Source organism: Corynebacterium tuberculostearicum (assembly GCF_022347385.1).
GTDB classification, from domain to species: Bacteria; Actinomycetota; Actinomycetes; order Mycobacteriales; family Mycobacteriaceae; genus Corynebacterium; species Corynebacterium tuberculostearicum_M.
Genome location: NZ_JAKRDT010000005.1, coordinates 57,672 through 115,342 on the forward strand (window position 1 = coordinate 57,672; position 57,671 = coordinate 115,342).

Consider the following 57,671-nt stretch of genomic DNA (forward strand, 5'->3'; position numbering starts at 1 on the left):
GTCGCTCACCGTCTTTTCAATCAGCGCCGCTCGGTGCGGAGATACCTCCACTGCATCAACATGCGCGGAGTCGATGCGGGCAAGCGCCCCCATCAAGGCCGCCTTTCCGCCGGGACCGGCGCAGAGATCCAGCCACCGGCCGGTGTCCTCGCCCTCGAGGGGCGCCTCGCATACCGCGCGAGCAATCAGCTGCGAGCCCTCATCCTGCACGGCCGCCAATCCTTGGCGCACGGGTTCCAATTGGCCGGGGTCACCGGATTCCATGTACACCGCATAAGGGGAATAGCGCCCCTCCTCATTACCGGTCATCAGGGCCAATTCCTCGGCCGAGATTTCCCCTGGGCGAGCCACCAGATGCACCGAAGGTCGATCCGAATCCGCCGCCAGGGCAGTCTCCAACTCCCCAAGGCCCAACACGCGGCTAAACGATTCCGCAATCCAGGTGGGGTGGGCATGCTTAAAGGCGATGCCGGCGATTTCCCCCTGTGGAGCGAGCTTGTCCAGCCAAGCCTTGGCCGGCGTCCGCGTAATGGTGCGCATGATGCCATTGGCAAAGCCCTTGGCCTTGACTTCACCGGCGGCTTCTACCAAACGAACGGTGGTATCAACCGCCGCGTGTGGCTCCACGCGGGTATAGAGAACTTGATAGGTGCCCAGGCGCAAGGCATCAACCACGGCGGGGGAAATGTCCTCGAGGCCGCGCGAAGAGCACTCTGCGATGACGGCATCAACTACGCCAAGGGTGCGCAGCGTGCCATAGGTGATTTCGGTGGCAAAGGCGGCGTCGCGCCCCTTGAGCTTTTGCTTGCGCAGTGCCTTGGGCAAAATGAGGTTAGCGAAGGCATCATCATCGCTTACCCTGCGCACCACGTCGAAGGCGACCGCGCGCGGCGCATCCACGCCCGCGGCCAGCGCGGCCTGAATCAGTCCGCCTTCCTGGCGCTTGCCGGGACGCTGGCCCTTAGCAGCCTGCCGGCCCCTATGCTGCCCACCGCGCCCACCACGCTGCTGCCGTTGCGGGCGGCCATCTCGGCCCTTCGCACCAGTGGATTTGTGGGAGTCCTGCGGCTTACCCTCCGGGGACTTATCCCCGGACTTGCTGCGGGAACGGAAACCACCGCTCATTGAAACTTCACCTCGGCATCCTTGCCTAGTCCGCGGGCCCAATCGGCCGCATTCATCATCTTCTTTCCCGGAGCCTGGATTTTACCCAGCTGGACTGGCTGCGTACCGGTACCGATGAATACGGCGTTCTTGGCAATGTGCAGCTGCCCTGGTGCTAGTTCCTGTGGAACCGCCGCCTCTTCTATGAGGCTGACCGGTCCAATCTTCACGCGGGCCTCGTCCCACATGGTCCATGCACCCGGCCCAGGCGTGTGTGCGCGAATGTGCCGATCGATGGCAAAGGCCGGTTGGGTCCACTCCACGCGTGCCTGCGCGGTAGAGATTTTCGGCGCATAGGTAGCCTCCCCCTGCTGTGGTTGCGCCTCCAGCTGCCCCGCGGCTAAGCCATCCATGGTGGCCACGAGCAAATCGCCACCGGAATAGGCCAGGCGCGTCAACAGGTCATCGGCAGTATCGGTGCCTTTAATCTCCTCCGTCACGGTGCCGAGCACCGGGCCCGTATCCAGGCCCTCTTCGATGCGGAAGGTTGATGCGCCGGTCACGTCATCGCCTGCGGCAATGGCAGCCTGCACTGGTGCCGCGCCGCGCCATGCCGGAAGCAAAGAAAAGTGCAGGTTTACCCAGCCATGCTGTGGTAGTTCCAGCAGGTCCTTAGTCACCAGATTGCCGTAGGCCACCACCGGAATCGCCTCTGGTTGCAATTCCTTTAAGCGGGCACGCAGCGCCTGCCCGTCCTCCGAGTCAGGGCGCAGGGTGGTTGGGGTCAATACTTCAATGCCATGTTCTTGGGCGAGCGCCTTCACTGGGCTCGGGTGAAGAGTGCGGCCGCGGCCCTTCTTCGCGTCTGGGCGAGTGATTACCGCCACCACCTCGTGCGACGAGGCAAGCAGCTTTTCCAAGGCCACAACGGCTGGCTCAGGGGTACCGGCAAAAATAATCCGCATGCGGGGAAACTCTCCTCTTAATATCGTTCAAAATACTAGGCTACAACGCCGCAACGCTGCCGCCACAGCGAGTGGGCTACGAGGCGTTAAACCACTCGGATTCGCGGATGGCGCGCATGGTCTCCTTGCGCACTGGTGCCTCCAAGCGTTGTAGGAAGAGCACCCCATCGAGGTGATCGGTCTCATGCTGGATGCACCGAGCCATCAGTCCTGAGGCCACCATGGACACTGGACGTCCCTCAATATCCTGTCCCGACACAAAGACCTGGTTGAACCTCGTGGTTTCCGCGCTAATTCCCGGAATGGATAGGCATCCTTCCGGACCTGTTTGCTGCTGCTCTCCCACCGGAGTCCAGACCGGGTTAACAATCGCCCCGCGCAGCCCAGATTGGGTATGCGAGCAGTCATAGACAAAGATGCGCTTCAAAATCCCCACCTGATTAGCCGCGAGGCCTACTCCCCCGGCGTTATCCATGGTCTCGAGCATATCGCTCGCCAGAGCGCGCAGACCTGCATCAAATTTACTAATTTCCTCCGCGCGGCTGCCCAAGACTGGGTCGCCGTAGATACGCAGCTCTCGAAGGGACATGGCAATCACACCTTTCTCCTGGCACCGTGACCAAGCCGGCCGGCGGTGGCGGCTTCCTCCGTCGAGATTAGCGCATGAGCGCCTATGCCCCGATATGGCTAACCCACGTGGATGGGGTCAACCACGATGCGCAAAGGCAGGTCATCCTTGCGGGCGCTGCGCGCGGCGTTGGCGCTGCGCAATGCCCGCCCCAATTGGGAACGCGGCCCCAGCGGGGTGCGCACGACCAACCGCTGCGGTGGGCCAAAGCGCTGGCTATCGTAGTCACCAGGCAGGCTCTGCCCCGGGGGAAGGGGAACTGGGCCTAATACCTCCGCGTGGTCTGGAAGATCCACAAGCTCGGCAAAGCCATCTAGGGATGCATCCGCACCGTCGATGGCAGCAAAATGCACCGCGGGTGGGAAGCGCACTTCGCGCCGGGCAGCAAGCTCTGCCGCGGCCGCGCCCACCATGTCCCATCGCAGGAAATGCTGGACTACGGTGAGCGACTCATCGGCGGCCAGGATTACTCGACCACCCTTGAAATGCGGCTGCACCAAGGTAGCCGCCTGCGCCCACTTCGCTAGGGTGTCCTCCGTGGCGCGCAGGTCTTGCCGGTTGAGCAACGCACCGGCATCCAAGAGCAACGCCGCGCCATAGGCACCATCTTTTACTGTCGGTTCGGCGCCAGGGGTGGCAATGACCAGCGCCGGCGCATTGTCCACTGCATCGAGCACCTTGTTTCCGCCCGAGACCACTACCCGCGTATTGGGAAAGGCCCGGCCCATTTCTTCCGCAGTGCGCTCCGAGCCCAACACGATGGCTCGCAGGCGCGGGGACCCGCATTCGGTGCACCGATGCCGTGCCTCAATGCGACCACACCAGCGGCACGTAGGCATTCCTGCTTCTTCCGAGCCTGCGCTTGCCGACGCCCCCTTGGGCGGCAGCCCCAACGGCCCATTGCAATGCCGGCAGCGAGCCGGCGCTCGGCACTGGCCGCAGGCCAAAATGGGCGCATAGCCCTTGCGCGGTACCTGCACCAGCACCGGCTCTCCCCTATCCAGCGCCTGGTGGGCAGCTTGGAAGGCCTGCGCCTGTACTTTTGTGGTGCCGCCCTGGAGATCGCGAGCGATAGACAGACCGAACGACCCCACCGCCTCGATAGCCGGGCAACGCGCCGTTATGGTTTGGTCTTTGGCCACCACGTCGTGCGCCCATCCTGATTCCACGAGGAGCTGTGTCTCCGCCGTCCGTGAATGGTTGGCCAAAACCATGCTGCAGCCTTCGAAGGCTGAGCGGGTGGTGAGTACTTCCCTCGCATGGACATAGGGCTTGAGGTTGTCGACCAAATTATCATTGCCATCATCGAGGATCACCGCCAGTTGCAGGTCTTTGACTGGGGCAAAGGCAGCGGACCTGGTACCAATGACCACGCGCGCTTGGCCCACTAGCGCGGAGAGATAACGGCGGTAGCGCGCCTGCGGGCCCATGCTATTAGTCAGCACCGTTATCTGCTTTGCCCCAAGTACCTGTCGCAGCGCGGCCTCTACAGCATCAACGCTCTTCTGGTCCGGGGCGACGAGGAGAACTCCTCCTCCGCCAAGCGCCACTTTGGCAGCGAGGGCAGCCAGCGCATGTGCCCAATCATCGCCCGGGGCGATTTGCCAGGCGGCACGGGCGAGCTTGCCGGCCAGAATCGAATCGACGAAAGCCTCACCATGTTGATAGGCCGACCATCCTGATAGGTCGGGCTCGCTCGTGGTGCCGAGCTCCTCCCACGGGGTTTCTAGGTCGGATTCTTCCGCCTTGGCGTGCCGCGGCGGGATAGCGGAGCGGATAATGTCTGAGCGCACGCCGCCGTAGCGGTCTGCCAGGGCGTCGACAAGCCGGGCCAGCTGCGGCGGATAAACCTGGAAGGGTGAGATGATGCGCTCGATAAAGCGCAGGTTGCCGCCAAATTCAGAATCATGCCGGCGTTCTAAGACAATCGCGTCCACCAAGCGCCCGTTGAAGCGGATGCGCACCTTAATCCCCGGTTGGATTTCTTCCGAGTCTGCCTCTTCTACGAGGTAATCAAATCCGCGGTCTAGGTGCGCGACACCTAAAAGAGGCAACACCCGCGCAACCGGCTTCCGGGTGGCGGGTGTTTTCTTAGGCATAGGCCTCGATTCTACAGACCAGCGGCAGCACGCAATGCTTCCACTCGGTTCAACTGCTCCCACGGCAGCTCAACGTCGGTGCGGCCAAAGTGACCGTAGGCCGCAGTTTGCGCATAGATGGGGCGCAATAGGTCGAGCTCGCGAATGATAGCGGCCGGGCGCAGGTCAAATACCTGATTCACCGCAGCCTGGATATTCGCATCGCTCAGGCCTTCCTTGGCGGTACCGAAGGTCTCCACGTACAGACCCACCGGCTTGGCGCGGCCGATTGCATAAGCCACCTGGACTTCAGCGCGATCTGCCAAGCCCGCGGCGACGATATTCTTAGCCACCCAGCGCATGGCATAAGCAGCGGAACGGTCCACCTTGCTCGGGTCCTTGCCAGAGAACGCGCCGCCGCCGTGGCGAGCCATGCCGCCGTAGGTATCGACGATGATCTTGCGTCCGGTAAGTCCGGCATCGCCCATCGGTCCACCAAGGATGAAGGAACCGGACGGGTTGACCAACAAGGTCGTGTCTTCGGTGTAGTACTTCTCCAAGCCGGCGTCCTTGATAACCCATTCAAGGACCTCACTGCGCAAGGGACCTTCCAACCAAGCGCTATCAACTTCGGCATCGTGCTGCGTGGAAATCACCACGGTATCCAGGTGGGAAGGCTCATTGTCGTCGGTGTAGGCAAAGGTCACCTGGGTCTTGCCATCCGGACGGAGGTGGTCGACGATGCCTTCCTTGCGTACCTGCGTCAGGCGGCGGGACAGGCGGTGCGCCAAAGCGATGGGCAGTGGCATGTACTCAGCGGTCTCATTGGAGGCATAGCCGAACATCAGACCCTGGTCGCCTGCACCAGCGGTATCGTTTTCGGCGTCATAGTCCTCGTCATGGGCGCGGGCTTCAGTGGAGTTGTCCACTCCGGCGCCAATTTCCTGGGACTGCTCGCCGATGGCGATGTTCACGCCACAGGTGTTGCCATCAAAGCCGACTTCCGAAGAAGTAAAGCCGATGGACTTAAGGGTCTCCCGCACCAGCGCCGGAATTTCCACGTATGCCTCGGTGCGAACCTCGCCCACCACGTGGACTTGGCCGGTGGTTACCAACGTCTCAACGGCGACGCGGGATGCTGGATCCTTTTCCAGCAGGGCATCAAGGATGGCGTCAGAAATGGCGTCACAAATCTTATCGGGATGGCCTTCCGTCACGGACTCGCTGGTAAAAAGACGAGTTGCCACTGCAGCGTTATCAGTCACAAAAACTTCCTTCGTTCTCACTGTTGATTCGATGCTGTGGGTTTTCTACGCCCAAGCCTAATACCTCGCAAGCCTAGACCAAGCGGTCTATAAACGCAATTTTAGTTGTCTACCCGTGAAACATTTCATTCACGGCCGAAAGAATCTGAGCGGCAACAACCTGCTTCGAGCCATGCTCCACGCGTTGCGGCGCGGAACCCGGACGCAAAATCCACCCCTCATTGGACTTTTGGCCAAAGGTCTTTCCGCGCCCGACCTCATTGGCCATGAGCACGTCGCAGCCCTTACGCGCAAACTTTTCCTGGGCATAGTCCAAGGCGGACTTCTGGGCATCGCCAGTTTCGGCGGCGAACCCTACAATCACGCACTCGGCAGGAATTTCCGAGCGCTCGCGCGCAGCGACGAGCCCTTTGAGCACATCCGGGTTTTCCACCAGATGGAGCGTCGAGAGTGCATCGTCTGCCTGTCCCTTCTTCATCTTTGATTCGGCAACCTGCGCGGGACGGAAGTCAGAGACTGCAGCGGCCATGATCACCACATCCGCATCGCGGGACTCCTCGCGCATGGCGTCCTCCAACTCACGGGTGGAGACAATGTGCCGGAGCTCCGCGCCGCTCGGCACAGGAAGTTGTGCTGTATTACCCGCCACGAGGGTGACCTTGGACCCCATCTGGGCGGCCCATTCCGCGAGTGCAAATCCCTGCCTGCCGGAAGAACGATTACCCAAGTAGCGGACCGGATCCAGCTCTTCCTGGGTGCCGCCGGCTGATATGACAACCTTCTTGCCCTGCCAGGTGTGCTGCACTCGGTAGCCCGCCAGTTCAGTGCGGACAATCTCCGCAATCTGTTCCGGCTCCGGCAAACGACCTGGGCCAGAATCCTTGCCGGTAAGGCGGCCGTGGGCGGGCTCGATGACGGTGATACCGCGACGTCGCAAAGTAGCCACGTTGTCCTGCGTAGCGGGGTTATGCCACATTTCAGTATGCATAGCTGGGGCCACAATTACCGGGCACGTCGCGACCAATACGGTGGCCGTGAGCAGATCGTCTGCCCGGCCTGCAGCCAAGCGCGCGATAAGGTCTGCGGTGGCGGGCGCAATGACCACTGCATCCGCACGCTGTCCTACGTTGACGTGCTGCACCTCATCCACGGCCTCAAACACGCTCGTGGAGACGGGATGGCCGGATAGGGCCTCAAACGTAGCCGCGCCCACGAAGTTCAGTGCACTTTCCGTCGGGACAACGCGGACGTCATCGCCCGCTTCCTTGAGATTGCGCACGAGGTGGCACGCCTTGTAAGCGGCGATGCCGCCAGCGACGCCCAGAACAATATTGCGAGAGGTATCTTTATCAGTCACACCGCACGATGGTACCTGCCGACATAGAGAAAGGCCCCACCCGCCGCGACCAAGAGGTGCACCCCAATTCGGGGATGCACATCCGTGGCGGCGCGTGGAGCCTTAAAGCTATTACACGCTTAGTGCTAGCTACTTGCCTTCCTCGTGGTCAAGCAGGCCAGCATCAATCTCGCGCAATGCGATGGACAAAGGCTTTTCGCCTGGCTCTGGGGTAACCAGCGGGCCTACGAACTCGAAGACACCTTCATCCTGCTCTTGGTAGTAGCTATTGATCTGACGTGCGCGCTTAGCGGCAAAGATGACCAAAGCGTACTTAGAGGAAACCTTGTCCAAAAGCTCATCGATCGGGGGATCAGTAATGCCGATCGGATCATCAAATACTGGTTCCGCCTTTGCGGCTTCAGTGTTAGAAGGGGTGGTCACGTTAGTCACATGCACCTTTACATTGATTGAAGATGGTCAAAAAGGAGGTCTATGCCCGCAGGATATCACTAATGGCAGATACTGCCTCGTCCAGATCCTCGTTCACAACGACGTGATCGAACTCGTCCTGTGCGGCTAGTTCCTCATGCGCAGTTTGCAACCTACGGTCAATGACGTCTTGCGGCTCGGTACCGCGGCCGGTGAGCCGCTCCACAAGTACCTCCCATGACGGGGGCGCCAAAAAGACCAGGTCTGCCTCCGGCAGCGCTTTCTTAACACTCCGGGCACCCGCGAGATCCACCTCAACGAGTACCGGGCGGCCAGCGGCCAAAGCTTCCTCTACCGGCTGGGCGGGCGTTCCAGAGCGCTGCAATCCGCCGTGGATATCAGCCCATTCGAGCATCTCCCCGGCATCAATTCGCTCCTGGAAGGTTTCTGGGGTGACGAAGAAATAATCGACACCGTCCTGCTCCCCGGGGCGGGGCTGGCGCGTGGTCATAGACACGCTGAAGTACAGCCCCTCGACGTCACTGCGCAGACGCGAAACTACGGTGGATTTTCCCACTGCGGAAGGCCCCGCCAGAACGACGAGGCGCCCGCGTGCAGTTGCGTCAGCCATGGTTGTGACTATTCGCCGTAACCGAAACGCTCGAGGAGAGCACGACGCTGACGCTCACCCAGGCCGCGCAGACGGCGGGTCTGAGCAATCTCCAGATCCTCCATGATTTCCTTAGCCTTGACCTTGCCAACCTTCGGCAGAGCCTCGAGGAGTGCAGAAACCTTGGTCTTGCCGATGATCTCATCGGTCTCAGCCTTTTCGAGCACGTCCTTCAGGTCGGTCTCGCCGCGCTTGAGCGCAGCCTTGAGCTCGGCGCGAGCCTTGCGGGCCTCAGCGGCCTTTGCGAGAGCTTCCTTGCGCTGCTCATCAGTCAACTTTGGAAGGGCCACGGGTTTCCTCCGATTCATTAGATTGATTCTGTTACGTCTAGTACTTGGTACCAGATTACGGTTGCCTAACGCAGTTAATACACCGCGGAAAGTTATTAATAACCTTCGAGCAAACCGACTTCTGGTAATCCTAGCACTGCTCATTGAACGGTGACGATTAGCGGGTCCAAAAGCACGCCTATTTTAGCACGTCACCGCACATACCTTAAACAAAGTACCAGGTAAACGGCGCGGCTGTTAATCAGCCACGCCGCCCCTTTTAGTCCCGGAACTCCGCTGCCACCTGAGCAACTGCTTTGCGCAGGTCAGCGATGTCAGGACCTTGCTCCAGCACTGCTCGGGACACATTGGCGAATCCCAGCGATGGTCGAGCAGAAACAATGCCGTGCACCTGCTCTGGGCCGGCGCCCTGGGCGCCAACACCGGGCAGAAGAACTGGGCCATTGAGCGCATCGAGGCGCGGCGGATTGTCCAACGTAGCGCCGACGACTACGCCGACATCGCCAGGCTTGCCCGCCTTGTGCGCCTCGACATTGAACGCGGCGCACTCATCGACGACGCCCTGGGCGATAGTGCTCTCCTCGCCCACCGGGACCGACTGGATGGCACGCGCCTCCGGATTGGATGTAGCCGCCAGGACGAATACACCGCGGCCAGTTTCTTCAGCCTTGGTGAATACCGGCCCCAGGGCGCCAACGCCTAGATAGGGCGACACGGTCACAGAGTCCGCGCGCAGCAGCGAGCTATCGCCGAGCCATGCGTCTGCGTAGCCGGCCATGGTGGAGCCAATATCGCCGCGCTTGGCATCGGCAACAGTCAGGCACCCCGCTTCCCGCAGGGCAGCCAAGACGTCTTCGAGGACCGCAAAGCCCTGGGAGCCAAAGCGCTCAAAGAAAGCAACCTGTGGCTTTACCAAGGCGGCGGTATCGCTAAAGGCTTCAACGCAGCGCAGGCTAAAGGTCCGCAGACCGTCAGCGGTGGGCTCCAGCCCCCACTTGTCCAAGAGATACGGATGGGGGTCGATGCCAACGCACAGGCGCCCGCGTTCCTGGCCGGCTTCTTCTAGGCGCTCGCCAAATCCTTTAGTGCTGTGGGCCATGCTCAAGCTCCTGGAGTGCGCGTACCTGCAGGTTGCCAATGCGCATCGCTTCGATGCCCTGGACAGCCGCGGTTACACCCTGCACGGTGGTCACCAGCGGGATTTCCATGTGCACGGCGGCGGCGCGGATATCGTAGCCGTCGTGGCGGGCACCGGCGGAGCCGGCCGGGGTATTGAGAATCCAGTCGATCTCGCCGTTGAAAATCTTATCCACGATGGACTCTTCGCCTTCCTTGGCCTCAGAGACCTTGGCGGCAACCTCGCACTCGATACCGTTGCGGCGCAGCATCTGGGCGGTGCCGGCGGTAGCGACGATGTTGTAGCCCATGTTGGCCAGGCGCTGAATCGGGAAGATCAGGGTGCGCTTGTCGCGGTTGGCAACAGAAACGAAGACGGTACCCTCCGTGGGTGGTACGGCAAAGGCCGCGATTTCGCCCTTGGCATAGGCCGCGCCAAAGTTGGTAGCCAAGCCCATGACCTCACCGGTGGACTTCATCTCTGGCGAGAGCAGAGTATCGAGCAGGCTGCCATCGGGACGGCGGAAGCGGTTGAATGGCAAGACTGCTTCCTTGACGGCAATCGGGTGCTCCAGCGGCAAAGAACCACCGTCGTATTCGGAAGGAATCATGCCTTCGGCACGCAGATCCGCGATGCTCGAGCCCATCATGACGCGAGAGGCTGCCTTAGCCAGCGGTACGCCAGTGGCCTTGGAGACGAACGGCACGGTACGGGAAGCACGTGGGTTGGCCTCAATGACGTAGAGGATGTCATCCTTCAAGGCGAACTGGACGTTCATCAGGCCCTTGACGCCAATGCCCTCGGCGAGCAAGCGGGTAGACGTGCGGACCTTTTCAATGTCCTCGGGTCCGAGCGTCATCGGTGGCAGTGCACAGGAGGAGTCACCGGAGTGAATGCCGGCCTCCTCAATGTGCTCCATGACGCCGCCCAGGTAGACCTCGTTGCCGTCGCACAAAGCGTCAACGTCAATCTCGATGGCGGAATCCAGGAAGCGGTCCACCAGAACCGGGTGGTCCGGAGACAGCTCGGTGGCACGCTCGATGTAGTCTTCCAGCGCCTTTTCGTCATAGACGATTTCCATACCGCGGCCGCCCAGCACGTAGGACGGACGAACCAGTACTGGGTAACCGATGGAGGAAGCAACCTCGCGGGCCTCCGCGAAGGAGGTGGCGGTGCCGTACTCCGGAGCTGCCAATTCTGCCTCATCGAGGACCTTGCCGAATTCGCCGCGGTCCTCGGCGGAATCGATTGCTGCAGGGCTGGTGCCCACAACCGGAACGCCTGCCTCCTCCAGGCGGGCAGCGAGGCCCAGCGGAGTCTGGCCACCCAGCTGGACAATCACACCAGCAACGTCACCGGAAGCGGCCTCCGCGTGGTAGACCTCCATGACGTCCTCGAAGGTCAGCGGCTCGAAGTAGAGGCGGTCTGCGGTGTCGTAGTCGGTGGAGACGGTCTCCGGGTTGCAGTTGACCATGACGGTCTCGTAGCCCTGCTCCGAAAGCTCAAGGGCCGCGTGAACGCAGGAGTAGTCAAACTCGATGCCTTGACCGATGCGGTTAGGGCCGGAGCCCAAAATGATGACCTTGCCCTTGGAGCCTTCCGGTGCCGGGCGAACCTCGGTCTCGGCATCCGGGTCAAGCTCATAGGAGCTGTAGTGGTACGGGGTCTGGGCCTCGAACTCACCGGCACAGGTATCTACGGTCTTGTACACGGGGCGAACACCCATGCGCCAGCGCAGACTGCGTACGCCATCCTCGCCGTTGAATTCGGGGCGAAGGGCGGCAATCTGAGCGTCGGAAAGCCCAAAGACCTTGGCCTCGCGCAGCAGCTCCTCGGTGAGCACTGGGGCGTCGATAAGCTCCTGGCGGAAGGCCACCAACGTGGCCAACTCAGCGATGAACCAGGGGTCAACGCCGGAAGCCTCGTGGACCTCGTCTACAGAAGCGCCAAGGCGAAGAGCCAGCTCAATGTCGTACATGCGGCCCTCGGTCGGGCGCTCCAGATCCTTGAGCACGGCCTGCAGGTCAGTAGCACGCTCGCCCGCAAAGTACTCATCCGGCTTGGTCCAGAAGCCATTGGGCTTGTTTTCCAAAGAACGCATGACCTTGTTCAGGCCCGCGATGTAGTTACGGCCGATGCCCATGGCCTCGCCCACAGACTTCATGGTGGTAGTCAAGGTGTCATCGGCACCCGGGAACTTCTCAAAAGCAAAGCGTGGGGCCTTGACAATGACGTAGTCCAGGGTCGGCTCGAAGGCCGCCTTGGTCTCGCCGGTGATGTCGTTTTGCACCTCGTCCAAGGTGTAGCCAATGGCGAGCTTGGCGGCTAGCTTAGCAATCGGGAAACCGGTGGCCTTGGATGCCAGCGCGGAGGAACGGGACACGCGCGGGTTCATCTCGATGACGATGATGCGGCCGTCGTCCGGGTTGACCGCGAACTGGATATTACAGCCGCCAGTATCGACGCCGACCTCGCGGATGATGGCAATGCCCAAGTCACGCATCTTCTGGAACTCACGGTCAGTAAGCGTCAACGCCGGGGCGACGGTGACGGAATCGCCGGTGTGCACGCCCAGGGCATCGACGTTTTCGATGGAGGCAACGACCACGACGTTGTCATCGCCATCGCGCATAAGCTCGAGCTCGTATTCCTTCCAGCCCAGGATGGATTCCTCAATGAGCACGTTGGCCTCAGGGGATGCAGCCAAGCCGCCGCCGGCGATGCGGTCCAGGTCCTCATTATTGAAGGCCAGACCGGAGCCCAAACCACCCATGGTGAAGGAAGGACGGACAACGACGGGCAGGCCGAGCTTGTCGACGGTCTCGTGGACCTCATCCATGTTGTGGCACACAGCGGAGCGGGCGGACTCGCCGCCGATGGAGGCGACGATGTCCTTGAACTTCTGGCGGTCCTCGCCGCGCTCGATGGCGTCAATATCGGCGCCGATGAGCTCGATGCCGTACTTGTCCAGAATTCCTTGGCGGTCAAGCTGAACTGCAGCGTTCAGCGCGGTCTGGCCGCCCAGGGTAGCCAGCACGGCGTCGATGGGGTGTCCCTCTTCGCGCTCCTTGACCAGAATCTTTTCGATGTATTCCGGCTCAATGGGCTCCACGTAGGTGTGGTCCGCAAACTCAGGGTCGGTCATGATGGTGGCCGGGTTGGAGTTGACCAGCGTTACGCGCAGGCCCTCCTCCTTGAGAACGCGGCAGGCCTGGGTACCGGAGTAGTCGAACTCGCAAGCCTGGCCGATGACGATCGGGCCGGAGCCGATGACCAGGACGTGGTTGATGTCGTTGCGCTTTGGCATAGTTATTCTTCCTTTTCCTGGTTGTCTACTTATTTGGGGTGTGGTTAGCCATCAGTTCTTCAAACTGATCAAAAAGCGGGTTGGCATCGTGCGGGCCCGCCGCGGATTCTGGGTGGTACTGCACGGAGTAGGCCATGCCGTTGCGCAATGCCACGCCCTCTACAGTGTCGTCATTCAGGCAGATGTGAGTGACCTGCGCTGGGCCGAAGTCGGTGGCGAACTCGGCGTCGTCGCTGTTGAGGTCATAGCCTTCCGGCGCCTTCAGCGCGAAACCGTGGTTCTGGGAGGTGATGTCGATCTTGCCGGTCACGTTATTGCGCACCGGCACGTTGATGCCACGGTGGCCGAACTTCATCTTGTAGGTGTCCAGGCCCAGCGCGCGGCCCAGGAGCTGGTTGCCAAAGCAGATGCCGAAGAACGGAATCTTGGCTTCGAGCACCTGCTTGATGATGCCCACCATTTCGTCGGCGGTAGCCGGGTCGCCCGGGCCGTTGGAGACGAAGACGCCATCCGGGTTATAGGACTTCACCTTGTCAAAAGAGGTATTTGCGGGCACGACGACGGTTTCGATGCCGCGCTGGGAAAAGTGGCGCGGGGTTGCGGTTTTAACGCCCATGTCGAAGGCAACGACGGTGTACTTCTTCTCCCCTACGGCCTCAACCGTGTACGGCTCGTCGGTAGATACCTCCGCAGCGAGATCGGCGCCTTCCATAGAGTCCTGGGACTTAACTTCCTTGAGCAACTCCTCGACCGGGCGCTTTGCATCTTCGCCGGAGAACAGGCCGGCAGCAATGGAGCCGTAGTTGCGCAGGTGGCGAACCAAGGTGCGGGTATCAATGCCGCGGATGCCAATGACACCCTGCTTTTCCATCTCTTCGCTCAGGCTGCGCTCTGCGCGCCAGTTGGATACGCGCTGCGCGAGGTCGCGGATGACGAGGCCCGCAACCCAGATGTGGTTGCCGTGGGACTCATTGTCCTCGTCGTTCCAACCGGTATTGCCAATGTGCGGCGCTGCGGAAACCACGATCTGGCGGTGGTAAGACGGGTCCGTCATGGTCTCCTGGTAGCCGGTCATCGCCGTGGTGAATACGGCCTCGCCCAAGGTGGTGCCGGTGGCGCCAAAGCCATAACCGCGGAAGGTGCGCCCGTCCGCGAGAACGAGGATTGCTGGGGTTCTATCAGTCACGTCGTGGCCTTTCTCTGCCATATAGGTGGTCTCAGTGTGCAAGGTTAGTCTTCTTCGGAGGCTGCCAAGTCAAAAGTGACGGCACCTCGCAAAATGGTGTGGGTAACGCGGGCGCCAAATTCTTCGCCAGCGTACGGGTTGTTTTCGGACTTGGAGGCCAGCTTGGCGGAATCAGAAACCCAGTGGTGGTCTGGGTCCACAATGGTCAAGTTAGCTGGCTCGCCCTCTGCGATCGGGCGGCCATGGCCCGGCAGGCGGGTGATTTCTGCGGGGCGTTCGGACATCACACGGGCGACAAAGCGCCAATCGGCCAGGCCGGTTTCGACGAAGATCTTGGCGATGACGGCCAGGGAAGATTCCAGTCCCAACATGCCAGGGCGGGCATTTTCAAATTCCACGCACTTGTCTTCGGAGCCGTGCGGGGCGTGGTCGGTGGCAACGCAGTCAATGGTGCCGTTAAGCAGCGCCTCGCGCAGGGCCTCGGTATCGCGCTGTTCGCGCAGCGGCGGGTTGACGCGGAAGAGGCCATCGTAGGTGCGCAGCTTGTCATCGGTCATCAATAGGTGGTGCGGGGTTACCTCGGCGGTGAGAGGAATATCCTGCTCCTTTGCCCACTTCAGCAGCTCCACGGTGCCCTGCGTCGAGGCGTGGCAAATGTGCACGCGGTTGCCGTAGTCGCGCGCCAATAAGGCGTCGCGAGCCACGATGGATTCCTCCGCCACGCGCGGCCAGCCGCGCAGGCCTAGCTTGGCCGCGGTCTCGCCTTCATGGGCGGAGGCACCGCCGGTCATGCGGTCGTCCTCGGCGTGCTGCGCCAGCAGCACGTCCATGCCCTTGGCGTATTCCAAAGCACGACGCATTAGCTGCGGATCCTGGACGCACTTGCCGTCATCGGAGAACATGCGGACCTTGGCGTCCGAGCGGGCCATCATGCCGAACTCGGTGAGGGTCTTTCCTTCCAAGCCCTTGGTAATGGAGCCCACCGGATGGACATCGCACAGCGCCAGTGCTTGGGACTTGGCCCATACGGACTCAGCGATGATCGGCTGGTCGGTCACAGGGTTGGTATTAGCCATGGTGAACACGGCGGTGAAACCGCCCTTGGCGGCAGCCTTGGAGCCGGTCTCGATGGTCTCGGTATCCTCGCGACCGGGCTCGCGCAGGTGCACGTGCATATCCACCAGACCTGGCAAGAGCACGTTGCCCTGGCCGTCGATGACCTGTGCATCCTCGGCTTCTGCCGTAGCGCCGATGGTAGCGATGATGCCGTCCTTGACCACGACATCGGTGGGCTCGCCTTCGCCGTACAGGCGCACATTCTTAATCACCAGTGGGGATTCCGCCGGCGCGGAAAGGCGACCGGTTTCCGGGTAAGTAGTCATTGTCTCTCCCTAAAGTTGAGTGTGGGTCGCGGTTTTAAATGCCGGCGTTTTCGCCATTGGTCAGCAGGGTAAACAGCACCGCCATGCGGGCGTGCACACCGTTGTGTACCTGCTGTAGGACCGCAGTTTTGTCCAAATCTGCGACGCCGTAGTTAATCTCCATGCCGCGCAGCATCGGGCCGGGGTGCATGACGATGGCGTCCTTGTGCATGGCCGCCGCGCGATCCTTGGACAGGCCAAAGAGGTTGGCGTACTCGCGGTGGGAGGGGAAGAAGCCGCCATTCATGCGCTCTTGCTGGACGCGCAGCATCATGATGACGTCGGCGTCTGCGATTTCCGCATCAAAGTCATAGGACACCCGCACTGGCCAATTCTCAACCCCAAAGGGCATGAGGGTGGCTGGGCCCACGAGGGTTACCTCAGCACCAAGAGTGGTGAGCAGATCTACGTTGGAGCGCACGACGCGCGAGTGCAGGCAATCGCCCACAATCTTGACCTTCAGGCCGGCAAAGCCTTCGTCGCTGTGCAGTCCCAGGCGCTGGCGCATCGTGACGGCGTCGAGAAGCGCCTGCGTTGGGTGCTGATGCGCGCCGTCGCCCGCGTTGATCACCGAAGGTCCTTTGCCATTAGGCGCAACCCACTGGGCCAGCTGCTGCGGCGCCCCAGAGGAAGGGTGGCGCATGATGATCGCATCGGCGCCGATGGCGGCCAAGGTAAGACCGGTATCCTTCAGGGACTCGCCCTTCTTTACCGAGGAGGAGGAGGCGGATAGGTTAATGACGTCCGCGGACATCCACTTGCCGGCCGTTTCAAAGGAAGAGCGGGTGCGGGTGGAGTTTTCATAAAAGAGGGTATAGATGGTCCGGCCCCGCAGGGTCGGCAGCTTCTTTACCTCACGGCCTTCGAGGGCCTCGCGGAAGCGATCTGCTTCATCCATTAGACCGATAATTTCGCTTCGGTCCAGCTCTGCCATATCGATGAGGTGCTTCATGGTTATGCCTCCCCCGTTTCGGAGCCGGTTCCTTTAGTAGTTGCGGCGGCTCGGGTCAATACGACCGCATCCCGGCCGTCAATCTCGCTGTTGTATACGCTGACGTCTTCTTCTCGCGCGGTGGGCAGATTCTTTCCCACATAATCGGCGCGGATAGGAACCTCGCGGTGGCCGCGATCTACCAAGACGGCCAGCTGAATAATGTCCGGACGGCCCACGTCACTCAACGCGTCCAAGGCGGCGCGGATAGTGCGGCCGGAATACAGCACATCGTCGACCAAAATAACGGTGGCGTTATCGATGCCACCGGTGGGGATGGTCGTGGGTTGTAGCGCGCGATGCGGCTTACCAAGCAGGTCATCGCGATAGAGGGTGATATCGAGGGAGCCCCACGGGACTGCGACCCCGGAAAATTCTTCAATCTTGTGCGCTAGGCGCTGTGCAAGTGGCACGCCACCAGAGGGAATGCCAAGCAGAATGACCCGCGGTGCGTCCGCGGAATCGAGCGCCGTTTTTTCAATGATCTGGTGCGCGATGCGTGCAACGGTACGCGAAACATCATCGGAGCTTAAAAGCTCTAGCTTGTTCGCGGTAGCGTCAGTTCCACTCATCGTGACCTCCTTCCCCGCCTCACGGTGCGGTCTTTAAAGGATGCCGGTTGATGGTCTCAAAAATGTCTATGCTCTTAGACACAAAATACTCTAGCACCTTCCCCACCATTTGGGTGAGGGCGAAAAGAAGGAGGCACTTCACACAGTGAGTTTTTCCGCCGAACACATAGTACCCGCCCCTCGCGAGCAGGTCTGGCAATGGCATACCCGCCAAGGCGCTTTAACCCGCCTGAACGCGCCCTTTGCCTTCATGAAGCCCATCCAGCAGGCAGAGAGCCTGGGCGATGGCACCTCCATCCTGGGCCTTCCGGGCGGCCTGCGCTGGACCGCGCAGCATAAGCTTTCCCAGTACCGCGAGGGCTATGAGTTCACCGATGTGTGCGTAAACTCCCCCATTCGCAAATTCGCCGCATGGCAACACCATCACACCTTTGCGGATCACCCGGACGGCACGCTCGTTCGCGATGAAGTCACCACCCGCATCCCTTCGGCGGCGCTGGAATCGGTCTTTGCTTATCGGCAGCACCAGCTCATTGAGGATTTTTCCTTTCTCCAGCGGCTTGCCGACGCCTCCTTGAACACCCAACCACTAACCATCGCCATGACCGGCTCCCGCGGCAGCGTGGGTACAGCGCTTACCGCACAACTGCGCACCGCCGGACACACGGTGATCCAGCTCGTGCGCGGCACGGCTTCCACGGGCCAGCGCACCTGGCGGCCAGAGGATCCCGATCCCGACCTCCTGCGCGGGGTCGACGTCCTCGTCCACCTGGCAGGCGAGCCCATCTTCGGCCGCTTTAATGACGAGCACAAGGCCGCCATCCGCGACTCCCGCGTTGGCCCCACCGAGCGCCTAGCCCGTCTTGCGGGCACCACGGATTCCGTCCACACCATGGTTTGCGCCTCTGCCGTGGGCTACTACGGATCCGACCGCGGCGATGAGGTCCTCACCGAGGACTCCGCACCTGGCGAGGGCTTCCTGGCAGACGTGGTAGTCGACTGGGAGCGCGCCTGCGAGCCCGCCCGCGCCGCGGGCACCCGCGTGGTCAATATCCGTACCGGCATCGCCATGTCAGGCGGTTCCGGCCTCCTGCCGCTGCTGCGCGCCCTCTTCTCCACCGGCCTAGGCGGCCCCTTCGGCGACGGTGAGTTCTGGTTCAGCTGGGTCGCCCTCGATGATCTGACGGATGCCTACTTCCGCGCCATCGTGGACGATTCGCTGGAACGCCCGGTCAATGCGGCCTCGCCTAACCCGGTGCTCAACAAGGACTTCGTCAAAGCCCTTGGCTCTGAGCTACACCGTCCGGCATTGCTTCCCGTTCCACCCTTCGGTCCCGCAATCTTGCTGGGCAAGGAAGGCGCCCAAGAGTTGGCCTTGGCGCAACAACGCGTAAGCCCTACGGTTCTACACAACATCGGGCATACTTTCCGCTACCCCACGATCGATACTGCTCTCGCGCACGAACTTGGCGGCGAGCGTCTATGGCAGTCCCACTAACTGGATGGGAACTTAGGTAAACTGGCAAAGGTTGACCTTTATCCCCGATTAGTACATGGATTGAGACTACTTAAGTGTCTGAAGAACCAACCCTGTATCCCGATACGCCGGTAGAGCCCGTAACTCTCGAGCGCATCGGCGAGATCTTTGCATCTGAGAACCTGGAATACCGCCTCGAAGAGCAGCCAGTGAGCGAGGAAGAGAACGTGCAGATCCTGCGCACTGGTTTCTCCAATGTCGCCATCGCCATGCAGGTGCGCGATGATGTGCTCGTGGCGGATTCCGTCTGGCGCGGCAACGTGCCGTCTTCTGAGGGCCCAAGCCTGCTGATGGTGCTCAACCAGTGGAACCAGCAGCACTTCGCGCCGACCCTGCGCTTCTTTGAAGCTGCCGAGAATAACCTCGCCGTCTCGGGCGTGCGCGAGATCAACATTGCCCACGGTTTGTCCCGCAATCAGATCGGCGCCTTCGTGATGTCCACGCTGGATTCTATGCTGCAGTCCTTCGCCTTCGTGGAAGAACACTACCCACAGCTCGTGACTTGGGAGGAGCACAACCATGACTAATGCCTCTACCGAAAACAACCTGCCGGAGATTACCCTTGACCGCGTTGTCGAGGCCATGCGCAGCTTCGATATCGAATTGACCAAGATGGACAGCGATATTGAGGCAGCTACCGCCAATCTCAACGGCCTGCCCACTATGTTCGCGGTTCTTGATTCCGTGGTTATTGTCCGTTGCGATGTGCCTACCGACGCCGCCTATTCCAAGGCCGACGCCGGCCTCTTCCTCGCGGCTAACCAGATCAACTCCGTCGCCTTCGGCGCCCGCGCAGTTATCTCGGAGCACGATGACATGCTCGTGGTGCGCACCGAGCGCGATATCCCTGCCGCCGCCGGCATGACCGATGAGCAGCTGCAGGCTGCCCTGAAGTCCGCCGTGGATGGCGTCATCCGCGGCCAGGACGCCATGGTTTCTGCCGCCGAAGAGATGGCCAAGCTTGGCTCCGAGACCGCAGCCAACGCCGGATCTGGCGACGCTGCCGCAAGCGACGCCCCGCAGAGCTAAGCCGCCCTAGAATTCACTGCTCTCCCCTCTCCTTCTGCCTTAACAATGACGCAAGGGTGACGGGGAGAGTTCTTTTTGCTCTTGGCCATACTGGGCACACGGAGACGCGAGGATGAGCGTCGATTGGCACGGTCTTGGGCATGAAAATACCGCCCGCCACAGCTCTTCACCATCGAGCTGGGCGGGCGGTTTAAGTATGCGGGCCAGTCTAAACCTGACTATTCCGCAGTGGGGTCCTGCTGCGCAGAACGGTCTGCTACAGCCGAGTCATCGGCCGCGGCAGCGAAGTCCGAAGCGGTGGATGCGGAAGTATCCTCGGCCGCATCATCCGCGTTCTCGGAGTCTAGCGGCTCCTCGTCGGTCGAATCTTCGCCGTCCGTATCCGCATCGCTACCCTGGTGTTCTGCGGACATCGGGTTTTCCGCAGAACGGGATTGTGCAACGTCATCCAACACAGCGTGAATGTATGGCGCCGCTTGATCGTTGGAATACTGGGAGGCAATCTCCACGCCTTCCACGACCGCAGTAGCGGTGGGAATATCCGGGTTGAACAGCAGCTCCCATACCGACAGGCGCAGGATCGCACGGTCAACGGCCGGAATGCGGTGCAGTTCCCAGTCCTCGGCAAGGAAGCGAGAGATGGTGTCATCGATGGCATCCAGCTCTTCGGCTACGCCCTTAACAATCACCTGCGTGTATTCGGCCACAGGCGCTACCGCGTTGCGATCCTCACGTGCCAAGGCGATGCGATCCTCCACGATGGCAACGGGGTCAACGTCCCTGTTTTCTGCTTCGTAGAGGATATCGGCGGCACGACGACGTGCACGGTACCGCGCGGTGTGCCGCTTGTAGTTGATATCGCGCTTAGGGGTGTTATCAGACACAGTCAGATGCCCTAGTTGTTAACGCGGGAGAGGTACTCGCCGGTACGGGTGTCGATCTTGAGAACGTTGCCGATCTCGATGAACAGCGGAACCTGGATCTCAGCACCGGTTTCCAGGGTGGCAGGCTTGGTGCCGCCGGAAGAACGGTCGCCCTGCAGGCCAGGCTCGGTGTGCTCGACCTTAAGGTCTACGGAAATAGGCAGTTCTGCAAAGAGTGCCTCATCCTCGTAGAAGGAAACCTGAACACGCATGTTCTCCAGCAGGAAGCGAGCGGCATCGCCGAACTTCTCCGGCGGGAGCTCGTACTGCTCGAAGGTCTTTTCATCCATAACAACGTAGCTGGTGCCATCGTTGTACAGGTAGGTCATATCGCGGCGGTCCACGGTAGCGGTCTCTACCTTAACACCAGCATTCCAGGTCTTGTCCACGGTCTTACCGGAGACAACATCCTTGAGCTTGGTACGCACGAAGGCTGGGCCCTTGCCCGGCTTCACGTGCTGGAACTCAACGATCTGCATCAGTTTGTTGTCGATCTTCAGAACGAGACCGTTCTTGAAATCAGTAGTATCAGCCATTGCGGTTAAACTCCCGAAAATTGTGGACTAAAGGTTGAAAACAATGTTTAAGCCTACCGGACAACTGCCCCTTGGGGTATTACCGGTCCCCCATTTCTTCCCCACAGTTACCAGCGGAGTGACTTTCGGGGCCCGCCGCCTGCCCTAAACCATCAGACACGCGAACAATCGAAGGTTTTTATCCAGCAATAACTCGCTGTACGATAAGGCTTTGCTTAATTGATTTTTCACATACCTACCAAGGATTTTTGCGATGCCTCTCAAGAAGCTCTACGCCGCGGCTACCGCTACTGGCGCAGCCGTAGCAGCACTGTCCGCTCCGCAGGCCATGGCAGCAGACGCCCAGACCGTGATGTTCGGCGATTCTGTTTTCGCCAACCCAACCTATGGCCAAGTTGGCACGACCTCGAGCTTGTCCCCTTCGGCGGGCACTACGCTCTCGTCTGCCACCCACGGCATCGAAGACGCTCCAGGCGCACCATCCCCACAGGGCTGCCCGCAGGGTCAGAGCAACGTTGGCCGCGAGCTGGGCCGTGTTTCTGGTCAGCATGTAGCCAACTACGCATGCTCTGCGGCGAAGGCCGCCGGCCACTCGCACCGCAAGGACTTCAATGAGCAGATCAACGGAGCCATTGCTAATAATGATCTCAATGGCCAAACGAAAAACGTTTTGATTCAATTCGGCGCTAATGACTTCCAGGAAATCGTGCGCCCATCGCTTTCTTCTTCCAACCCTTACTACGACGGCATGAAGAATTCGATCCAGCGGGTCCGCCACGCTGCCCCGAATGCCCACATCACCGTTGTAGGCTATCCCGCCATCTCCGCCCGCAATGGCGCGGTTTGCCCGCTGCGTACCTCCGCACCGGGTTCCTCTGAAGCCGGTTTCAACATGGACTACGCGGGCTTGGTTCGCACCGGCGAGGACCAGGTTAATAGCGCCATGTACAAGGCAGCCCGCGCAAACGGCGTGCAGTACTACGACCTACGCGCCGATTCCATTGATCACGGCATGTGCGCGCCGGACAGCACCCGCTGGGTTTCCGGCAAGTGGGAGTACTCCGTACCGCACAACCTCTTCAATCACCTCACGCACCTGGGCAACCGTAATGTCGCCCAGCTGCTTAACTCTAAGGTTCTGGCCCACTAGGCGGGCAGTTCAGTAAACTCCTTCGTCGCGGCGGTGATGATCTTCGGGGCGCCATCGGTGATGATGAGGGTATCTTCGATGCGCACGCCGCCCTTGCCTGGCACATAGATGCCCGGCTCGATGGTCAGGGTCATGCCGGCGGCGAGTTCGCCCTTACCGGTCTGTGCCGCGGATGGAGCCTCATGGACGTCTAGGCCCACGCCGTGGCCCGTCGAGTGCACAAAGTAGTCGCCATAGCCGGCGGCGGAGATGACATCGCGGCAGGCGGCGTCGACGTCGGCAAGCTTAGCGCCCGGCACCGACGCTGCCACGCCTGCCTTTTGGGCGCGGAGCACCACATCATAGATTTCCTTGGCAAAGTCATTCGCCGTACCCACGACGTAGGTGCGGGTGCAGTCGGAGTTGAATCCGCGCAGGTGGGCACCGAAATCGATGGTCACTAGGTCACCGTCCTCGATGACCCGGTCATCGGCACCATGGTGCGGCATCGCCGAGTTCGGGCCGGACGCAACGATGGTATCGAAGCTCACTCGCTCCGAGCCGAGCATGCGCATCCGGTGTTCCAAATCGGCAGCCACCTGGCGCTCGGTGCGGCCGGCACGCAACTCACCGGCAGCGAGCAGATCCTCCAGCGCCTGATTAGCCAGCGCAGCAATCTCTTCCAGCTTCTCTAGCTCGAGCGAATCCTTGACCAAGCGAATTTTTTCAATGACCCCAGCGATAGGGACCAAGGTGACCGACTCCGGGGCGGACTCTTCTAGGTCTTTTAGCTCAGAGACCGAGAGGTAGTCGGCTTCAAAACCGACTCGAACCGGACCCTCGACATCGGCAAATTGCTGCAGGAGCACCTTTCCTACCGCGCGGCCTTGGATAGCCTCCAGATCGGGGACCTCGCGGGCGATCTGCGTGGTGTACCGGCCGTCGGTAGCGACCTGCGCGGTAAGGTCCTTGCGCAAAAGTAGCCCGCCATTCGAGCCGGAGAATCCCGACAGATAGCGCACGTGCGTGAGGTGGGTGACCAGAACGGCATCGATGCGCTGGCCGGCTAGTTCCGCGGCAAGCTTGCGGCGCCGGTCACTAAAACGGGTATCTGCCAAAGCCATGATTTCATCCTTCTGGGTCGACTGCGGTGTAGAAAGTATCCACCCAGTATATCGACCCTGCCCCCGCAGTTGGACGGATTTCTTTCTAGCCGGCTGCCGCTCAGCCCGTTCGTGGGGTGCCTATTGGCAGAGGTAGTCCACTGCCGCCACGTAGCCGAAGACCCCCAACCCGGCGATGACGCCGCGGGCGATTGGGCTGAGATAGGAATGATGCCGGAAGGGCTCGCGCGCATGCACATTAGAGATATGCACCTCTACGAATCCGGCGCCATCGGCTACCTCTGCCAGGGCATCCCGCAGGGCCACTGAGGTATGGGTAAAACCGCCGGGGTTGATGATTACCGGGTGGCCCGCATCCGCGGCGGCATGCACCTTCTCAATGAGCTCGCCCTCATGGTTGGACTGGAAGCACTCTACCTCTGCACCGTGCGCGGCGGCGCGCGAGGCAATCATGTGCTCGACATCAGCCAAGGTGGTCGAGCCGTAGACATCCGGCTGGCGTTTTCCCAAGCGGTTCAAGTTCGGGCCGTTGAGGACAATAATCTTCATTTCTACTCCGAAATCGCGGCGTAGGCCGCCTCTAGCTCTTCCGTACTGGGGCCTTCGAGGCGGGTGGTCTCGCCCACCCCGGTCAAGGCTACAAACCGGATCTTTCCGTCGCGATTCTTCTTATCGTGGGTCATTGCCTCATACAGGTCCGCGAACTGGCCCGGCCTATACGTGGTCGGGAGCCCAATACTGTGCAGGATTCTGCGGTGCTTTTCCACGAGTTCCGCGTCAATGAGGCCGCGCGCATGCGCCAGGTGGGCGATAAACATCATGCCCACCGCCACCGCGTTGCCATGGCGCCACTGATACTGTTCATGGCGCTCCACCGCATGGCCAAAGGTATGACCGTAATTGAGCGTTTCCCGCAGGCCCGATTCCTTGAGGTCCTCGCCCACCACCGCGGCCTTTACCGCGATGGAGCGCTCAATCAATTCTGGAAGATAGCCCTGCGGGTCCACGCATGCGCCGGGGTCACTGTCATAGCGCTCAAGGATCACCGGGTCATGGATGAATCCGGTTTTGATGATTTCTGCCGAGCCAGCAATGATCTCCGCCGCACGCAGGGTATCGAGGCGCTCGAGATCCACAAACACAGAATCTGGCTCGTGGAAGGCGCCAACGAGGTTCTTGCCGGCCGCGGTATTGATGCCGGTTTTGCCGCCGACGGCCGCGTCAACCATGGCCAATAGCGTGGTAGGCACCTGAATGACCTTGATGCCGCGCATCCACCCGGCCGCAGCGAACCCCGCCAAATCGGTGGTGGCGCCACCGCCGAGGCCGATGATGGCGTCACGGCGGTTAAAGCCCTTCTCCCCCAGCTGATCCCATACGCTACCGATGACGCTGAGCTGCTTGGCGGCCTCGGCATCGGGGACGTCGATAAGCGTAGGCTCCACCCCCTCAGCGGCGACGAGTTCCGCTAAGCGCTCGGCCGCGGCACGCAGCGGCGGCTGGCAGATAATGCCCGCCTGGCCTGCACCAATCTGCGCGCAGCGCTGCGCGATGTCCCGGTTGAGATCGGCACCAATGCGAACTTCATAGGGCTGTGGTCCATTAACGGCAATGCTGGGCATGATGGTCCTTTCCGTTCGCCGCCAAGCCAGCATGGCGAGGAACTAGTGGTAGCGCTGCGGAGAATCTACAGGGTATCGAGGAAGCCGAGAATATCGCCTACTACCTGCTGTGGGGTCCGGGCATCGGTGCGTACCCGGTAATCGGCCACCTCTTGGTAATAGGGGCGCCGCGCCTCCACAAGGTTGCGGTAGTGCTCAAGGGGATCTGCGGCTGCGAGAACCGGCCGATTGCTATCCCCGGACGTCCGCCGTGCACCTTCTTCAGGGGAAATATCCAAAAAGATGACGGTATGGCGCTCCAGCAGCTCACGGGTGGCGTCCGTCAGCACTGCCCCGCCGCCGAGGCTAACGACTCCACCAGTGCGCAGCGCCGCAGCAACGTGCTCGGCTTCAAGCACACGAAAGTCTGGTTCACCCAGCTCGCTAAAAACTTCTCCGCACGGCTTATCCTTAGCCTGCTCAATAAGGTGATCCGAATCCACCAGTTCGCAGCTCAAGGCGTGGGAAAGGCGGCGGCCAATGGTGGATTTACCCGCACCTGGCGGGCCAACCAAAACAACACGTGGACGGGGCAGGCCCGTAACGGCGGTTGGGGTGGTCATAACTTACTCCTGGTCAAAAGCAAGGCGGTCCGAAACGTATTTATCATACGTGGCGATGGCTGCAGAGGTTTCTTCGAGGCTATCGCCACCGAATTTTTCTAGCACGGCGCGCGCAAGGACGAGGGCAACCATTGCTTCTGCCACCACGCCCGCCGCCGGTACCGCGCACACATCGGAGCGCTGGTGAATGGCAGTAGCTGCAGCGCCGGACTCCATATCAATAGTGCGCAAGGCACGCGGAACGGTAGAAATCGGCTTCATCGCCGCCCGCACGCGCAGCTGCTGACCGTTCGTCATGCCGCCTTCGAGTCCGCCTGCACGGTTGCTAAGGCGGGATACGCCTTCTTCGGTTCGCACCATCTCATCGTGGGCAGCGGAACCGCGACGACGGGCCTCGGCAAAACCATCGCCAATTTCCACGCCCTTGATAGCCTGGATACCCATCAATGCGCTGGCCAATTGGGCATCCAAGCGGTCATCGCCGGAAATATGCGAGCCCAGGCCGATAGGCAGGCCATCGACCACAACCTCAACGATGCCGCCCAATGTATCGCCCTGCTTCTTTGCGGCCTCAATCTCCGCGATCATGGAGGCTTCAGCCGCCTTATCGCAGGCGCGGACCGGCGAGGCATCGATAGCCTCGATGTCCGCGAACGCTGGCGCAGGCCCCTCATAAGGCTCGGAAGCGCCAATGGAAATCACGTGGGAGAGAACCTCGACGCCGAGGGTCTCGCGCAGGAAATTGCGCGCAACGGTAGCTGCGGCCACTCGCGCCGCCGTCTCACGCGCAGAGGATCGCTCGAGGATGGGGCGTGCTTCCCTGTGGCGGTACTTCACCATTCCGGCAAAGTCCGCGTGCCCTGGGCGCGGCCTCGTCAAGGCGGCACCGCGGCCGGAGTTCATCGCCTTGATGGTTTCTTCATCGTCCATATCCAGCGGATCGGCCGACATGATGGTGGTCCACTTGGGCCACTCCGTATTGCCAATCATGATGGCGATGGGACTACCCAAGGTAAGCCCGTGGCGGACTCCACCCAGCACGGTGACCTCATCAGCCTCAAACTTCATACGGGCACCGCGGCCATAGCCTAGGCGGCGCCGGGAAAGCTGATGGGAAATATCGGCGCGGGTAATAGGAACCCCAGCGGGCATATGCTCCAGCATCGAAATAAGAGCTTGGCCGTGGGATTCACCTGCAGTAGTCCAACGAAGCATGCGGGTATTATCGCACGGCCTGGCCAATCCAGTACCAACTTGGCCCCCGCAATATATTCTTCCACCCCCTCAAAGAGGGTGCGCACATGCGATAACGACCGCTGCCGCTAGCAACATTGCAGGACCATGCGGGCTCTCCTTCTGCCCACTGCACACCGACCACATAAGAGTCAGGAGGGACGCGCTGCCGCTTGCCGCTACCACGCCCATAAACCCGGCCACATGCCCCACCAGCATTCCCAGGGGCCAGGCGAGTTTTATGTCGCCTCCGCCCACGCCTGCACGGGCCAGCCCCAGCACGAGGTACATCCCTGGCCACCACAGCCCACTCCAATTGGCAAGGGCAAGCGAGAGCACCGCAGCTGGAAGCGTCAGCCAGTCTGGCAATCGGCGCTGCCGAATATCCCACCAAGACAAGGCTGCTGCCCACAAACCATAAATAATTCCCCCGACTATTAACACGGGGATCACCCTAAGGCACGCTGTGAAGAAGCGCTGGGCGCCAATGTCTACATGGCGAAATCTGCAGCTTTTACGGCACGGGGGTTGCAGGCCGCGCTTGCCGACGCCCCTCCTACTTAGTCGTCTGCGACCGCTTCTGCAGCTCCTGGTTCAATGCCTTCAGCATGTCTTCCCGCGGGGCGGCCACCCCGGTAAATTGCTCGAACTGGCTAAATGCTTGGTGCGCGAGCATGACATGCCCGCCGACGGTCTTGTAGCCATTGGCCGCCGCGCACGTGGTCAGCGGTGTGGGCCAGGGATCATAGATGACGTCCAGCACCGGTGCGTGGGCGAGGTCAAAGACATAGTCTTTCACCGCCGCGGCTGGAACGGTGGACACAATGACATCGGCAGCGCGAGCCAGCGCGGATAAGTCCCCGTCGAAGCTAACAAAGGAAAGTTCCAGCCCTAGGTTCTGCGCGAGCGGCAAAAGTTCGGTGCTGCGGTCGGAACGGTTGAGGACCGTAACCTTTTTCACCCCGCGCTCGGAAAGCGCCCACAACGCGGGACGAGCGGTGCCCCCAGCACCAATGAGCAGCGCATGAGCTGCTGGATCATCCCCCAGAAGTTCGGCGAGCGCACCGCGTACGCCCTCGGTATCGGTATTGTCCGCATACCAACCATCAGCCCTGCGCACCAAGGTATTTGCTGAGCCAATCAGTTGGGCCCGGTCACTTACGGTGTCCGCAAAGCGGAGGGCGGCAAACTTGCCGGGCATGGTCACGGAGAAACCAACAAACTCTGAGTCGCTTGCCGCCACCAATTCCGGCAGCCCCTCCGCCGAGGTTTCACAGCGGGTGTAGTCCCAACCGGCCAGCCCGGCGGCCTCGTAGCCAGCATTGTGGAGCACCGGAGACAAGGAGTGCTTGATGGGGCTACCAAGGACCGCCGCACGTGGCATGGTGTTCTACCTCTTTGTGGTTGTCGCGACTCTACTGGGCGGGCTGCTCGGCAGCGGCGTCGCCGTTGCCGGAACCAGCGCCCTCACCTTCGCGCTTGGAGTCAAGCACGCCGGAGCGGATGGCGTCATCGACGCGGCCCAAGTGCTCATCGTAGGAATCGGAGAAGACGGTGGTGCCCTCCTTGTCCACGGTGACGAAGAACTTCCAGTTGCCTTCAGCCGGTTCTTCCATGGCCTTGATTGCATCGTCCGAAGGAGAAGCAATCGGGGTATCTGGTAGGCCTTCCTTCGCGTAGGTATTCCATGGGGTCTTTTCGCCGCGGGCCTCGTCGGTGGTGGCCAGCTCAACGTCTTCCAAGCCGTAGTTCACGGTGGAGTCAAACTCCAGGCGCATTGGCTCGTCCAAGCGGTTGAGGATAACGCGGGCAACCTTATCGAACTCGCCCGCCGGAGCCTCGCGCTCCACCAAGGAAGCGGAGGTGAGCAGTTCATAAGGGCTCAAGCCGATAGCCTGGGCGCGTTCCTCGATATTGGTCTCGTTGTAGCGCTTGGTGGAGCGGGTGATGAGGTCCTTGAGGATATCCTTGGCCTCCATGTTGGGGTCGAGGACATACTGGCCTGGGGCAATAAGGCCCTCAATGCGCTTGGGATCATTGCCGCGCTTATTGATGGCGTCCAAGGCCCACTCCGGTGCGCCCAGCTCGGCAGGGTCGGTTTCCGCCGCAACCTTTTCCAAGTCCTCCTTCTTCAGGCAGTTGCCATCGTTGCAGCTGACCTCAGAAATCAGGGAGTAAATGCCGTAGCGGACGTCTCCGCCCACAACCTTGACGTCCTCCAAGGTGGCGCCACCTTGGACCTCGAGCATGTCCACGCGGTTATTCTCATCCAGCAATGCCTCGACTGCCGCGTCCGCGCTCATTTCTTCCTGTAGGCGGTAAAAGCCCGGCTGGATTTGGCTCGCGCCGTGGTTCATCGACGCAGCAGAATCGAAAGCGTCTTGCGTCTTCACCACATTCTTTTCTACCAATGCAGGTCCGAGCTCGGACATGGACGAGCCTTCCGGCACCTCCACCAGCTGGGTGGTACCGTTGCCGGTTCCTTCATAATCGGCGGAGGTATTGCCGAGGCGGAATCCGATGTAGATAAGGGCGCCAAGGATGACGATGATGGACGCAATGACAACGGCAATGCCGCGCTGGCGGCGCTTGACGTATTTCGGCTCCATCGATCGGCCGAGGCGTTCTTGGTTACGGCTCACGTGTTTTAGTCTCCTGAGTCTGAAGGCTGGTCTATTGCATCATGGGATCGTAGCGCGCTCGCGCGCCCATCCAACCAAGTCTGCAATATCTCCACCGCTGCTGCTTGGTCGATGACTTTACGGCCCTTCTTCTCGGACACGCCGGACGCGCGCAGCGCGGTGGTTGCTGCCACGGTGGTCAGACGCTCATCAGCCAAACGTACTGGTGGTGGAACTTTATCTATATTTGCATCTCGATTCAACCGACGGCGGATCCGAAACGCAATTTCTTTAGCGTGTTTTACGCTTTTGGAGCCATTTCCCTGCAAGTCCCGTGGCAGGCCAACGACAACTTCAACTGCATCATAGGAATCTATGAGCTCCAGGATGCGGTCAATATCGCCCTTATCGCGGTCCTTGAACCCGGTTTCCCGGTGCACGGTCTCCACTGGGGTGGCAAGCGTGGCTTCCCTATTGGACACTGCCACACCAATGCGCACCGTGCCGACATCGAGCGCGAGCCGGCGGCCCTGCCCCGGGTCATCAACTCCGGGGCTATCTGGTTCCACTTTTGCCACGGTCGAACTCCTACAGGGACTCGAGCATGTCCTTGACGGCTGCAAAGCCGCGCTCAGCGCCGGCTGCAGTAGAGCCAGAGCCCTGGGCCATATCCGGCTTACCGCCACCACGGCCGTCGACGTACTGTCCAAACTCCTTGACGATGTCGCCGGACTTTACGCCGCGGCCAACAGCCTTGTCCGTGGCTGCCGCGATGAATGGGAACTTGCCCTTGTCTTCGGCGCCCAGGACGATGACGGCTTCTTCCTCGCGCAGGCGGTTGCGCAGGTCCGTTGCAACGGTGCGCAGGTCTCCTCCAGTGGTGCCTTCCGGCAAGGTCAGCGCAATGACCTTGAATCCATTGATGTCCTTAGCAGCGCCGACGAACTCGGAGGCACGTGCAGCCAGCTGCTGCTTGCGTAGGGTTTCAATTTCCTTCTCCGCTGCCTTGAGCTTTTCAGACAGCTGCGCGATGCGCTCCGGCAGATCCTCGGTCTGTACCTTCAGCTCGCGGGACACGCCTTCTACCAAGGCGGTTTCCTTGGAGTAGTAACGGAAAGCATCCAAACCGGAGTAGGCCTCGATGCGGCGAGCACCAGAGCCAACGGAGGACTCACCGAGCACGGACACCGGTCCGATTTCAGCGGAGGAAGCAACGTGGGTGCCGCCGCAGAGCTCGATGGAGAACGGTCCGCCGATTTCTACTACGCGGACCTCCTTGCCGTAGTTCTCACCGAATAGCGCCATAGCGCCCATGGCCTTGGCCTCCTCCAGGGAGGTCTCAATGGTATTCACGGCAAAGTTGGAGTCGATTGCCTGGTTGGTGATCAATGCAATCTCTTCCAGCTGTGCCTGGCTGAGCTGCTCGGTGTAGTTGAAGTCAAAGCGCAGGTAGCCCGGGCGGTTCATGGAGCCGGCCTGGACGGCGGTGGGGCCAAGCACTTGGCGCAGTGCGGCGTGAATGAGGTGCGTAGCAGAGTGCGCCTGCGTAGCACCATGGCGCCACTGCTCGTCAACGGCCGCCTCAACGGACATGCCCAAGTCAAGGCCGCCGGCAGTAACCGTAGCCTTGTGTACCCACAGCTTCTTACCGATCTTTTGAACGTCGTTGACCTCCAGCAAAGACTCGCCGGCCATGATGCGGCCGCGGTCTGCCATCTGGCCGCCAGCTTCGGCGTACAGCGGGGTGTGGTCCAAGATGACCTCAACCTGCTCGCCCTCGTGCACCTGATCGACCTTCTCGCCACCGCGGACGAGGCCGATCACGCGGGCGTCGGAAGTAAGCTCCTCAAAGCCGGTGAAGACGGTGGGGTTATTGTCCACCCAATCGCGGTAGAGGGAAAGGTCAGTGTGGCCGTGCTTCTTGGCCTGATTATCGGCCTTGGCGCGGCGGCGCTGCTCGCCCATGGCGTCGTTAAAGCCATCCATGTCGACCTCAAGGCCGGCCTCCTGGGCCATCTCCAAGGTCAAGTCGATGGGGAAACCGTAGGTATCGTGCAGCTCAAAGGCCTTCTCGCCCGGCAGGACCTTTGCGGTCTTCGCGCGGGAGGTGGACTTGAGCTCCTGTACGGCATCATCGAAGAGGCGGGTGCCGGACTCGAGGGTCTTCAGGAAGGCCTTTTCCTCACTAACCGCAACGCGCAGGATGCGCTCGCGGTTGTCGGCAATCTCCGGGTAGGACGGGGTCATGGTATCCATGACCGTATTCATGAAGCGCTCCATGGTGGCGCCCTTAGCACCCAGCAGCTTGGCGGAACGGATAATGCGACGCAGCAGGCGGCGCAGGATGTACCCGCGGCCCTCGTTGCCCGGGGTCACGCCATCCAGGATAAGCATCATGCCGGTACGGGAGTGGTCAGCTACCACGCGGAAGCGGATATTGTCCTCGTGGGAGGCCTTGTCACCATAGGTGGCGCCGGTAAGCTCCTCAGCTACGTCAATAACTGGGCGCAGCAGGTCCGTTTCATAGACGTTGTCTACGTCCTGCAAAATGCAGGCCACGCGCTCGATGCCCAGGCCGGTATCGATATTCTTCTTGGGCAGCTCGCCGACGATCTCAAAGTTGCCCTTGCCAATGCCCTCGCCACGCTCATTTTGCATGAAGACCAAGTTCCAGATCTCCATGTAGCGGTTGTCATCGGCAATCGGGCCGCCGTCCTTGCCGTACTCAGGACCGCGGTCATAATAGATCTCGGAGCACGGGCCACAGGGTCCAGGGATACCCATGGACCAGTAGTTGTCCTCCATGCCGAGGCGCTGAATGCGCTCTTCTGGAACACCGATCTTGTCGCGCCAAATTTCGGCGGCCTCGTCATCATCGAGGTAGACCGTAACCCACAAACGCTCTGGGTCTAGGCCAAAGCCGCCCTCATCAACGGAGCCGGTAAGCAAGGTCCAGGCGTTGGTAATGGCGCCTTCCTTGAAGTACTGGCCGAAGGAGAAGTTGCCGGCCATCTGGAAGAAGGTGTTGTGGCGGGTGGTAATGCCCACCTCATCAATGTCCAAGGTGCGCACGCACTTTTGGATGGAAGTAGCAAGGCCCTTGGCAAAGGGCGGGTTCTGCTGGCCTAGGAAGTAGGGCTTAAACGGAACCATGCCGGCATTAACGAAAAGCAGGTTAGGGTCATCCAGGATCAGCGAGGCGCTTGGTACTGCCTCGTGACCAGAATTGACGAAGTGCTGGGTAAACCGTTCCCGGATCTCATGAGTCTTCACGAGCAACAATCCTAACTGTCTGAGCTTTCATCTTCTATCAAGAAGTTTCTAACCCGCCCAACTCTACCCTTCGCTGCACAGCGATTTCCCATCGGTGGGGATCAGCGCGGCCGGCGAGCGTTTTTGCCTGGACCACGCTTGCCGCGAATAATGCTGCGCAAGCGGCCTATATAGTCATAAACACGCTTCTCAGCCCCGTGATCGGTGGGTTCATAGTAAACCGAACCCTCCAGCTCATCGGGCAGGTACTGCTGCTCTACAACGCCGCGGGGATCATCGTGGGGGTAGACATAGCCCACGGCATTTCCCATCCGCTTGGCGCCCTCATAGTGCCCATCGCGCAGGTGCGGTGGCACGTGGCCCACCTTGCCGGCGGCTACATCGGCTTGGGCCTGCGTGATGGCAGAGATGACCGAGGGCGATTTTGGCGCGGTGGCCAGGTGAATGGTGGCCTGCGCCAGCGGAATTCGGGCTTCTGGCATGCCAATGAGCTGAGCGGCCTCGGCCGCCGCCACGGCCACCTGGAGCGCGGTGGGATCGGCCATGCCGATGTCCTCGGAGGCGTGCACGATGAGCCGCCGGGCGATAAAGCGCGGGTCCTCCCCGGCTTCTACCATGCGGGCGAGATAATGCAGCGCAGCGTCGACATCGGAGCCGCGAATGGACTTAATGAACGCGGAAACCACGTCGTAGTGTTGGTCGCCGTCGCGGTCGTAGCGCACCACCGCCTTATTGACGTTGTCCGTGACCGTTTGTGGGGTAATCTCCCCGCCATCGTCAACCGCCTCTGCCGCGGCCTCGAGATAGGTCAGCGTGCGCCGCGCATCGCCGCCGGCGAGGAGTACCAACTGGTCCAAGGCTTCATCGGTAATCCGAATCTTGCGCTCGCCTAGGCCACGGTCGCTTTCTAGCGCGCGCTTGGCGACGCCCCTCAAGTCATCGTCGCTGAGCGAATGCAGCTGCAACAGCAGCGAACGAGACAAAAGCGGCGCGACGACGGAGAAGGAAGGGTTTTCCGTCGTTGCCGCGACGAGCAGTACCGTGCGGTTTTCCACGGCTGCGAGGAGTGCGTCCTGCTGGGTTTTGGAAAATCGGTGTACCTCATCAATGAACAGCACCGTGCGCCGGCCATGAATGAGCTCTTGCCGGGCGTGGGTGATGACCTCGCGGACCTGCTTGACGCCCGAATCAAGCGCGGAAAGGCCCACGAAGTTCTGCCCCATTTGGCTGGCGATGAGCGAGGCAATGGTGGTCTTGCCGGTGCCCGGCGGCCCGTACAAGATGACGGAGGCCTCTCCTGATCCTTCCACGAGGCGGCGCAATGGCTTGCCGGGCGCCAGAAGATGGTCTTGTCCGACCACTTCATCGAGGTTTTGGGGACGCATGCGCGCCGCCAGTGGGGACCCAGCGTGGGTGGCAAAAAGGTTCTTCCCCGGCAGCGGCGACGCGCTGCGGTCCGGAGTGGGCCCGCCAAATAATGAGTCTTGAGACACTGGAAAGCTACCTCCTAAAAGCGTGCGGGCACATCGTGATTGTCTATTCGTCATCCAAGCGGCGCGCAATGGCGCTGCCAAATTCCGCGATGGGCGCGCAGGCGGGGCCATCGCAGCGCGCGGCATATCGGGATAGCGCCTCAAAGGTTTCATAGAGGTCGCGGCGCACGAGCAATTCATCTTCCGTGAACGGACCGTGGTCAGCAGGGCGCAAGATGGAGCGCTGCGGATCGTGGACGACCTCGGCTTCTCCCCTGGCAAGCGCAACCAGACCTTCAATGCCGCCGGCGTGCATCGTGGTCACGCTCGATAGCGCCCAACCGATGAGCGACGCCACGATCAGGCCGTGGATTTCGTCCGCATTGGAAAATAGCGGCCACACCTCAGATACGGCACGAGACCAAGCAGAGATGAAGATATCTGCCTCTTCGTCCGTAATCGGCTTGGAGAAGAGGAACTGTGGGAATCCGGCGATAACGCAGGCTACGTCGAAGCCAACATTGCGGAACCCTGCCCATTCATAGTCCAAGAAGTGCAGGCGCTGGGACACAATGATGTTATCCGGTGAAAGGTCGAAGGGAGTAAAGGCTCGGTCCTTGCCGGATGCCAGGGAGCGTGCGGCTTGACCCGCAAGATCCCGGAAGCTGGCCGGTGCCTCCAGCCCGGCTTTATCCAGCAAGTCGAGCCCGATGCCAATGGAGCGCTCCAGCGCCTCATCGCGCACGGACTGGTGCGGGGCCAAGTCCGGATTCTTGCGCAGCATCCTATTGAGCAGGGTTTCATAATCTTGCTCGTGGCCCGCGGTTCCAGCGTGCATGTGCCCCAACGCACTGCCCAGTGAGCGCAGCACCCGCACGCGATCATCATCGGTGGACTGTACAAGGACGTCGGCAAGCGTTTCGCCCTCACCCAAGTCCGTCAACACGATAATGCGCTGCTCCAGATCGTGGGCAAGAAGTACGGGTCCGGGGCGCACGTCCTCAGATAACGCGGTGGTGAACTGATAAGCCACCACCTCGCGCAGCATCGCGGCATCGTCGACGCCATAGCCGGTGACCGGGTTGTACTTAATGACTACCGAGCGGTGCGGCAGGAAGGCTCCGGGGGCAATCCTGGCGCGCAGGACCATTGCATTGCCGGAACCGTCCAAGCGCTCCACGCTCGACATCTCCGGGGTCCCACCAAAACGGCGCGACAGCATCTCCGAGGCGGCCTTGATGACGTCCTCGGGTGATAGCACAGCTTCGTTATCAACCATAGTTCTATCCAGTATGCCCCCTCACACCAAAGCGGGGTCACAAGTTCGCCCGCAGCGAAATTGCCGCGGACTACGATGTGCCCCGCACGGTGCGCCTGAAAGGCTGAGGTTTAAGCCTTCTGCTTACTTCTCCTCAGCGGTTTCACCCGCAGTGGAACCAGACTTTTCCTGTTCCTTCTTCTTTTCCGGCTTGTAGTCTACGCCGGTCTCCTTACGCTGTGCGGCAGGGATTGCCGCAGGGGCGTCGGTAAGCGGATCCACTCCGCCGCCGGACTTCGGGAACGCAATGACGTCGCGGATGGAGTCGAAGCCGCCCAACAGGGAGACGATGCGGTCCCAGCCGAAGGCGATGCCGCCGTGTGGTGGGGCGCCATACTGGAAAGCATCGAGCAGGAAGCCGAACTTCTCCTGAGCCTCCTCGTCACCAATTCCCATGACGTCGAAGACGCGCTTCTGCACGTCCTGCTGGTGGATACGGATGGAGCCGCCGCCGATCTCATTGCCGTTGCAGACAATGTCATAGGCGTACGCCAGCGCCTCGCCCGGGTTCTGGTCAAAGTTGTCCAGGTACTCCGGCTTCGGAGAGGTAAAGGCGTGGTGAACCGCGGTCCACTTGGAGTGGCCCAAGGCGACGTCACCAGAAGCGGTCGCATCAGCGGAAGGCTCAAAGAGCGGAGCGTCTACAACCCAGGTAAAGGCCCAGTCGCCTTCCTTGATAAGGTCCAGCTTCTTGGCAATCTCGCCACGGGCAGCGCCCAGGAGGGCGCGGGAAGACTTGGTGTCACCGGCGGCAAAGAAGATGGCGTCGCCCGGCTTAGCGCCGACGTGCTCTGCAATGCCCTCGCGCTCGGCGTCGGTAATGTTCTTAGCTACCGGACCGCCCAAGGTGCCGTCCTCGCCCACGGTGATGTAGGCCAGACCCTTGGCGCCACGCTGCTTAGCCCAATCCTGCCAAGCATCAAACTGACGGCGTGGCTGGGAGGCACCGCCTTCCATGACCACGGCGCCGACGTATTCGTTCTGGAAGACGCGGAAAGTGGTGTCCTTGAAGAACTCGGTGCACTCTACAATCTTGATGTCAAAGCGCAGGTCCGGCTTATCGGAACCGTAGTACTTCATCGCATCGGCGTAGGTCATGCGCGGGATCGGAGTCTTGATCTCGTAGCCGATGAGCTTCCACAGCTCGGTGACGATCTCTTCCGCCAAGGCGATGACATCGTCCTGGTCTACAAAGGACATCTCCACGTCCAGCTGGGTAAACTCCGGCTGGCGGTCAGCGCGGAAGTCTTCATCGCGGTAGCAACGCGCGATCTGGTAGTAGCGCTCCATGCCGGAGACCATGAGCAGCTGCTTGAAAAGCTGCGGGGACTGCGGCAGTGCATACCAGGTGCCTGGTTTCAAGCGTGCTGGAACCAGGAAGTCGCGCGCACCCTCCGGGGTGGACCGGGTCAGGGTTGGAGTCTCGATCTCAGCAAAGTCATGCGAATCCAGCACCTTGCGGGCCGCGCGGTTGGCTGCAGAACGCAGGCGCAGTGCCTGTGCCTGGCGCTCGCGGCGCAGGTCCAGGTAGCGGTATTTCAGGCGAGTCTCCTCGCCTACCTCACCCGAGGTGGAAGGATCATCAATTTGGAACGGCAGCGCTGCGGACTTATTCAAAACCTCAAGATCCGCGACATTGACCTCAATTTCACCGGACGGCAGGTTGGGGTTTTCTGAGCCTTCTGGGCGAGGCTCCACGGTACCGGTGACCTTAACGCAGTATTCGGAACGCAGGTCGTGGGCGCGCTCCGCCACGTCAGATTCACGGAAGACAACCTGGGCGATGCCGGAGCGATCGCGCAGGTCAATGAAGATCACACCACCGTGATCGCGGCGGCGGGAAACCCAACCGGTTAGGGTGACGGTCTCTCCTGCGAGTTCTTTGCGGAGCTCACCTGCTAAGTGGGTACGCAGCACTGTTGTTCAATCCCTTCTGAAAATTGTGTCACTTGCGGGTCCCGCCACGCGTAAACAGCGCGCGCCAAACCAAGCACAAGACTAGGAACGCGCACAATTCTACATCCCTACCGGTACGCGGAGCGCAGTTAGGTGGACGCAAGCTAACCCTGAAGGCCGCAGAAGAACCCCCGTTTCCCTCCTTCGGCTTCTTTGCAACAATCTCCATCCAGTGTATGAGGGGACCATGTGGCACTATTTAGGCATGACTTTTAGATCAGGTGCCGATTTCGGCGGCAAAGAAGCGCGTTCGGGTGGTGGTGGCGGTGGTATCGCCATTGGCGGTGGCGTCGGCTCGATTGTTCTAGTAGGCCTTTTCCTCCTCTTGGGCGGCAATCCCTCAGACTTGGGCTCAATTCTGGGCAGCGAGCAGACCCAATCCGACGGCGCTGCACAAGGCGAAAGCCCCGAATGCGAAACTGCAGAAGATGGCAACACCAAGGATGAATGCCTCGTTGAGTTCACCGGTCGCAGCGTAGACAACGTCTGGTCCAAGGTCTTGCCGGAACAGGCCGATATCCAATACACCGAGCCGGAGCGCGTGGTCTTCCACGGCGGCGTTAATACCGGTTGCGGCGCGGCCTCTTCTTCTACCGGCCCCTTCTACTGCCCGCGCGATGAGTCCGCCTATTTCGACACCGCGTTCTTTGATTCCCTGCGCAACTTCGGCGCGGAAAATGCCCCCTTGGCCCGCATGTACATCGTGGCGCACGAGTTCGGCCACCACATTCAAAACCTTGAGGGCACCCTCGGCCTGTCGGACTATGACGACCCAGGCGCCGATTCCAACGCGGTGAAGATCGAGCTCCAGGCTGACTGCTACGCAGGCCTGTGGGCTTCCTACGCCGACAAGGGCGATAACCCCTTGCTCGAGCCGATTACTAAGGAACAGGTCTCAGACGCTGTCGCGGCTGCCCAGGCGGTGGGCGATGACAATATCCAGCGCCGCTCCGGCGGCCAGGTCCAGCCTGATTCCTGGACGCACGGTTCCTCCGAACAGCGTGAGAAGGCATTCCTCGCCGGATATAACTCTGGCAAGATGTCCCAGTGCGACACCCTGGAGCGCGGCGCCTACCGCGGCTAAAACTCTCAACGTGGCCGTCGCCGAGAGCGGCGGCCATTATGTTCACAAATAGCCACATTGCTTTCACGAACTCCACATCTTGAGTTCACTTTCCTGACACCTAGGGCCTTTAGTCTGAGTGTGCATTCTCTACATAAGAATTTCCTTTGAGAATCCTCTTAACCACGCTGAGAAGCGCGGTCATCCCTCTCGTGCACGCTTTTCCTGAAAGGTTCTTCCTGTGTCTACCCCTACCACCCAGATGACGGACATTGAGGCCGTCAATGGCAAGGGCAACGACTGGATTTGGCACGCCATCTTTGGCGGCCTTACCGCCGTTACCCTCATCGGTTTTATGATCTGGGGCCACGACTACGTCGATGGCTCTAAGCCTATCCTCCTTGGCACCGCCATTATCTTCGCTCTTTTCATGGCCTTCAATATTGGCGGCAATGACGTTGCCAACTCCTTCGGTACCTCCGTAGGTGCCGGTACGCTGTCCATGAAGCAGGCCCTCGTTGTCGCCGCCATCTTCGAAGTCTCTGGCGCCATCCTCGCCGGCGGCGAGGTCACCGATACCGTGCGTTCTGGCATCGTCGACCTTGACGCCATCGATGGGCTCGACCCCATGGAGTTCGTCTACATCATGATGTCGTCCCTTTTGGGTGCGGCCATCTGGCTCCTCGTTGCCACCCGTATGGGTTGGCCAGTGTCTACCACCCACTCCATCGTCGGCGGCATCGTCGGCGCCGCGCTCACCGTTGGCTTCATCACCGGCAAGGGTGGCTTGGACATGGTGCAGTGGGGCGGGATTGGCACTATTGCCATCTCGTGGGTGCTCTCCCCTGTTCTCGGCGGTCTCGCTGCGTTCATCCTGTTCAAGTGGATTAAGACCTCCATCTTGGTCTACAACGAGGAAGCAGACCAGAAGCTGCGTGAAATCAAGACCCGTCGTGCGGAGCTGCGCCAAGAGCACAAGTCTCGCTTTTCGCGCCTCAATGAAATCCAGCAGATCAGCTACACCAACGCCATGGCCCGGGACGCCGCCTTGGTGGCAGAAGAAGACTTTGATCCGGATCAGCTGGAATCCGAGTATTACCGCGATCTGTATAACCTCAACAAGGACATGGATAATGTCAAGGCTCACCGCGCCCTGGAGAGCTGGGTACCGGTACTAGCCGCCATCGGTGCCATCATCATTTCCGCCATGGTGATGTTCAAGGGCCTCAAGCACACCGGACTCGATTTCAGCGTCCTTCAGAACCTGTTGGTCATGGGCATGGTCGGCGCAGTAGTGTGGATGGCCGTCTTCATTTTCGCCCGCTCCCTGAAAAAGAAGTCGCTGGCTAAGTCCACCTTCCTTCTCTTTTCTTGGATGCAGGTATTTACCGCTTCCGCCTTCGCCTTCTCCCACGGTTCCAACGACATCGCCAATGCCATTGGCCCCTTCGCTGCGGTTATTGACGTCCTCAAGACCGACCAAGTCAGCGATGAGGCTGCCGTGCCGGTTGCCGTCATGATTGCCATGGGTGTCGCCCTGATTTCTGGCTTGTGGTTCATCGGCCGCTTCGTGATTCAGACCGTGGGCTCGGGCCTAACCCAAATGCACCCCTCCTCCGGCTTCGCTGCTGAGCTTGCCGCCGCCGCTGTGGTGATGGGTTCATCGATCTTGGGCCTTCCGGTTTCTTCCACCCACATCCTCATCGGCGCCGTGCTGGGCGTGGGCATTGTCAACAAGGCAGCTAATTGGAACCTGATGAAGCCTATCGCTTTGGCGTGGGTCATCACCCTGCCCGCCGCGGCAGTCATCGCTGCCATCACCGTATCTGTGCTGCGCGTAGTCTTCTAGGGATAGCTCAGCGCCGCATATCCTCGACACTCCCCATTTCATCCGCTAGCCGCACCGGCCATCGAGCCGGGGCTAGCGGATTTTCCATTGGGTAGCTTGGACAAACGCCCTGCTTGGCGACGCCCCCTTCTCTACACTGGCCCATATGACCGCGCACCGAGCAACTGCATTCCTGGCCGCATTCAACGACATAGAGCAACACTTGCGCTCGGCTCTCAACGCTGAGAACTCAGATTCCTTTTGGAGGATAGTAGACAAGGCACGAGACAAACACATGCTTTCTGGCAAGCAAGCCGAGGCACTCAAAGATTTTTCCAACCTACGCAATGCCATTGCCCACGGGCGTTACTACAAATCAGAGCCCATCGCTGAACCGCACGAAGCAGTGGTTAAGCAGATTTCGGCTCTCCGAGACATAGTGGTGTCCCCGCCCGACACGCTTCAGGTTTTGCAGCCACAAAAGGTATTCACCTTGACGTCTGCCACATCCATCATGGAGGCATTTAGCGTCATAAAGGATAAGGACTTCTCCCAAATCCCCATCTACGATGAGGGCCGCTTCACCGCTTTGCTAACCACCAACACCATTGCGCGATGGGTAGCCGGGGACCTCAGCGATAATCACGTGCTCGATGCGGCGGACATCGCGGACATCGTGGAATATCAAGAACCCAGTGATCGCGCTATCTTTCTTGCCCGCACAGTCAGCGTGCAGGAAACGGTGGACGCCCTTTCAGAAACCGACAACCAAGGACATCGCCCATGCGCAGCGGTCATCACGGAACACGGCAAGGTCACTGAGAGGCCCCTGCGCCTCGTTGCACCGGCCGATCTACCGGCACTTTTTGATGCCCTAGAATGGGAATAATTCTCCCGCAGTCGGCTTTTCCGCAGTCGGCACGGCGTCTATCTTTACTCCTGTGCACCGCATAGAAAGGCAACCATGCAATTCGGCATCTTCACTATCGGGGATTTAACTACTGACCCCATCTCAGGAAAGACACCCAATGAGGCTGAGCGCATCCGCAACCTAACGGAAATTGCGCTTAAAGCCGAAGAGGTCGGCCTTGATGTCTTTGCTACCGGCGAGCACCACAACCCACCTTTCGTGCCGTCCTCTCCTACAACGCACTTGGCCTATATCGCCGCGCAGACGGAGCGCTTGCAGCTATCTACTGCGACCACGCTCATTACCACCAATGACCCGGTAAAAATCGCAGAGGACTATGCCTTTCTGCAGCACCTTGCTGACGGCCGCGTAGACCTCATGCTCGGACGCGGAAATACCGGCCCGGTCTATCCCTGGTTTGGCAAAGACATCCAGCAGGGCATTCCTTTGGCTATTGAAAACTACCACTTGCTGCGCAGGCTGTGGCGCGAGCCAGTCGTTAACTGGCAAGGAAAGTTCCGTGCGGGTTTGGAAGGGTTTACCGCAACTCCGGCACCGCTGGATGGAATTCCGCCCTTTGTCTGGCACGGCTCCATTCGTTCGCCGCAAATCGCAGAACAAGCGGCCTACTACGGCGATGGCTTCTTCCACAACAATATCTTCTGGAATAAGGAGCACACCGCTCAGTTGGTGGACCTCTACCGCCGTCGCTTTGAAAGCTATGGCCATGGTCAAGCGGACCAAGCAATCGTCGGACTTGGCGGCCAAGTCTTCATCGGCGATACCGAACAGGAAGCTAAAGACTTCTTCCGCCCCTACTTCGACAACGCCCCAGTCTATGGCCACGGGCCAAGCCTCGAGGATTTCACGGCGCAGACTCCACTGACCGTCGGCACCGTGGAACAGGTAGTTGAAAAGACCCTCAGCTTCGCTGACTGGGCCGGTGACTATCAGCGCCAGCTATTCCTCATCGATCACGCGGGACTTCCACAAGAAGTAGTCCTCCAACAGATAGAAATCCTAGGCACGCAGGTTGTCCCCGAGCTGCGACGCCGCTTTGAGCAGCGCCGTCCGAGCCACGTGCCTTCTGACCCGCCGACGCACGCAAGCTTGCTCTCTGCGCCTCATCCTTCGCACCTTCAGGTCAGCCCAGGAAAGGAAAACTAGTTATGCGCTCCCTCCTCGTTGTCTCAGCTGGCCTTTCGCAGCCGTCTTCCTCTCGCAGGTTGGCGGACATGCTCGCAGAAGCCACCCGCGCCAAAATCTCCGCGCGCGGTGAAGGAGCCGAAATCGATGTCATTGAGGTCCGCGATCTCGCTTTCGAACTAGCTACCGCCATGACCGATCAGACTGCGCAAACGCCCCTTTTGTCTCGAGCCAAGCAGCAAGTTGCCGATGCCGATGGACTCATCGCCGTCACCCCTGTATTCCAAGGCAGCTATTCGGGCCTTTTCAAGATGTTCTTTGACACCTTGGAGCCCCATGCCCTCGACAACCTTCCCACCATCATCGCAGCGACGGCCGGTTCTTCGCGCCATGCCCTCATTTTGGACTACGCGCTCCGCCCGCTATTTAACCAATTGCACGCAAACATCGTGCCGACGGGTGTTTTTCAGGCCGCAGAAGACCTAGGCACTCCGGAGGGCGAGCGCATTGCCTCCAGAATTGAGCGCTCAGCCATCCAGCTGGCTGACCAGATCGTTACCCCGCGGGACCGGGTGCCAGGAATTGCCGGCGATCTCACTGGGTTGGGAGGCCGCTCCACCGTACGGCTAGCAAAGGAGAACTTCATCCCCCTCGACAAGCTCCTGAATGGGTACGGCAAATAAGCCACAACGCGAGCAGCGCTACGCATAGACAGCGATTGATAGAAGGTGTGACTTTCGCTACCCTGGTCACATAAAATCTGCCTCTACCCTTTGGGTCCAGCTTGACCCCAATAACGGCACAGCAAGCACCCTATAGCTATCCCTTCAGAAAGGTTCGGCACAGCTTAACTATGACAATTAGCGTCACGGACATCTTCTCCATCGGCATTGGCCCTTCCTCTTCGCACACCGTCGGCCCCATGCGCGCGGCTAGGCAATTCCTCGATTCCTTAGAGAAGCACCCAGCCAAGGTATATACGGAGTTACGCGGCTCGCTTTCCGCCACTGGCCGTGGCCACGCTTCCGATCGCGCCGTCATCCTTGGGCTCGCCGGCTGGGATCCGCTGAGCGTGCCTATCGACGCCGAACCTCACGCGGGCGGCTTTATCCCTAGCGAGGGAACCATTTCCGGCCCCCGGGGCACGGTGGACTATGAAATCGTCTTTGATAACGAACCTCTGCCCCAGCACCCGAATGGCATGATTTTTAGCGCCTGGGATGACAGCGGCAACCTCCTCGCAGAGAAGGAAGAGTACTTCTCTGTCGGCGGCGGCTTTATTCTCTCCCGCGCCGAGCTCGATGCGGAAGTCGCCGAAAGCAATGAAGTTCCTGCCGGCGTAGCCGCCGCCCATGTAGATGACTCCGTTCCCTATAAGTTCACCACGGGCGAAGAATTGCTCAACCTCTGCGAGGCTCATGACAAAGCAATTTGGGAGCTCGTCCTTGCCAACGAGGAGGCCTTGCACCGCGATGAAGGCGGAGCGGGATACGTTCTGCGCCACCTTGATTTGGTCTGGGACATCATGCGTGAATGTGTGACTGAGGGTATTTCCACCAAGGGCCTTCTTCCAGGTGGCCTGCGTGTGGCACGCCGTGCCCCGAAGATGTATACCCAGTTGCTAGAAAACCAAGACGATACCAGCTGCGGTTTCTCCGCCATGGAGTGGGTTAACCTGTACGCCTTGGCGGTTAATGAGCAAAACGCTGCCGGTGGCCGCGTCATTACTGCACCTACCAACGGCGCGTGCGGCATCATTCCAGCGGTACTGCATTATGCGCGCGATTTCCGCGCAGACTTCACCCGTTCCACTGCCCGTCGGTACCTACTGACCGCCGGTGCCATTGGCATGATTATCAAGGAAAACGCGTCCATCTCCGGAGCCGAGGTTGGCTGCCAAGGCGAGGTGGGTTCGGCCTCTGCTATGGCCGCCGCAGGCATGGCGGAGCTGCTTGGGGCAGCCCCGGCGCAGGTGGAAAATGCCGCGGAAATTGCTCTGGAGCATAATCTGGGCCTTACCTGCGACCCAGTGGGCGGATTGGTGCAAATTCCGTGCATCGAGCGCAATGCCATTGGCGCGGTAAAGTCCATCAACGGCGCGCGTATGGCCAAAATGGGCGAAGGCACTCACCACGTGACCTTGGATAATGCAGTACAAACCATGGCTGAAACCGGCCGCGATATGCTCTCCAAGTACAAGGAGACCTCTCTGGGCGGATTGGCCAAGACCATGGGCTTTAGCGTTTCGCAGGTGGAGTGCTAAAAAGGACTCCATGCGCGCAGATGCCCTCCACCGCCGCACCGCCATTATCGCTGCGGCCTGCCAGCTCTTCCGTACCCACGGCGATGATGTCGCTTTGGATAAGGTGGCTACACAGGCTGGCGTAAGTGTGGCTACGGTCTACCGCAACTTCCCCAACCGCGCGAGCCTTATCCGCGCGTGCGCGGAATATATGGGTGATGCCTTTGCCAAGTTTCAACAGCGCCTCATCGCGGACTTTGAAAACTCCACGCATTCTGGAGAAGACTACGTCCGGACCTACGCCACCCATATCCTAACCATGGGACTAAACACACTCATCCCTGCGTTCGTCCCTCAGGATTTGGACTCTCTTAGCCCTGAATTAACCGCCCAGCGCGACCTCCTAGAGCGCAACGGCCGACGGTTCATTCAGCTAGGCCAAGAGCAAGGCGAGATTGGCCCCGGCGTTACCCACCTCGAATTCATTGTGGGACTGTTAAGCTTGGCACGACCCCGCGAGGTTGATATTGAGGCCTACCAACCGGATATTCAGGAAAAGGTAATTGACCTCTTTCTGGCGGGCATAAAAAGTGGGCACCGCGCCTAAGCGCGATGCCCACCGACCAAAGAAATCTATGCCTCGGCGTTCATTTCCCGAGCAAGTACGGATACTAGGTCAGAAACCTTTACGTCGTGCTGCTCATGGGCGGCAAGGTCCTTGAGCGCAACCGTGCCATTTTCTAGCTCCTGCTCACCCAAGACCAGCGCGAAGCGTGCACCGGCGCGGTCGGCGCCCTTCATCGCGCCCTTCAGGCCACGGTCTCCGAAGGACATATCCGCAGAGATTCCGGCCTTGCGGAGGTCGTTGATCAGGGTGGTCATCGTGCGCTTGGCGGCAGTACCCAGTGCAACGCCAAAGACGTCCACGCGGGACTCCACGCCATCGAGGGTGATGCCCTCAGCCTCCAGCGCCAGCAGGGCGCGGTCGACACCTAGACCGTAGCCGATACCAGATAGGTCTTGACCGCCTAGTTGGGCCATCAGCCCGTCGTAGCGGCCACCGCCACCGATGCCGGACTGAGCACCAAGTCCGTCATGGACAAACTCGAAGCAGGTCTTGGTGTAGTAGTCCAAGCCGCGGACCATACGGGGATTAATCTCGTAGGCTACGCCCATATCGTCCAGCATGCCGGTAACGGTTTCGAAGTGCTCGCGGCATTCGTCATTGAGGTGGTCGAGCATCAAGGGGGCGTCGGCAAGCTGCTCCTGGACTTCCGGGCGCTTGTCATCCAGCACGCGCAAAGGATTGATCTCTGCACGGTGGCGGGTCTCTTCATCCAAGTCGAGCTTAAAGAGGAATTCCTGCAGCTTCTCGCGGTAAGCCGGGCGGCAATTGCGATCGCCCAAGCTGGTGAGCTCGAGGCGGAAGCCGCTAAGCCCCAGCGCTCGGAAGGAACGGTCTGCCAAAGCGATGACCTCGGCGTCAAGCGCAGGGTCGTCCACGCCAATAGCTTCTACACCGACTTGCTGTAGCTGGCGGTAGCGGCCAGCCTGGGGGCGCTCATAGCGGAAGAACGGACCAAAATAGTTGAGCTTCACGGGCAGCTGGCCGCGGTCTAGGTTGTGCTCGATGACCGAGCGCATCACGCCAGCGGTGCCCTCCGGGCGCAAAGTAACGGAGCGGTCGCCGCGATCGGCAAAGGTGTACATCTCCTTAGACACCACGTCGGTGGACTCGCCCACGCCACGGGCGAAAAGCGCGGTGTCTTCGAAAATGGGCAGCTCAATGTGCTGGAAGCCGGACAGATGTGCCTGCTCCACCATGGTCTGGCGCACCTTATAGAATGCGGCCGACTGCGGTGGGAAATAGTCTGGGACACCTTTAGGAGCGGACAGGGCTTGGAACTGCTTCTTTTTACTCACGGGTATTACAGTACCTCCCTCAATGTTGCGAAGAAGGGATTGGTCGCCCTCTCCTTGCGCATCGTGGTGGTGGGACCGTGACCGGGCAGAATGTCAAGGTTATCGGGCAGACTCCACACTGGGCCGGCAAGAGATTTTTGCATGGCATTGGGGTCCGAGTGAGGTAAGTCGGTGCGTCCAATGGCCCCGGCGAAGAGCACGTCCCCTGTTAAAGCAAAGTCCTCGGAGACAATCATCACGCATCCCGGCGAATGCCCGGGCGCGTGTTTGAGAGCAAAGGTATGACCGATAAGCTCCAGGGTTTCGCCATCGCGTAGCTCGCGGAGGTCGGAGATGGGGGTCATATGGGCGGCGTCGAAAAGCTCTTGCGCCTGGGGCGAAACACCTTCACCGCTGTCAAGCATGAACTTGTCAGCCGGGTGGATATAAACAGGGATGTCGAGCTCTTCTGCCAAAGATCCGGCATCCCGAGTGTGGTCAATATGGCCGTGGGTGAGCACGATAGCCTCATAGTCCAAGTCATGCTCGAGGACTTTTTCCATCGCATCCATGCCCGGGTCCACTATGAAGGCGCGGCGGCCTTCCGCAATCACATAGGTATTGGTCTGAAACGGACCGGCAGTAAAACCGTAGATTTCCATACCCACCACCCTAGCTGCCCAGAGAATAAAGAGCCGCCCGGCCCCGTCTTCGTAGATGAATCGCGACCAGCAACGCTGTGCGGCCTAGCTCAAAATATTCCACACCTTGTCATAGTCAAGCTGAGTGACAACACCTGGAACCATTTGTGTGTGCATCACCCGGTGATTTTCATCGGCCACGACCACGGAGCGAGCAAGGAGGCCTTCCAATACGGAATCGCGAACGGTCACGCCGAATTTCTCTCCAAAGTCAGATCGAAATGCGGAGGCGGCGATGACATCAGCAATGCCTTCCGCAGCGCAAAAACGCTTGAGGGTAAAAGGCAAGTCACGAGAAACGCACAGAAGCTTAGTGTTATCTAGCTGCGCAACCTGCTCATGGAAACGGCGCAGTTGCTCCTGGCAGGCAGGGGTTTCGATAGAGGGAAAGATGGAGATAATAAGGCGCGTGCCCGCGAAAGTCTCATTGTTAATCTGACTCAGGTCCGTACCGATGAGTTCGAATTCGGGCAGCGGGCTTCCCACTGCGGGAAGTTCACCAACGGTGGGTGTTGGCGGGTCGATAAAATCTGGTTCACCCATAGAAACCAGAGTACTTATGACTTGGCTCAATAGCCATTGACTAGCCCGATTTACGTGCCCACGCTTTATTCGAAGTATGGAACCGCTAAACTCGGTCAGGTTGAATCATGCCACCGAAAATCGCTAGAAAGGTTGACTCCCGGTGCCAAATAATAAAAAGCGCGGCGAAGAGGCGCTGAGCAAGCTCGAGCGCGAGCTAAAATCCCGCGAACGCAAGCAAAAGACACGCCCGCTGGGCGTTGTCTTCGCGTCCCTCGTAGTAATCCTCGCCTTGGTAGGCGGCATTTACTACTTGTCCACCCGCGAAGGCGACGATGAGAAGGTACAGGCTGAGGAGTCCTCCGCAGCTGAGACCTCGCAGGAAACCCCACAGGCACAGCCCATCGCAGATAAGCGCGCAAAGGCCCTGCCGGATACCGTGACCTGTAAATACGAGGACACTGGTCAAGATTCCAACGGTGCTAAGAAGCCGGATGGAAAGGATATTTCCACCAAGGGCACCGTTACCGTTTCCTTTGAGACTTCTCAGGGCACTATTGAGATGGAGATGGATCGTGCCAAGGCGCCGTGTGCCACCAACGCAATTTCTGAGTTGGCAAAGTCTGGCTACTACGACAACACCGTTTGCCACCGTATGACCTCAGGTGGGCTCAACGTGCTGCAGTGCGGCGACCCAACCGGTTCCGGTTCCGGCGGACCTGGCTTCAGCTTTGGCGATGAGTACCCCACCGACGAGGTCGAAGAGAAGGACGCACAGAACCCCGTTGTCTACCCGCGCGGTTCCGTCGCCATGGCCAACAGCGGCCCAGACACCAATGGTTCCCAGTTCTTCCTCAACTACGACGATTCTGAACTGGCCCCGAGCTACACCTACTTCGCCACCATCACCGACAAGGGCATGAAGACGATGGATAAGATTGCCAAGAACGGCGTCGAAGGTGGCCAGCCGGATGGCAAGCCGGCAAAGGAAGTCAAGATTAAGAAGGCAACCGTCAAGGCTTAAGCGACAGAAAAAGCCCTGCTTGGCGACGCCTCCCTTTAACCCCACCGGACCACACCCCCCTAACGGGGGCGGGATTAAGCCCCGGCCATTCACCACACATTCCGTGGATGAATGCGCCGGGGCCTATCCTTTCCTTAAAATAGGCTGAGCCCGATTATGAGGGTTAAGCTGCAGAAACAGGAGAACACTAAAATTCCTCCAGATCACAAGAATCACAGTAGTAAACACGCAGCACACAGCTGACTTTCAGCTAGTTCAGCCAATGAGCAAAAACCTGCCAATACTGTTGCGGAAGCCTGACAGCCTGTCTAGTATTTGAAACGTCTTTGAACACACCAAGCTTGTTAGGAATCAAAAAATGAAGCTTTTCTCCCGCAAGGCACTCGTTGCTGGCGCAACCGCTCTGTCCATGACCTTTGCTGGCACCACTGTAGCTACCGCTGCTGAGCCGACCACCCAGTCCACCGCTGCTAAGCCGACCACCACCAAGGCTTCTGAGCCGGCCGAGGAGGGTTCCTCCCTCAAGGACGCTGATCCTAAGGAGATCAAGGCTTGGATCGGCGTTGTCACCGCTGTTATCGGCGCTCTGGGCACCCTGTTCGCATTCGCAAACAAGTACCTCGACCTGCCTTTCGGCAACAAGTAAGGTCACCGCTTCATAGCGATTCTTAAGCCGCTGCTTCCCTTAGTGGAATGCAGCGGCTTTTTCGTGCGCTCTTGGGTAAAGGGAGCCTACAGATGGCCTTTGCACTTCTGGCCAAGCTGTCAGGTGCGTCCTAAGAGTCTTTAGCGTCTTCGATGTATTCGGACCCCACGAGGTCTTTAAAAAGCTCCGGGTCGATGGTTTGACCGACCTTGATGACGGAGATGTGGCCCGTAGGCTCCAGGATCATTATCTGCACGTCTTCCATGCGGCTAATGCCGGCTCTACGAGCCGCCGAGTAGATATCCGATTCTGTAATGTGAGCCAGCGTCAGGTTATCTTCAACCATCTCACCGCTAAAGACTAAAAGGATGGGACGACGGTCCAGAAAGCGCGTCCACTTCACTACCTTGCGTATGGTACCGAAGGCAGCTTCGAGCGCCATCAGCGTGGTCAAGCCGATGACGCCGGCGGCAAGGGTCGGTGGATTGCCCACGATGACACGGCCCGCGACCGCGCCAAACATAATAATGATGATGGCATCTGAGGCCGTCATGGACGTAAGTACGCGAGAGCCAAATACCTTCACCAAAACCATGAAGGATAGGTAGATACCCAAAGTCGCTAGCACGACAACGGGAATACGGTGCCATTCAATACCCAGCTGATAAGTAATCTCGCGCAGGAAGAGTTCTAGAGTGTCCACGACTGCTTAGGTTACCCGGCAGCCGCTAGACATACAGAAAAGGCGGAGCGCCACTCCCCCGTTCAGGAAGAGCCGCTCCGCCTAGTGCTGTGCTGTCCTAGATGTGGAACTGCTTGCGCAGGTCCTCAATCATCTTGCGCGCTGGAGCAGGAAGAATCTGCGGGTTCATGCCCACAACCGCAACGCCAGCTACCAACGCTGCAACGATGGCGAATACTGCGCCACCCACGGAAGAGCCGTTGGAGGAGAAGGAAGAGCCCTTTGGCGCAGGCTTAGCTCCCGGCTTTTCGGAGCCCTCGCCGCTTACCTCGATAGGCAAAGTTGCCTTGGTGCCTGCGTCAGTGGTGATTTCGAGGTTCTGCTTGCCGCTCAGGTTCTCTGGAATGGTGAGCTTTACCGTTGCGCGACCGCGCTCACCAAATTGCGCATCGCCTTCCTGTGCGGCGTTGTCGATGTCTACGGTCTGCTCAGCGTCGCCCAGCTTCACGGTTGCCTTCTTCGCCATCGGCTCACCGTCGGTGGAGTAATTGAGGCTGGACAGGTTCACCGTGATTTCCTCACCCGGCTTCACGTCTCCCTCAATGTGTGCACCGATCTGGCCCTGGCCCGTGCGGACCTCCGATTCACCCGACTTGATGTAGTCGATCATGGCCTGAGTGTCCATGTAGCCCACATCGTTCTTGTCCTTGATGGAACCAGCGTTGAAGTAGCCGTCACCGCCTGCTTCTTCATCACTGGAAGCAAGGAAGGAAGACAGCGCAATGGAGTAATCCTTCTTCGGATCAATTGGCTCGCCATTGATAGTCACGGACTTTACGCGCTCGCCCTTGCCAGCCTTCTGGTCGTAGACCACCTGGACGTTATTGGAAATCCCCATGGCAAGGCGTGGAATGCTTCCCTCCTGCCACTGGTTTTCCAATGCCTTGATGAAATCTTCACCAGAAATCTTGGCGGTAATCACGGAGTTGCCAAAAGGCTGTACTTCAAAGATGTCCTTGTAGGTAACATCTCCGCCCTTTAGGTCGGCACGTACACCGCCGGCGTTCATAACACCGATTTCGATATCCTTGCCTACCTGCTCGCTCATGGCATAGCGTTGGCCTTCTGCGATGAAGTTATTGAGAGTGGATTCTACGCCATGGTTGGAACCAGCCTCTGCGCCTTCGTCAGAGCCACGGAACAGGTCTTGCTTCACATTGCCAGCTGTCTTAGAACCTTCAACCTCGGCTTCCTTCTGTGCCTTCTCAACGAGGTCCGCAATCTCGGCGTCCGGATCAACATCGGCAGCATCCGTAGCATCGTACTGGCTGAGTTTGATGTCGGTTACCTTCTTGGCGGACTTGTCAAAGGTGATGTCGACGTCGTTAAGCAGCTTGCCATACTCATGGCCCTCTGCCCACTGCAATGGAAGGGCACCTTCGCGGGGAATTTCGCCCTTGGTGCGCTGGTGAGTATCGCCGCCGAAGAGCACGTCTACGTCTTTATTGAAGCCCTCGGCATAGTCTTGGGCATCCTCGTGGAAGAGCGCGACGACGACGTCCGCCTCGCCAGATTCCTTCAGGCGGGTGGCCTCTTCATTCGTTGCCTTTACTGGGTCTGTGAAGGTAACGCCCGGGATCTTCGCCGCGGATACCTTGTACTTGGTATTTTCCGTCACGGTTCCGACATAACCCACTTTGACGCCGTCCACGTCTTCAACGTGAGAAGGCTCGAGCAAGGGTTGACCATCCTTAAGCACGTTTGCGCCCAGGATGGGGTACGTAGAGTTCGGCTGAATGCGCTCGGTGAGATCCTCGGTGCCCTTATCGAACTCGTGGTTACCCACTGCTGACACCTTCATGCCCATCTTGTTAAGGGCCTCGAGGGTGTACTTGTCATCAGAAATTGCAGATACGAAGGCGGAGCCACCCACGTTATCGCCCGAAGAAGTCAGGTTGAATTCCTGACCCTCATTTACCTGTTTAATGAGGGTCTGCAGGCGAGCTACGCCGATCTCATCGCCGGCCTTTGCTGGGTCACCAATCTTGTCCTCCAAGTGACCGTGAATATCGGTGATATTGGTGACGGAGATGGTGGTCTTGTTTTCCTGTGCCACCGCCTGCGCGCCGGAGAGAGCAACAGCGGAAACGGTAGTGGCGGCCACAAGCTGGCCGATGCGACGGAACTGCATTGAAGTACTCCTAGATAGTAGAAAGCGACAGGATAATTTATATCGCTTCATGATTTATATCGCTTCGCTAACTACTTGGCAGGAGAAATTAAGCCCGCTTGCTGGAGCTTTACCTTGCAGCAGCCAAGAATTCACACACAAGTAACCTCCCCGATGCCTTCGCGTTGCTTGCCCCGCCCCTCCTTGAGGGTAAGGAGAAAGCGCGCTAAGCAGTTACTCGGTAGACGTCGAAGACGCCTTCGGTATTGCGCAGTGTGGTCATCAGGGTTCCCAATTGCTTGGTGTCCGAAACGGAGAATGTGAACCTTACCGTCGCGATATGGTCATCGCCGCGATTCGAGTTCATGGTCAAAACGTTGATGTTCTGATCGCTCATTACCCGAGTGAGCTCCGAAAGGAGGCCCTGACGGTCGAGGGCTTCCAATTGCAGCGTCGCCGAGAAAGCGCCCGTTGCAGAGGTACCAGAAGACCAGGCCACCTCCAACATGCGCTCTGGTTCTGCCTTGAGCTTTTCCGCGTTTGTGCAATCGGCTCGGTGCACGGAGACTCCCCCGCCGCGGGTAACGAAGCCGAAAATGGCATCGCCCGGCACGGGCTGGCAGCACTTGGCGAGCTTTGCCATCACATCGGGGCTACCTTCCACCAAGATGCCTGTGCCCGATGCCGAGTCTTCGGTGTGTTGGGCACGGGAGTGCTCAATTTCAGACAGTGGCGTGCGCGAGGCCAGGGTGTCGATGGCATCATCTTGGTCGCCAAACATGGCAACCAATTGGTTGGCAACGTGTTGAGCAGATACGTGGCCCGCGCCGATGGCGGTGTACAGCGAATCGACATCGGTATAGTGCAGCTGTTCCGCTACCTGCTTCATGGAGCTGGCAGTAAACAGGCGGTGCATAGGCAGGCCACCGCGCTGGACTTCGGTCGCCAGGGCATCGCGGCCTGCTTCCAAGTGTTCTTCGCGGCGTTCCTTGGCAAACCACTGCCGCACCTTTGTCTTAGCTCGCGCAGACACAAGGAAGTCTTGCCAATCGCGGGACGGACCGGCGTTGGGATCCTTGGAGGTAAAGATTTCCACCTTGTCGCCGGACTTTAGCTTCGATTCGAGCGCGACGAGCTTGCCATTGACCTTGGCACCGATACACCTGTGCCCCACCTCAGTATGTACTGCGTAGGCAAAGTCCACCGGTGTAGAACCGGCAGGCAGGTTCACCACATCGCCCTTCGGGGTAAAGGCGAAGATTTGCTTGGCGGTCAGGTCGTAGCGCAGCGAGTCGAGGAACTCATTGGGATCGGCGGCTTCCTTCTGCCAGTCCAGAAGTTGGCGCATCCACGCCATCTGGTCCACTTCTTCCTGGTGACCCGAGTTCTTGCCCTTGGTTTCTTTGTAGCGCCAGTGAGCAGCCACACCGAATTCGGCGTTGTAGTGCATCTCGTGGGTACGTACCTGGACTTCCAAGGTAGCGCCGCCATTTGCCAGCACCGTGGTATGCAGGGACTGATACACGCCGAATCGCGGCGAGGAAATATAGTCCTTGAAGCGCCCCGGCAATGCCTGGTAGATCGAGTGCACCACACCGATAGCGGCATAACAGCTATTGACGTCCTCGACCAAAATGCGGATTCCTACAAGGTCGAAGATCTCCGCGAAGTCACGGCCGCGCACGATCATCTTTTGATAAATGGACCAGTAATGCTTTGGGCGGCCCATAACCTCGGCTTCAATGCCGTTTTCCTTCAGCGCCCCGCTGACCTGGCTAATGATCTCCTTCAGCGCGCGGTCGCGCGAGGGGGCGCGATCTGCCACCATCCGTACGATTTCGTCGTACTTCTTCGGATACAAGATGGCAAAGGACAGATCTTCCAGCTCCCACTTCACGCTGGCCATGCCGAGTCGGTGAGCTAGCGGCGCGATAACCTCTAGGGTCTGCCGCGCCTTCTTAGCCTGTTTTTCGGGCGGAAGGAACCGCATCGTACGCATATTGTGCAGGCGGTCGCTGACCTTAATGACCAGGACTCGGGGGTCGGTGGCCATGGCGACGATCATCTTACGAATGGTCTCAGCCTCTGCGGCCGAACCCAGCGCCACCTTGTCCAGCTTGGTCACGCCATCGACCAAGCGAGCCACCTCCGGACCGAAATCTCGGGTGAGGTCCTCTAGCGAGTAGTCCGTATCCTCCACGGTGTCGTGCAGCAGTGCTGCGACGATGGTGGTGGTGTCCATACCGATCTCCGCCGCGATCGTCGCCACGGCGAGCGGGTGGGTGATATACGGTTCTCCGGATTTGCGAAAGACACCCTCATGGAGTCGCTCCGCGGTGTCATAGGCGCGATTGAGCAAATCAGCATCGGCCTTGGGATGAAACTTGCGGTGAATGGACATCAACGGGTCCAGCACCGGATTCACCTTCACTCGGCCGCCGGTAAGCGAACGAGCTAGACGCGCCGACATACTGCGCATTCCGCCGCCGGACTGGCGCTTTACGGGTTTGTCCATGGCCAAATCTACCGCCCTTCACAGTGCCACGGGCCTTGTGGCCTCATGTCCAACTAAATCGTGCGATCTAGCTTAGACATCCCATCTTAGTCTGTGGCATTCAGCACAATGAGCGGCGGGCCGGATAAACGCTCACGCCCGTTGAGCCCCTTGACTTCCAGCACCACCACATTGCCAGCGACTTCGGCACCTGCGGACTCAAGCAAAAGCTTGGCACCGTGGAGGGTGCCACCGGTGGCCAAGACGTCGTCGACAAGCACTACGCGCTTGCCCTTGATGTCAACGCCGCTGGCTGGAATTTCCAGCGCTGCAGAGCCGTACTCCAGCTCGTATTCCTCTGTATATACCGGTGGGGGAAGCTTGCCCTTCTTGCGGATGGCCAAGATGCCTAGGCCCATCTTGTAGGCGACGGCCGAGCCGAGGAGGAATCCGCGGGCATCCAGGCCGCCGATCATATCCGCGCCCAATTCCTCGCAGGCGGCCGCCAAGCCGTCCACTACGGTGCGAAATGCCTCTGGATCCGCCAAGACTGGGGTGAGGTCCTCAAAGAGGATGCCCTCCTCCGGGAAGTCTTGAACGAGGCGAACCTTATCCTTGAGTGCCTGTGCTGCTGATTCGTAGTGCGAACTCATAGTCTTCCTTGAGAAATAATTGCGAGAGGTTTTGAACGCCCGATATTCGGGGCCTATTCCGTGTCCGTTGGGGCGGTGCTGTGCCAGCGATCCATATTCCAACCGATGCCCGAGACGCCAGTGTACGGCAGGACGCCTTCCACGTCGCGGCGGACGAGGAAGACGCGCGGCTGCGCGGAGAGAGGAATGGATGGTACATCCTTCCACAGAGCCTCTTCTGTCTTCTTCAGCTCCGCAGAGTTCTTCATGCTCGACTCCACAGTGGAATACTCCGTCTGGGGATCGACTGGGCCGAGGAAGGCATCGACGGTAGGCGCCCAGGTTTCCGGATCCATTTCCAAGTGGTGCTGGGACATGAACTCCGCAGACGCGTCCTCGATGGTGATACCAGCCGGCTCACAGGATGCACGGAGTTGTTCCACCATGGCGGCGTAGCGTTTGTCTGACCCCAAATAGCCGACCTTGATGGTCGTACCGTTGAGGTCACCGGCCTTAGCCAAATCCGTGCCTTGGTGTTCCTTGCCCACCTTGTCTAGACCGCCGGCGACTGGGTTGGTCGCGGAGACGGTACGCAAGTAAGCCGGTGGCACCTCCACACCGGAGGCCGCTGAGCTTGCTTGCGCAACCGCCTGCTGATCGACGCAGGCCGCGAAGCTCTCGCGCGCCCACGGCTCCGCGAATACTCCAGCTTCAGATAGCGTGAGCGTATCCGTTAGCTCGCCGACCATTGGAGTGACCTCGTAGGGGGACTCCCCTGCCTCATCCTTTGTGCTGTCCAGCCAGTCAGGGTTTTCGCTTGCGGCATCGACTACGCGCAACGCGCCTTTATCTGCGAGCTTCTGTGCATCAGCCTCCGAAGGCCAGACCACAACATGATCTTCCGCTGGGGCGTCTCCAAAGTACTTTTCGTTTGCCTTGAGAATAACCTCCCCCTCGTCACCTACCTTGTCAATGACATAGGGCCCAAAGGAAACCTGCAGCTCGGGATCTAGTTGATCCTTGGCCACGGAAAAGCCATAGCGCCATTCCTTAGCAACCGGCGCAAGCGCCTGCATGTCTTCTACTGTCAGGGCGGCGTTGAGTTCCTCAATGCTCAACTCGGACTTCTTGGCCAGCGCATGGGCCGGCATGACCGTGCCGGCGCCAAACATGTGGCGCCAGCGCTGCCCCTGATCCCTGTTAAAAGTCAGGGTGAACGTTCTGCTTTGGGGCTCACAGCTAAAATCCGCGATGTCATTCATCAACGGCATATGGGAGGCAAATTCAGCTGGATGAGTACCGGCCACATACGTCAACAAGTAGTCATCACAGGTGACGGGAGCGCCATCAGAAAAGACGGCATCCTCCTCCAAAGTGAGCTGAACGCTGCGCTGGTCGCTGCCGGCAACGGGCGGAAGCTCTTCAGTTTCAACCAGATCCGCATTAGGAATTAATTCGCCAGAGGGGCCGGGCACGAAAAGGCCCGGATAAAGCCGCGTAGACAGCAGTCCGGCGGAGGTAGCATCACCAAAAGACGTGCCAGCATTTGTGGTGGCCAAGCGGGAATTTACCTGGTAGCCAAAGTATCCATAGGATTCTGGCTCCTGGGGAGCACTAGACGAGTCCTCTTCGCCGCCCTGCCCGCTACAGGCAGAAGCAGCTAGAGCTAGAGCTGAAACGCACGAGGCAATGGCCTTCCTTCCCCAGTGACGATTTCTAGAACTGCTCTTTGATTTAAGCACCGTAATTTGCCCTCACTTCAGCTACCGCTTCGCCAAAATTTTACTACCGCAAGCTACCGGCCCGGGCGCCAGGTTGCGCCAGGTTGCCCAGTGGACTCGGACGGATCGTCTTCGATCTCAGCCGGGGTGGACTTTGCGCTCACTGGTGAGACCACGGTGCGACCGGAGGATGCTGCCCCAGATTCTGCCGCGGCATTCTCGTCCTTGCCAGCACGGTAGTCCATGACCCG

The 57,671-nt window shown here is 59.7% G+C and carries 52 protein-coding genes (2 of these 52 cut by a window edge); 13 read left to right on the plus strand and 39 right to left on the minus strand.

All coding sequences use genetic code 11. From position 1 onward, the window contains the following. The 15 genes from MHK00_RS04060 to pyrR all read right to left on the minus strand — a co-directional run. On the minus strand, positions 1-1,125 hold the 5' portion of the coding sequence (locus MHK00_RS04060; protein WP_250410572.1) for an RsmB/NOP family class I SAM-dependent RNA methyltransferase. The gene continues 426 nt to the left of window position 1, outside the view; only the first 1,125 of its 1,551 coding nucleotides appear in the window; the start codon lies at positions 1,123-1,125; the stop codon falls past the left edge of the window. Then, positions 1,122-2,069 carry a methionyl-tRNA formyltransferase gene (gene fmt, locus MHK00_RS04065; protein ID WP_250410574.1) on the minus strand — a complete coding sequence of 316 codons (948 nt, stop codon included), beginning with the start codon at positions 2,067-2,069 and terminating at the stop codon, positions 1,122-1,124. Before fmt ends, MHK00_RS04060 begins: the two co-directional genes overlap by 4 nt. A gap of 76 nt (positions 2,070-2,145) precedes the next feature. Next, on the minus strand, positions 2,146-2,658 hold the full coding sequence (gene def / locus MHK00_RS04070; RefSeq protein ID WP_250410575.1) for a peptide deformylase: 513 nt from the start codon (positions 2,656-2,658) through the stop codon (positions 2,146-2,148). A gap of 98 nt (positions 2,659-2,756) precedes the next feature. Further along, on the minus strand, positions 2,757-4,796 hold the full coding sequence (locus MHK00_RS04075) for a primosomal protein N' (protein WP_250410577.1): 2,040 nt from the start codon (positions 4,794-4,796) through the stop codon (positions 2,757-2,759). An 11-nt stretch (positions 4,797-4,807) separates the two neighbouring features. After that, positions 4,808-6,040, minus strand: coding sequence for a methionine adenosyltransferase (metK, locus tag MHK00_RS04080; RefSeq protein ID WP_250410579.1), 1,233 nt, complete (start codon positions 6,038-6,040; stop codon positions 4,808-4,810). 109 nt (positions 6,041-6,149) lie between these two features. Further along, positions 6,150-7,397: a bifunctional phosphopantothenoylcysteine decarboxylase/phosphopantothenate--cysteine ligase CoaBC gene (gene coaBC, locus MHK00_RS04085; RefSeq protein WP_250410580.1), complete on the minus strand. Its 1,248-nt coding sequence runs from the start codon at positions 7,395-7,397 to the stop codon at positions 6,150-6,152. A 129-nt stretch (positions 7,398-7,526) separates the two neighbouring features. After that, the gene (gene rpoZ / locus MHK00_RS04090; RefSeq protein ID WP_005324891.1) at positions 7,527-7,829 is read right to left on the minus strand and encodes a DNA-directed RNA polymerase subunit omega; all 303 of its coding nucleotides are present in this window, start codon (positions 7,827-7,829) and stop codon (positions 7,527-7,529) included. Between the two features lie 40 nt (positions 7,830-7,869). Then, a complete protein-coding gene (gene gmk, locus MHK00_RS04095; RefSeq protein WP_005324892.1) occupies positions 7,870-8,439 on the minus strand; it encodes a guanylate kinase in 570 nt (189 codons plus the stop codon). 8 nt (positions 8,440-8,447) lie between these two features. After that, positions 8,448-8,768, minus strand: coding sequence for an integration host factor, actinobacterial type (gene mihF, locus MHK00_RS04100; RefSeq protein ID WP_005328460.1), 321 nt, complete (start codon positions 8,766-8,768; stop codon positions 8,448-8,450). Positions 8,769-9,027: 259 nt separating this feature from the next. Continuing rightward, positions 9,028-9,867, minus strand: coding sequence for an orotidine-5'-phosphate decarboxylase (pyrF, locus tag MHK00_RS04105; RefSeq protein ID WP_005324894.1), 840 nt, complete (start codon positions 9,865-9,867; stop codon positions 9,028-9,030). Then, the gene (gene carB / locus MHK00_RS04110; RefSeq protein WP_005324895.1) at positions 9,851-13,192 is read right to left on the minus strand and encodes a carbamoyl-phosphate synthase large subunit; all 3,342 of its coding nucleotides are present in this window, start codon (positions 13,190-13,192) and stop codon (positions 9,851-9,853) included. The genes pyrF and carB overlap by 17 nt, the downstream gene beginning before the upstream one ends. 25 nt (positions 13,193-13,217) lie before the next feature. Then, entirely contained in the window at positions 13,218-14,399 is a 1,182-nt protein-coding gene (carA, locus tag MHK00_RS04115; protein WP_250410582.1) for a glutamine-hydrolyzing carbamoyl-phosphate synthase small subunit, read from the minus strand. Positions 14,400-14,422: 23 nt separating this feature from the next. After that, positions 14,423-15,760 carry a dihydroorotase gene (locus MHK00_RS04120; RefSeq protein ID WP_250410583.1) on the minus strand — a complete coding sequence of 446 codons (1,338 nt, stop codon included), beginning with the start codon at positions 15,758-15,760 and terminating at the stop codon, positions 14,423-14,425. A gap of 34 nt (positions 15,761-15,794) precedes the next feature. Then, a complete protein-coding gene (locus MHK00_RS04125) occupies positions 15,795-16,751 on the minus strand; it encodes an aspartate carbamoyltransferase catalytic subunit (protein ID WP_250410584.1) in 957 nt (318 codons plus the stop codon). Between the two features lie 2 nt (positions 16,752-16,753). Next, entirely contained in the window at positions 16,754-17,362 is a 609-nt protein-coding gene (gene pyrR / locus MHK00_RS04130; RefSeq protein ID WP_250410585.1) for a bifunctional pyr operon transcriptional regulator/uracil phosphoribosyltransferase PyrR, read from the minus strand. Between the two features lie 145 nt (positions 17,363-17,507). On the opposite strand from pyrR, the gene MHK00_RS04135 reads away from it, so the two are divergent. The 3 genes from MHK00_RS04135 (at position 17,508) to MHK00_RS04145 (ending at position 19,928) form a co-directional block, all read left to right on the plus strand. Beyond that, positions 17,508-18,860 (plus strand): TIGR01777 family oxidoreductase, encoded by a 1,353-nt coding sequence (locus MHK00_RS04135; RefSeq protein WP_250410587.1) that lies wholly within the window; start codon positions 17,508-17,510, stop codon positions 18,858-18,860. Positions 18,861-18,934: 74 nt separating this feature from the next. Continuing rightward, a complete protein-coding gene (locus MHK00_RS04140) occupies positions 18,935-19,426 on the plus strand; it encodes a YbjN domain-containing protein (protein WP_250410588.1) in 492 nt (163 codons plus the stop codon). Continuing rightward, on the plus strand, positions 19,419-19,928 hold the full coding sequence (locus MHK00_RS04145; protein ID WP_250410590.1) for a YbjN domain-containing protein: 510 nt from the start codon (positions 19,419-19,421) through the stop codon (positions 19,926-19,928). The genes MHK00_RS04140 and MHK00_RS04145 overlap by 8 nt, the downstream gene beginning before the upstream one ends. Positions 19,929-20,146: 218 nt before the next feature. On the opposite strand, the gene nusB is transcribed toward MHK00_RS04145, so the two are convergent. Together nusB and efp are read right to left on the minus strand one after the other, a co-directional pair. Next, a complete protein-coding gene (nusB, locus tag MHK00_RS04150) occupies positions 20,147-20,785 on the minus strand; it encodes a transcription antitermination factor NusB (RefSeq protein ID WP_436232067.1) in 639 nt (212 codons plus the stop codon). Positions 20,786-20,823: 38 nt separating this feature from the next. Then, the gene (efp, locus tag MHK00_RS04155) at positions 20,824-21,387 is read right to left on the minus strand and encodes an elongation factor P (protein ID WP_005324919.1); all 564 of its coding nucleotides are present in this window, start codon (positions 21,385-21,387) and stop codon (positions 20,824-20,826) included. A 253-nt stretch (positions 21,388-21,640) separates the two neighbouring features. On the opposite strand from efp, the gene MHK00_RS04160 reads away from it, so the two are divergent. Beyond that, positions 21,641-22,537, plus strand: coding sequence for a GDSL-type esterase/lipase family protein (locus tag MHK00_RS04160; protein WP_005328481.1), 897 nt, complete (start codon positions 21,641-21,643; stop codon positions 22,535-22,537). Here MHK00_RS04160 and MHK00_RS04165 read toward each other — a convergent pair. From MHK00_RS04165 to aspS, 13 genes are all read right to left on the minus strand, one after another. After that, positions 22,534-23,640 carry a M24 family metallopeptidase gene (locus MHK00_RS04165; protein WP_250410594.1) on the minus strand — a complete coding sequence of 369 codons (1,107 nt, stop codon included), beginning with the start codon at positions 23,638-23,640 and terminating at the stop codon, positions 22,534-22,536. The genes MHK00_RS04160 and MHK00_RS04165 overlap by 4 nt on opposite strands. Positions 23,641-23,760: 120 nt before the next feature. Continuing rightward, positions 23,761-24,189, minus strand: a complete 429-nt coding sequence (gene aroQ, locus MHK00_RS04170) for a type II 3-dehydroquinate dehydratase (protein ID WP_150850852.1) — start codon at positions 24,187-24,189, stop codon at positions 23,761-23,763. 2 nt (positions 24,190-24,191) lie between these two features. After that, positions 24,192-25,262, minus strand: a complete 1,071-nt coding sequence (aroB, locus tag MHK00_RS04175) for a 3-dehydroquinate synthase (protein ID WP_250410596.1) — start codon at positions 25,260-25,262, stop codon at positions 24,192-24,194. Positions 25,263-25,327: 65 nt separating this feature from the next. Beyond that, positions 25,328-25,864 (minus strand): shikimate kinase, encoded by a 537-nt coding sequence (locus MHK00_RS04180; RefSeq protein ID WP_250410598.1) that lies wholly within the window; start codon positions 25,862-25,864, stop codon positions 25,328-25,330. 3 nt (positions 25,865-25,867) lie between these two features. Then, on the minus strand, positions 25,868-27,079 hold the full coding sequence (gene aroC / locus MHK00_RS04185) for a chorismate synthase (RefSeq protein ID WP_250410599.1): 1,212 nt from the start codon (positions 27,077-27,079) through the stop codon (positions 25,868-25,870). 69 nt (positions 27,080-27,148) lie between these two features. Beyond that, positions 27,149-27,550 (minus strand): prepilin peptidase, encoded by a 402-nt coding sequence (locus MHK00_RS04190; protein ID WP_366512257.1) that lies wholly within the window; start codon positions 27,548-27,550, stop codon positions 27,149-27,151. Between the two features lie 103 nt (positions 27,551-27,653). Next, complete coding sequence (locus MHK00_RS04195; RefSeq protein WP_250410603.1) at positions 27,654-28,481, minus strand: shikimate dehydrogenase; 828 nt, start codon at positions 28,479-28,481, stop codon at positions 27,654-27,656. Positions 28,482-28,512: 31 nt separating this feature from the next. Continuing rightward, positions 28,513-29,706, minus strand: a complete 1,194-nt coding sequence (gene mltG, locus MHK00_RS04200) for an endolytic transglycosylase MltG (protein ID WP_034668418.1) — start codon at positions 29,704-29,706, stop codon at positions 28,513-28,515. Between the two features lie 38 nt (positions 29,707-29,744). Further along, positions 29,745-30,296, minus strand: coding sequence for a Holliday junction resolvase RuvX (gene ruvX / locus MHK00_RS04205; protein ID WP_005324945.1), 552 nt, complete (start codon positions 30,294-30,296; stop codon positions 29,745-29,747). A gap of 10 nt (positions 30,297-30,306) precedes the next feature. Beyond that, positions 30,307-32,991 (minus strand): alanine--tRNA ligase, encoded by a 2,685-nt coding sequence (gene alaS / locus MHK00_RS04210; RefSeq protein WP_250410605.1) that lies wholly within the window; start codon positions 32,989-32,991, stop codon positions 30,307-30,309. Between the two features lie 101 nt (positions 32,992-33,092). Continuing rightward, on the minus strand, positions 33,093-34,484 hold the full coding sequence (locus MHK00_RS04215) for a replication-associated recombination protein A (protein WP_005324949.1): 1,392 nt from the start codon (positions 34,482-34,484) through the stop codon (positions 33,093-33,095). Between the two features lie 43 nt (positions 34,485-34,527). Beyond that, positions 34,528-35,742 (minus strand): protein kinase family protein, encoded by a 1,215-nt coding sequence (locus MHK00_RS04220; RefSeq protein ID WP_250410607.1) that lies wholly within the window; start codon positions 35,740-35,742, stop codon positions 34,528-34,530. 123 nt (positions 35,743-35,865) lie between these two features. Then, complete coding sequence (aspS, locus tag MHK00_RS04225; protein ID WP_250410609.1) at positions 35,866-37,698, minus strand: aspartate--tRNA ligase; 1,833 nt, start codon at positions 37,696-37,698, stop codon at positions 35,866-35,868. A 244-nt stretch (positions 37,699-37,942) separates the two neighbouring features. Between aspS and ypfJ the strand changes: the two genes are divergently transcribed. The 7 genes from ypfJ (at position 37,943) to MHK00_RS04260 (ending at position 45,533) form a co-directional block, all read left to right on the plus strand. Further along, complete coding sequence (gene ypfJ / locus MHK00_RS04230) at positions 37,943-38,821, plus strand: KPN_02809 family neutral zinc metallopeptidase (protein WP_005328496.1); 879 nt, start codon at positions 37,943-37,945, stop codon at positions 38,819-38,821. 241 nt (positions 38,822-39,062) lie between these two features. Further along, complete coding sequence (locus MHK00_RS04235; RefSeq protein ID WP_250410668.1) at positions 39,063-40,649, plus strand: inorganic phosphate transporter; 1,587 nt, start codon at positions 39,063-39,065, stop codon at positions 40,647-40,649. 145 nt (positions 40,650-40,794) lie between these two features. Continuing rightward, complete coding sequence (locus MHK00_RS04240) at positions 40,795-41,517, plus strand: CBS domain-containing protein (RefSeq protein ID WP_250410611.1); 723 nt, start codon at positions 40,795-40,797, stop codon at positions 41,515-41,517. Between the two features lie 75 nt (positions 41,518-41,592). Then, positions 41,593-42,705, plus strand: a complete 1,113-nt coding sequence (locus MHK00_RS04245) for an LLM class flavin-dependent oxidoreductase (RefSeq protein ID WP_005324960.1) — start codon at positions 41,593-41,595, stop codon at positions 42,703-42,705. 2 nt (positions 42,706-42,707) lie between these two features. Continuing rightward, positions 42,708-43,367 carry an FMN reductase gene (locus tag MHK00_RS04250; RefSeq protein ID WP_005324961.1) on the plus strand — a complete coding sequence of 220 codons (660 nt, stop codon included), beginning with the start codon at positions 42,708-42,710 and terminating at the stop codon, positions 43,365-43,367. 170 nt (positions 43,368-43,537) lie between these two features. After that, positions 43,538-44,947 carry an L-serine ammonia-lyase gene (locus tag MHK00_RS04255; protein WP_250410612.1) on the plus strand — a complete coding sequence of 470 codons (1,410 nt, stop codon included), beginning with the start codon at positions 43,538-43,540 and terminating at the stop codon, positions 44,945-44,947. A gap of 10 nt (positions 44,948-44,957) precedes the next feature. Then, complete coding sequence (locus MHK00_RS04260) at positions 44,958-45,533, plus strand: TetR/AcrR family transcriptional regulator (RefSeq protein ID WP_250410613.1); 576 nt, start codon at positions 44,958-44,960, stop codon at positions 45,531-45,533. 26 nt (positions 45,534-45,559) lie between these two features. Here MHK00_RS04260 and hisS read toward each other — a convergent pair whose 3' ends face one another. The 3 genes from hisS to tpx all read right to left on the minus strand — a co-directional run bounded on the left by hisS (position 45,560) and on the right by tpx (position 48,072). Next, positions 45,560-46,849 (minus strand): histidine--tRNA ligase, encoded by a 1,290-nt coding sequence (hisS, locus tag MHK00_RS04265; RefSeq protein ID WP_250410615.1) that lies wholly within the window; start codon positions 46,847-46,849, stop codon positions 45,560-45,562. Between the two features lie 5 nt (positions 46,850-46,854). Next, the gene (locus MHK00_RS04270) at positions 46,855-47,490 is read right to left on the minus strand and encodes an MBL fold metallo-hydrolase (protein WP_005328505.1); all 636 of its coding nucleotides are present in this window, start codon (positions 47,488-47,490) and stop codon (positions 46,855-46,857) included. A gap of 84 nt (positions 47,491-47,574) precedes the next feature. Continuing rightward, positions 47,575-48,072: a thiol peroxidase gene (gene tpx, locus MHK00_RS04275; RefSeq protein WP_250410617.1), complete on the minus strand. Its 498-nt coding sequence runs from the start codon at positions 48,070-48,072 to the stop codon at positions 47,575-47,577. A gap of 142 nt (positions 48,073-48,214) precedes the next feature. Between tpx and MHK00_RS04280 the strand changes: the two genes are divergently transcribed. Further along, positions 48,215-49,075, plus strand: coding sequence for a peptidylprolyl isomerase (locus MHK00_RS04280; protein WP_250410619.1), 861 nt, complete (start codon positions 48,215-48,217; stop codon positions 49,073-49,075). A 358-nt stretch (positions 49,076-49,433) separates the two neighbouring features. Further along, the gene (locus tag MHK00_RS04285; RefSeq protein ID WP_250410621.1) at positions 49,434-49,721 is read left to right on the plus strand and encodes a hypothetical protein; all 288 of its coding nucleotides are present in this window, start codon (positions 49,434-49,436) and stop codon (positions 49,719-49,721) included. A 130-nt stretch (positions 49,722-49,851) separates the two neighbouring features. Here MHK00_RS04285 and MHK00_RS04290 read toward each other — a convergent pair whose 3' ends face one another. The 6 genes from MHK00_RS04290 to secF all read right to left on the minus strand — a co-directional run. Beyond that, a complete protein-coding gene (locus MHK00_RS04290) occupies positions 49,852-50,424 on the minus strand; it encodes a DUF421 domain-containing protein (protein WP_179386574.1) in 573 nt (190 codons plus the stop codon). A 97-nt stretch (positions 50,425-50,521) separates the two neighbouring features. Next, positions 50,522-52,594, minus strand: coding sequence for a bifunctional metallophosphatase/5'-nucleotidase (locus tag MHK00_RS04295; protein ID WP_239282310.1), 2,073 nt, complete (start codon positions 52,592-52,594; stop codon positions 50,522-50,524). A gap of 205 nt (positions 52,595-52,799) precedes the next feature. After that, positions 52,800-55,088, minus strand: coding sequence for a RelA/SpoT family protein (locus tag MHK00_RS04300; RefSeq protein WP_250410623.1), 2,289 nt, complete (start codon positions 55,086-55,088; stop codon positions 52,800-52,802). Between the two features lie 86 nt (positions 55,089-55,174). Beyond that, positions 55,175-55,720, minus strand: coding sequence for an adenine phosphoribosyltransferase (locus tag MHK00_RS04305; RefSeq protein ID WP_005324978.1), 546 nt, complete (start codon positions 55,718-55,720; stop codon positions 55,175-55,177). 53 nt (positions 55,721-55,773) lie between these two features. Beyond that, on the minus strand, positions 55,774-57,258 hold the full coding sequence (locus tag MHK00_RS04310; RefSeq protein WP_250410625.1) for an ABC transporter substrate-binding protein: 1,485 nt from the start codon (positions 57,256-57,258) through the stop codon (positions 55,774-55,776). A gap of 236 nt (positions 57,259-57,494) precedes the next feature. Further along, positions 57,495-57,671 carry the final stretch of a protein translocase subunit SecF gene (gene secF / locus MHK00_RS04315; protein ID WP_250410627.1) on the minus strand. Its footprint extends 984 nt past the window's final position, so only the last 177 of its 1,161 coding nucleotides appear in the window; its start codon lies beyond the right edge, outside the window; it ends in the stop codon at positions 57,495-57,497.

Coding starts and splice junctions, on each gene's coding strand:
- MHK00_RS04165 (WP_250410594.1), bottom strand. CDS start 23,640: ATGGCTTTGGCAGATACCCGTTTTAGTGACCGGCGCCGCAAGCTTGCC.
- MHK00_RS04160 (WP_005328481.1), top strand. CDS start 21,641: ATGCCTCTCAAGAAGCTCTACGCCGCGGCTACCGCTACTGGCGCAGCC.
- MHK00_RS04195 (WP_250410603.1), bottom strand. CDS start 28,481: ATGCCACGTGCGGCGGTCCTTGGTAGCCCCATCAAGCACTCCTTGTCT.
- fmt (WP_250410574.1), bottom strand. CDS start 2,069: ATGCGGATTATTTTTGCCGGTACCCCTGAGCCAGCCGTTGTGGCCTTG.
- MHK00_RS04285 (WP_250410621.1), top strand. CDS start 49,434: ATGAAGCTTTTCTCCCGCAAGGCACTCGTTGCTGGCGCAACCGCTCTG.
- MHK00_RS04245 (WP_005324960.1), top strand. CDS start 41,593: ATGCAATTCGGCATCTTCACTATCGGGGATTTAACTACTGACCCCATC.
- gmk (WP_005324892.1), bottom strand. CDS start 8,439: ATGGCTGACGCAACTGCACGCGGGCGCCTCGTCGTTCTGGCGGGGCCT.
- MHK00_RS04235 (WP_250410668.1), top strand. CDS start 39,063: ATGACGGACATTGAGGCCGTCAATGGCAAGGGCAACGACTGGATTTGG.
- aroQ (WP_150850852.1), bottom strand. CDS start 24,189: ATGAAGATTATTGTCCTCAACGGCCCGAACTTGAACCGCTTGGGAAAA.
- def (WP_250410575.1), bottom strand. CDS start 2,658: ATGTCCCTTCGAGAGCTGCGTATCTACGGCGACCCAGTCTTGGGCAGC.
- aroC (WP_250410599.1), bottom strand. CDS start 27,079: ATGCTTCGTTGGACTACTGCAGGTGAATCCCACGGCCAAGCTCTTATT.
- MHK00_RS04075 (WP_250410577.1), bottom strand. CDS start 4,796: ATGCCTAAGAAAACACCCGCCACCCGGAAGCCGGTTGCGCGGGTGTTG.
- MHK00_RS04240 (WP_250410611.1), top strand. CDS start 40,795: ATGACCGCGCACCGAGCAACTGCATTCCTGGCCGCATTCAACGACATA.
- carA (WP_250410582.1), bottom strand. CDS start 14,399: ATGGCAGAGAAAGGCCACGACGTGACTGATAGAACCCCAGCAATCCTC.
- pyrR (WP_250410585.1), bottom strand. CDS start 17,362: ATGAGTGGAACTGACGCTACCGCGAACAAGCTAGAGCTTTTAAGCTCC.
- efp (WP_005324919.1), bottom strand. CDS start 21,387: ATGGCTGATACTACTGATTTCAAGAACGGTCTCGTTCTGAAGATCGAC.
- MHK00_RS04300 (WP_250410623.1), bottom strand. CDS start 55,088: ATGGACAAACCCGTAAAGCGCCAGTCCGGCGGCGGAATGCGCAGTATG.
- MHK00_RS04270 (WP_005328505.1), bottom strand. CDS start 47,490: ATGGAAATCTACGGTTTTACTGCCGGTCCGTTTCAGACCAATACCTAT.
- carB (WP_005324895.1), bottom strand. CDS start 13,192: ATGCCAAAGCGCAACGACATCAACCACGTCCTGGTCATCGGCTCCGGC.
- pyrF (WP_005324894.1), bottom strand. CDS start 9,867: ATGGCCCACAGCACTAAAGGATTTGGCGAGCGCCTAGAAGAAGCCGGC.
- MHK00_RS04255 (WP_250410612.1), top strand. CDS start 43,538: ATGACAATTAGCGTCACGGACATCTTCTCCATCGGCATTGGCCCTTCC.
- tpx (WP_250410617.1), bottom strand. CDS start 48,072: ATGGGTGAACCAGATTTTATCGACCCGCCAACACCCACCGTTGGTGAA.
- mltG (WP_034668418.1), bottom strand. CDS start 29,706: ATGGAGCCGAAATACGTCAAGCGCCGCCAGCGCGGCATTGCCGTTGTC.
- MHK00_RS04295 (WP_239282310.1), bottom strand. CDS start 52,594: ATGCAGTTCCGTCGCATCGGCCAGCTTGTGGCCGCCACTACCGTTTCC.
- MHK00_RS04145 (WP_250410590.1), top strand. CDS start 19,419: ATGACTAATGCCTCTACCGAAAACAACCTGCCGGAGATTACCCTTGAC.
- aroB (WP_250410596.1), bottom strand. CDS start 25,262: ATGCCCAGCATTGCCGTTAATGGACCACAGCCCTATGAAGTTCGCATT.
- MHK00_RS04180 (WP_250410598.1), bottom strand. CDS start 25,864: ATGACCACCCCAACCGCCGTTACGGGCCTGCCCCGTCCACGTGTTGTT.
- MHK00_RS04250 (WP_005324961.1), top strand. CDS start 42,708: ATGCGCTCCCTCCTCGTTGTCTCAGCTGGCCTTTCGCAGCCGTCTTCC.
- MHK00_RS04220 (WP_250410607.1), bottom strand. CDS start 35,742: ATGGTTGATAACGAAGCTGTGCTATCACCCGAGGACGTCATCAAGGCC.
- MHK00_RS04260 (WP_250410613.1), top strand. CDS start 44,958: ATGCGCGCAGATGCCCTCCACCGCCGCACCGCCATTATCGCTGCGGCC.
- MHK00_RS04120 (WP_250410583.1), bottom strand. CDS start 15,760: ATGACTACTTACCCGGAAACCGGTCGCCTTTCCGCGCCGGCGGAATCC.
- MHK00_RS04125 (WP_250410584.1), bottom strand. CDS start 16,751: ATGAAGCACCTCATCGATATGGCAGAGCTGGACCGAAGCGAAATTATC.
- ypfJ (WP_005328496.1), top strand. CDS start 37,943: ATGACTTTTAGATCAGGTGCCGATTTCGGCGGCAAAGAAGCGCGTTCG.
- MHK00_RS04305 (WP_005324978.1), bottom strand. CDS start 55,720: ATGAGTTCGCACTACGAATCAGCAGCACAGGCACTCAAGGATAAGGTT.